Genomic DNA, 43903 nt, shown 5'->3' with positions numbered 1-43903 from the left:
AGCTCGTACGCGGTCCACTTCGCGTGCATCCACACATCCAACATGCCCGCCCACGAAAAGCCCGAACCGAAGACCTAACGGAGTCCTACTAGTGCTCTGACCGGAAAGGTTCACCGCCTCACGGCGCCCGGCACGGCACCTCGCGGCGTTGTCGGGCCACGCAAGTACGTCCAGTACGAGCCGTGGCCCTCCGCCTTGCGATGCGCCGCACCGGACGCCGCGAGTCGGCAAACCTTTCCGGTCAGGCCCGCTCGCGCCAGCCGTTCGTGATGGGCAGCCGGCGGTCCTTGCCGAAGCCCTTCGCGGAGATCTTCGTGCCCGGCGGGTACTGGCGCCGCTTGTACTCCGCCGTGTCCACCATCCGCAGGGTCCTGGCGACCAGCTCCCGGTCGAAGCCGGCCGCCACGATCGCCTCCATGCCCTGGTCGCGGTCCACGTACAGCGCCAGGATCGCGTCGAGCACCGGGTAGTCCGGCAGCGAGTCCGTGTCCACCTGGCCCGGGCGCAGTTCCGCGCTCGGCGGCTTCACGATCGAGTTCTCCGGGATCGGAGGGGTTTCCCCGCGCTCGGCGGCGGCCCGGTTGCGGTACTGCGCCAGGCGGAAGACGTCCGTCTTGTACACGTCCTTGATCGGGCCGTACGCGCCCACCGAGTCCCCGTACAGGGTGGAGTAGCCGACGGCCAGCTCCGACTTGTTGCCCGGGGCCAGCACGATGTGGCCCTCCTGGTTGGAGACCGCCATCAGCATCGTGCCGCGCAGCCGGGACTGGAGGTTCTCCTCCGCCAGCCCGGTCAGGCCCAGCGACCCCATGTACGCGTCGAACATCGGCTCGATCGACACGGTCCGGAAGTTCAGGCCGGTCCGTGTCGCCAGGTCGGCCGCGTCGCCCTTGGAGTGCTCCGAGGAGTACTTCGAGGGCATCGAGATGCCGTACACGTTCTGCGCGCCGATCGCGTCGCAGGCGATGGCGGCGACCAGTGCCGAGTCGATGCCGCCGGAGAGCCCGATCAGGACGGAGCGGAAGCCGTTCTTCCTGACGTACGCGCGCAGGCCCACGACCAGCGCGTCGTAGATCTCCTCGTCGTCGTCGAGCCGGTCGGCGTAACCGCCGGTGACGACCGCCTCGGGCGCTTCCGGGGGCTCCTCGGAGAGGATCACCCGGTCGATGCGCAGCCCGTCGTCGACCACGCCCTCGGGGGCGTCGGCCCGCGCCGCGGGCAGGTCGAGGTCGAGCAGGACGCAGCCCTCGGAGAACTGCGGGGCGCGGGCGATGACCTCGCCGTCGGCCCCGACCACGATCGAGTCGCCGTCGAAGACCAGCTCGTCCTGGCCGCCGATCATGGCCAGGTAGGCGAGGGTGCAGCCGGCCTCCTGGGCGCGCTTGCGCACCAGTTCGAGGCGGGCGTCGTCCTTGTTGCGCTCGTACGGGGAGGCGTTGATCGAGATCAGCAGCCCGGCTCCGGCGGAGCGGGTGGCAGGGACCCGGCCGCCCTCCTGCCAGAGGTCCTCGCAGATGGCCAGGGCCACGTCGACGCCGTGCACCCGGATCACCGGCTGGGTGTCTCCCGGCACGAAGTACCGGAACTCGTCGAACACGCCGTAGTTGGGGAGGTGGTGCTTGGCGAAGCGCAGGACGACCTCGCCGCGGTGCAGGACCGCCGCCGCGTTCTCCGGGGAACCGGCCGGGCGGCCGAGCCGGGGCGCGGCCTTCTCGGTGCGGTCGAGGTAGCCGACGACGACGGGGAGCTCGCCGAAGCCCTCGTCCGCGAGCCGCCGGGCCAGATCGCGCAGGGCGGTGCGGGAGGCCTCGACGAAGGACTCGCGCAGGGCGAGGTCCTCGACGGGGTACCCGGTCAGCACCATCTCCGGGAACGCCACCAGATGGGCGCCCTGTTCGGCGGAGTGCCGGGTCCAGTGGACGACCGAGTCGGCGTTGGCGGTGATGTTGCCGACGTGCGAGTCGATCTGATTCAGAGCGAGACGAAGTTGAGGCACGGGGCCCAGTCTAATCGTCTTTCTGACGCGATGTCCTGGGTCCCGTGTGTTTCCGCGGCTCGGAGCCTCTCTCGGCCTTTCCGCTCAGCGCGTCAGCCGATGGGGCCGGTGTACTTCACGGAGGGGACGAGTCCCGGGGAGATGTCCGCGGTGATGTTCTTGGTGCCGTCGGGCAGGTCGAACGCCACGACGCCGCTGGCGGACTGGCCGGGCATGATCGAGCCCCTGATCACCTTCGGTACGCCGGCGCTGCCGTCGTAGATCACCTTGGCGGTCTCGCCCTGCTCGTCGCGGACGCTGGGCATGGGGAAGAGGACCTCGTACGGCTCCGCCGAGCCGTTGGTGATGGTGACCGTGATCTGGATCGGGTTCTTGGACTCGCGGGCGAGGACGCCCTTCGGCTCGTACTCCTTCGGCGCCGAAAGGCTCACCTTCACGCCGTTGTCGTAGGTGAAGGTCTCGCCGAAGGGCAGCGGGCTGGTCAGGCCGGGCACCTGGGAGGGCTTCGTCGGCTTCGGCGAGGCCGACGGCGGCCGGCTGGGGAAGAGCCCGTCCGGCTGGAGGCGCTGCTGCCGGCGGTCCTGCGCCCGGCGGTCGGCGGCCTCGTCGAAGACGAGGGCGGTGAGGAACAGGCCGCCGACCGAGGCGACGAGGGCGAGCACGCCGAGGACGGTGCCGACGATGGACAGCGTCTTCTGGGGAGCGCCCTTCGAGGCGCGGACGATCGCGCCGATGCCGAGGCCGATCGCGGTCAGGCCGAGGATGAAGCCGAGCCAGAAGAGGAGGGGTACGAGGCCGATGAGGATGCCGAAGCCGCCGACGATCGCCGCGGAGACGGCCAGGCCGTTGCCGGTGGCGGGGCCGGGCTGCGCGTACGTCGGGTAGCCGGGTCCGCCGTAGCCGTATCCGGCGTATCCGGGGCCGCCGTGCTGGGCCCACGGGTTGGCGGGGGCGGGCCCTCCGGCCCCGCCGAAGCCGGGAACGGGGCCGGCCGCCGGAGCCGGGGGCGCGGGCACGAACGGGGCGAACGACGAGGCGGCGGGTCCCTGCGGGGCGGCGGGGGTCTTCTCCAGGGAGAGGGCGGCGGGCGGGGCCTGCTCCGGCGACGCCGCCGGGGACGGGGGCTTGCTCAAGGACGGGACTGCGGACGGGGGTTCCTCGGGCGACGGTGCCGGGGGTGCGGCCGGGGCGGGGTCCGGTGACGGGGTCGGCTGCGGGGTCTTCCGAAGGGACGGTGACGGCTGTGCGGCCGCCTCGGGTATGGGCGTTCCGGCCGGTTCGGTCGGGGTGGCGGACGGTTTCGGCGGGGTGCTCATACGGGCTGAGGCGTCCTTTTGTTCGTCGCGTCTCGTGTCGTGATCGGCACAAGCCTGCCACGGCCCCGCCGGCACCCCGCCGCCATTTCCCGGCGGGCGGAACTCAGCGTTCGTAACCGAGGACCGTCATCATTCCGGACTCCGAGTGGTACACGTTGTGGCAGTGCAGCATCCACAGCCCGGGGTTGTCGGCGTCGAAGTCCACCGTCAACCTCCCGCCCGACAGGATGATCGTGGTGTCCTTGCGGGCGCCCGCGCCACCGCCCAGGGCGAAGGTGTGCCCGTGCAGGTGGACCGGGTGCCACATCGGCGTCTGGTTCCTGAACTCCAGCCGTACCCGCTCTCCCGCCTTCACCGGATGCCGCTGGTCGGGGGTGAACGGGGCGCCGTCGAAGGCCCAGTTGAAGCGGGTCATCGTGCCGGTCAGCCGGAGCGAGAGCGTACGGTCCGGGGTGCGCGCGGGCAGCGCCACCGACTCCGCGGCCCTGAGCCCGTCCGCCATCAGCGGGGCGGTGGTCAGCTCGGTCGGCCTGGTCGCGGCGGTGGGCGCCGTCCCCGTGCCCGTGCGCAGCACGGCGAGCGCCGACGCCGACGCGCCCTTGCCCTCGGCCAGCGCGGTGAGCGGGAACACCCCGTCCTGCGCGGTGACGAGCACGTCGTACCGCTCGCCCATGCCGAGCAGCAGGCAGCCGGTCTTCGCGGGCTCCACCGGGTAGCCGTCGGTGTGGGTGACCGTCAGTTCGTGGCCGCCGAGGGCGATTCGGAAGGGGGTGTCCCCGCCCGCGTTGACGATGCGCAGCCGGATCCGGTCCCCGGGGCGTGCGGTGAAGACCGACGGGTCGTCCGCCGTCCGGCCGTTGATCAGGTAGTACGGGTATTCGACGTTGCCCACGTCCTTGCCGAGCACGTCGCTCTCCCCGAGCAGGCGGACGCGCGAGGGGCCGGTGCCGGAGCCGCCGGCGGACGGCCGGGGGGACGGCGGGGCGGTGGGCGTCGTGCCGTGTCCCGTGTGGCCGCCCCCGGACTGGCCGCTCGCGCCGCGCAGTTCGGCGAGCACGGCGTCCGGGGTGGAGCCGTCCACCCCGTCGAGCCAGTCGTCCAGGACGACCACCCACTCCTTGTCGTACGAGAGGGGCTCGGCCGGGTCCTCGACGATCAGCGGCGCGTACAGCCCGCGGTCCTGCTGGACCCCGGTGTGCGGGTGGAACAGGTAGGTCCCCGGGGTCGGCACGGCGAACCTGTAGGTGAAGGAGCCGCCCGGGGCGATGTCCCGCTGGGTCACCCCGGGGACCCCGTCCATGTCGTTGCGCATCGCCAGGCCGTGGCAGTGCAGGGAGGTGGCCTCGGGGAGGTTGTTGGCGAGGGTCAGGGAGAGCGTGCCGCCCGCGGTGGCCCGCACCTCCGGGCCCGGGACCTTGTCGCCGTAGGCCCAGGAGCGGAAGACGTGCCCTCCGCCGAGGTCCACGGAGGTGGCGGTGGCGGTGATCCTGGCCTCGGTGAGCGGTCCCGTGGCCTTGCGGGCGGCCTCGACGGCCTGCACCTCGGGCCCGGCCGGGTCGACGTAGTCGGCGGGGGCGGCGGCTCCGGCGGCGGCGTGCTTCGCGCCGTCGACCCCGGCGCCGTGGCCCGTGGCGCCGCGGCCCGTGGCGGTCCGGGCGCAGGCGGAGAGCAGCCCGGACCCGGCGAGGGCGGCGGCGGAGGCGGCGGAGGCGCCGAGAACGGCTCGACGGGAGGGGAGAGGGCGCACGGAAGTACCTCGTGGGTGTGTTGTGGGGGGAGGCGCGGGCATGCCGGGGCGACGGCGCGGGCCCGTCCCGCACGCGCCTATGCGTGCGGGAGGGCCGGCCGGTCGGGGCGTTCTCGGGGTGCGCGGGGCTCGCAGGGCCTGCAGGGCGACGGCGGGTCGGGTCCTGCGTCGGACCGGACCGGCACGCGGGCCGCACCCCCGAGCGGCGCGGTATCGCGGGAGCCGGCCGGTCCGTCCCCGGGGGGAGGGACGGCGGGCCCGGTGAGCACGGCGGGGCAGTCGGACCCGGGGTCGGTCCGGGCGCCGTCGGGCTCGTCGTCCGTGGGCGGACCGGGTGGTCCCGGCGGGCCGGGCGGGCCCGCCGAGGCAACGGAGTGCGCCGCGGGTGCGTCCTCCGAGGCATGGGACTCAGTCGGATGGCCCAGGGCGTTCATGGTCACGATGCCCAGCAGCAGCGCGGCGAGCAGCAGCGGCCGGGGCCACGGTACGGCTCGCCGGCCTCTGCTCGTCATGCCGGGAACCCTACCCCGGGTGGGTATCCGATCCCTGGATCACACCCCGGATTTGCATAGGATTAGTCACACTATGTCCACCAATGGCCCCCCTCCGCGTCCCCGGGCCGGCTCGACGCCGGGCTCCACGCCGGGCTCCACGCCGGGCTCCGCGCTCCGTCCGTCCGGGGGACGGACCTGGCCGTCGGCCACGCTGGTGGCGGTACTGGTCGGGCTCGGCGCCGCCGCCTACACCGCGTGGGTCCTGGAGGTCGTCCTCTCCACCGGCCTCAACCCCATCGAGACGTACGTGAGCGAGCTCGCCGCCCGGGACCAGCCGCTCGGCGGCCTCTTCCGGGCCACCGACTTCTGCGCCGGCCTGCTCGCCTTCACCGGCGGGCTGCTGGCGCTCGTGCGGTTGCTGCGCGGCATCGAGTCCCGCCGCCCCTGGGCCGTCGCGGGCTGGGCCGGAGTCACCCTCTTCGGGGCGGCCACCGCCGCCGACGCCTGGCTGCCGCTGAGCTGCACGCCCACCGCCGACCCGGTGTGCGCGGCCCGGGAGACCGCCGGACTCGTCCCCGCCACCCATCAGGCCCACGCCGTCAGCAGCAGCCTCGCGATGACCGGCGCCCTCGTCGGGATAGTCGCCCTCACCGTCGCCGCCCGGCGCTACGGGCGACTCGCGCCGCTGGCCCGCCACGGCCCGGTGCTCGTCGTCCTCGAACTCCTCGCCACCGCGTGGACCCTGACGGCCATCGCCCTGTTCACGGCCGGGCGGGGCACCTGGGCCCTGGGCGCCGGGCAGCGGCTCCAGGTGCTGCTCGTGGCGCTCTGGCTGGGGCTGCTCGCCCGCTCCGTGTACGAGGAGCGCCGCACGTGAGCGGCGCGCGGACAGCATCGGGGGCTCCGGGGGCTCCGGGGGCTCCGGGGCGCTTCGTGCGGGTGGACGGGGTCCCGCTGCACGTGGTGGTCGAGGGCCGTGGGCCGGTGTGCGTGCTCAGCGCCGGGCTGGCCATGGCCTGGTTCGACTGGGACGAGGTCGCCGCGCTGCTCGTCGCCGCAGGCCGTACCGTCGTCCGCTTCGACCGCCCCGGCCACGGCCTCAGCGCCCCGGCCGCCGAGCCGCCCACCGCCGCGGGCGAGGCCCACCGCATCGCGGGCCTCCTGGACGCCCTGGGCCTGGGCGGCGCCCCACGGGAGGAACTCCGGCCCGTGGGCACCGCGGCGACGGGCCCGCTTGCGGGCCCCGGCCCGCTGCCCGCCTCCGGCCGGGCCTCCCGCCGGGCCTCCGGCCCAGGGGCACCCCCGGGCCCCGGCCCGGCCGCCGCCGGCGTCATCGTCGTCGGGCATTCCATCGCCGGGTTCCACGCCGAGGCCTTCGCGCGGCTCTACCCCGGGCGGACCGCCGCCCTGCTGCTGGTCGACTCCAGCGTCGAGGAGGCTCCCCGCGCCCTGCTGCCCGCGGCGCTGCGCACCGGCGCGGCCCGGGCGCTGGGCCGGGTGGTGACCGCCGCCGGGGTGCCCGCCGCGCTCGGTCCCGCCGTCCGGCGGGCCGCCGTACGGGCATCGCGGACCGGCGGGGCCGATCCGGCCGCGCGTGACCTCGTACGGCGCTGCTACCGCACCGGCCGCGTCTGGCAGGGGGCGCTGCTGGAGAACTCCCGCTACGTCGACGCCGCCGCCGAGGTCCTGGCCCTGCGCGCGACGCACCCGCTGGCCGCGCCCGCCACCGTCCTGGTGGGCCACGGCGGCGGTACGGGCCGCGGCGCCCTGCGCTGGCTCGCCCGCCAGGCGGAGCTCGCCGACCGGCTGGGCGCCCGCTTCGAGGTCGCCGAGCCCGCCGGACACCTGGTCATGCTGGACCGCCCGGACCAGGTGGCCCGGGCGGTGCTCGGCGCGGCCTGCGGGATCAGCCGCGGGCGTAGACCTTCTCCGCCCAGCCGGCTATCTGCTCCTCCGAGAGGTGGGTGGCCAGGTCGGCCTCGCTGATCATGCCGACCAGCTTCTTGTCCTTGATCACGGGGAGCCGGCGGATCCGATGGCTCTGCATCTCCTCCAGCACCTCGGAGACGTCCGCGTTCGCGTCGATCCAGCGCGGTGTGCCCTGGGCCATCTCGCCTGCGGTGACCTTCGAGGGATCGTGCCCCTTGGCCACGCAGCCGACCACGATGTCGCGGTCGGTCAGGATGCCGCAGAGCCGTTCCGACGTGTCGCTGATGGGCAGCGCGCCCACGTCCAGGCGGGCCATCAGCTGAGCGGCCCGGTCGAGGGTCTCGGTGGCGGGGATCCACTGGGCCCCGGCGTGCATGATCTCTCCGGCGGTCGTCATCGCGTAAACCTCCAAAGCGCCGTGTGGGGCGGGCGCGGGTGCCCCCGCCGCGGCGTCCCGGCACGGGGAGGCACACGCCCGTACGGGTGACGGGACGCCTCCCCCCACCGTACGAGCGTGCCCCGTCAGCCGCGCGGCGCGGCCCCGCGCTTCGCGAGCATGTCCGCCATCAGGGCGAGCTCCGCCTGCTGCGCGTCGACCATGCCCTGGGCCAGCTCCCGCTCGACGGGGGTCGTGCACAGCTTCGCGCAGGCCTGGGCCATCGCGACGCCGCCCTTGTGGTGGTCGGTCATCAGCTGGAGGTAGAGCACCTCGGCGTCCCGGCCCTGGGCGGCGCCCAGGGCCGCGAGCTCCTCCTTGGTGGCCATCCCCGGCATGAGCGCCCCGCCGGGCTGCACGGCCCCGTGCCCGGAGTGCCCGTCGCCGTGCCCGCCGTGACCGCCGTGACCGCCTTGCCCGTCACCGGCGTCACCGGCGTCACCCATCCAGGACATCGCGGGCTCGTCCGCGAGCACCTTCGGCAGCCCCCACAGGTCCAGCCAGCCGAGCAGCATGCCCCGCTGGTTCGCCTGGGTGTTGGCGATGTCGTACGCGAGCGTGCGCACCGGCTCGTCCTGGGTCCGGTCGCGCACGACGAAGGACATCTCCACCGCCTGCTGGTGGTGCACCGCCATGTCCCGGGCGAAGCCCGCGTCGGGAGACCGCAGCCCGGGCGTGGCGGCGGCCGGCGCGGCGGGGCGGTCGTCGCCGTTCGCGGCGGCGGCCATCGTGGCCACGGCCGCGAACAGCAGCGCCAGCAGCACCGCCGTGCCCGACACCCAGTACGTACGGGGGATGCGGGCCCTGCCGGTGTCCGTGCCCGTGGCCGTACCGGTCACTTGGTCAGGCCGTTCGTGCAGGCGGCCCCCGGCTCGGGGGTCTGCTCGCCCTGCACGTACTTGGTGAAGAACTGCGCCACCCGGGGGTCGTCCGCGCTCTCCACCGTCAACTGCTTGCCCCACGCGCTGAGCATGATCGCCCCGGCCTGTTCCTTGACCGGGCTCATCAGCGAGTACGGGGTCTTCTCCACCCGCGCCGTGAGCTTGTCGAGCTCGGCCTGGGGGGCCTTCTCGTTGTACGTCACCCAGACGGCGCCGTGCTCCATGGAGTGCACGGCGTTCACGTCGGGGACGGCGGCCTTGTAGACGTCGCCGTTGCAGTTCATCCAGCGGGGGTGGTGGTCGCCGCCGACCGGCGGGTTCATCTCGTACTTCACCGGGGTCTCGACGTGGGTGCGGCCCAGCTTCTTCGCGTCCCAGACCTGCTCGCCCTCGACGGGCTTCTTGCGGATCTCCTGCTGCTCCTTGAGGAGCTTCTCCGTGGCCTGCGCCTTGCGCTTCTCGGTCTGCTTCTGGTCGATCAGCACCCAGGCGCCGAAGCCGACGAGTCCGGCGACGATGACGGAGGAGACGGTGATCGCGATGGCCTTGTTGCGCCGCTCGCGCGCCTTCTCGACGCGGCGCATCTCGGCTATCCGCGCCTGGCGGGAGTTCGGGTCGGTGCTGTTGGTGGTCCTGCTGGCCATGTGCCCTGGTTCCTTTGACTGAGGGGGGTGGATGAGCGCGAAAAACCGGACCCGTCAGGTCCGCAGCACCTGGAGCACATGCAGGTCGGGGGCGCGCGCCAGCGGCTCGGGCGGTCGCACCCACCCCGCCCCGACGCCGCGGACGGGGGTCTGCTGCCCGCCGCCGCCGGCCGGCACCGCGGCGGGCTGCGGCGCGGGCAGCACGGCCGGCACCGCGTGCGCGAGGGGCGAGCAGCCGGGCAGGTCGTACGGGGAGACGCAGACGGCGTGCGCCCGCGCCTCGTCGGCCGACCGCTCGGCCCCACCGGGCCGCGAGCAGAGGAAGAGGCCCCCCACCAGCACGGCGACCACCACTCCGACCAGCACCGCGACCAGCGCCCCGGACATCGCCCGGAACGCCGCCGAAGGCCCCGCCGGAAGCACGGCACGCCGAAGCGGCGGACGTCCACGACGCCCGCGCCGCGTGTACTGCCGGCCCCCCATGGGCGCAGATGGTAATGCTCATGTCGGGCCGGAGGTCAGTGCGGGGGTGTCACGACCTTTCGGGGGTGCGTAATGTGGCGGAAACCACCGCCGGCGATACTGGGCCGGCCCGACTGTGGCCCGCTCCTCGGGGAGGTGGTGCACAGGCCGTCTGAACTGCGAGGATGAAGGCATGGACAAGCAGCAGGAATTCGTCCTCCGGACGCTTGAGGAGCGCGACATCCGCTTCGTGCGCCTGTGGTTCACCGACGTACTGGGCTTCCTCAAGTCCGTCGCGGTCGCCCCCGCCGAGCTGGAGCAGGCCTTCGACGAGGGAATCGGCTTCGACGGCTCGGCCATCGAGGGCTTCGCGCGGGTCTACGAGTCCGACATGATCGCCAAGCCGGACCCGAGCACGTTCCAGATACTGCCGTGGCGCGCCGAGGCCCCCGGGACCGCCCGGATGTTCTGCGACATCCTGATGCCGGACGGCTCCCCGTCCTTCGCGGACCCGCGCTTCGTGCTCAAGCGCATCCTGGCGAAGACCTCCGACCTGGGCTTCACCTTCTACACCCACCCGGAGATCGAGTTCTTCCTGCTGAAGGACAAGCCCCTGGACGGCACCCGCCCCGTCCCCGCCGACAACTCCGGCTACTTCGACCACACCCCGCAGAACGTCGGCATGGACTTCCGCCGCCAGGCCATCACGATGCTCGAATCCATGGGCATCTCGGTGGAGTTCAGCCACCACGAGGGCGCCCCCGGCCAGCAGGAGATCGACCTGCGGTACGCCGACGCGCTCTCGACGGCCGACAACATCATGACCTTCCGCCTGGTCATGAAGCAGGTCGCCCTCGAACAGGGCGTCCAGGCCACCTTCATGCCGAAGCCGTTCTCGGAGTACCCGGGCTCGGGCATGCACACCCACCTGTCCCTCTTCGAGGGCGACCGCAACGCCTTCTACGAGTCGGGTGCCGAGTACCAGCTCTCGAAGGTCGGCCGCTCCTTCATCGCGGGTCTCCTTCGCCATGCCGCGGAAACGGCCGCCGTCACCAACCAGTGGGTGAACTCCTACAAGCGCATCTGGGGCGGCTCCTCCCGCACCGCCGGCTCCGGCGGCGAGGCCCCCTCGTACATCTGCTGGGGCCACAACAACCGCTCGGCCCTGATCCGCGTCCCGATGTACAAGCCGGGCAAGACGGGCTCCTCGCGCGTCGAGGTCCGCTCGATCGACTCGGGCGCCAACCCCTACCTCACCTACGCCGTCCTCCTCGCGGCGGGCCTCAAGGGCATCGAGGAGGGCTACGAACTCCCGGCGGGCGCCGACGACGACGTCTGGGCCCTCTCCGACGCGGAACGCCGCGCGATGGGCATCGAGCCCCTCCCGCAGAACCTCGGCGAGGCCATCGCCCTGATGGAACGCAGCGAACTGGTCGCCGAAACCCTCGGCGAGCACGTCTTCGACTTCTTCCTGCGCAACAAGAAGCAGGAGTGGGAGGAATACCGCTCCGAGGTCACGGCCTTCGAGCTCCGCAAGAACCTGCCGGTGCTGTAACCGCAGGTCAAAGGCGGTACTCCAGCACCACGACCCTCCGGGCCGACGGCACTCAGCCGTCGGCCCGGAGTCGTCTCACCCCTGCTGGGCCGTCTCTGGGCCGTCGGTCGTCGGATCGGCGGCCTTGTAGACCTCGTCCACGGCCTTCAGCGTGCGCTCGTGGCTGCTCGGCATCAGGTGCGTGTAGACCCGGAGTGTGAACCCGGGGTCGCCGTGCCCGAGGTACGTGCTCAGCGCCTTGATGTTCTCCCCGGAGTCCAGCAGGACGGACGCGTAGAAGTGCCGCAGCGCATGCATCCCGTGCTCGCGCGCGGACTGGTGGCGCTCGCCCGGCCGCGGCTCCGGGATGACGCCGGCCTGCACGAGGGCGAACTTCCACACCCGGGTGTTGAAGTCGGTCCGCCGCACTGCACCCCCACCTGGGAGGGAGAACAGCAGCCGCTTGGTGACGAGCGGCCCGTCCGGCTTCAGCCAGGGCAGCGTCACGTCCACCGGCGGGAACTCCTCGCGGTGCTCCCGCAGTACCTGCCCGATGCGGCGGGGGAGCGGCACATCCCGTTCCTTCTCCCGCTTGGGCGGACCGAAGACGAGGTGCCCGTTCGCCACCTTCACCTGATTGGCCACCCGGAGCCACTCGCCGCGGAAGTCGTCCGGGTCGTCCGGCAGCCCGAAGATCTCACCCTGCCGGAGCCCCAGGCCCCCGCCGGCGTCGGCCATCGCCCGGTACCGCTTCGGCAGCGCGGCGCGGATGGCGAAGAGCCGCTCGGGCGTCCACGGCCGGACCCGTGGAGCGACCGGAGCGGGCGCCCGGACCGTACGGGCCTTGCACGGGTTCTTCGCCAGCAACTCGTCATCCACCGCGGCGGCGAGCACGGCCGACACGCTCGCGAAGATGACGCGCCGGTACGAGGAGACCGGCAGGACCTGCTCCAGCTCGCTGAGCCAGTCGCGGATGTGCTCCGGCCGGAACGAGTCGAGCGGCCGCGTGCCGAGGTACGGGAACGCGTGCTTGCGGATCTGCACTTCGACGGATGACCGCGTGGTCACGTCCGTCGTCAGCGACGCGAGCCACTTCTCTCCGTACTCCCGGAACGTGATTCGGCCGGCGGCGGGGTCGATGTACTGCCCCCGGGACATGTCCGTCTCGATGTGCGCCAGCCACCTCTCGGCGAGCCGCTTCTGCTTATCGGGGAAGCTCTTCGACTTCTCTGTACCGTCCGGCCCGATGTACCGGGCGCGGTAGCGCATGCCGCTGCCATAGCGGTCGGTCTTGATCCGACGGGGCTTGCCGTCGGGTCCCTGCTCGGTCTTGAACCACCGGTCTTGGATGTGGCCTGCCACGTATGGGCCTTTCTGGGCAAGCGCCGAGGGCGGGCCCGGGTGGGCCCGCCCTCGGCAGTGGTCTGGTGGGTTAGGCGGCTTGGCTGATGTCCTTGCGCTTCTGCTCGGCGATCCAGTCGTAGAGGTCGGCGGGGTCGTAGCGGGTGTGCTTGCCGACGCGGAACCCGGGCGGGCCGGTCCGCTTCTTGCGCCACTGGTAGAGGGTCTCTACCGGGACGTCGAGGATCTCGGCGACGTCTTCGGGGCTGAGGTAACGGTCGGGGAGTCCGCCGCGCAGGATGGCGCGGGGGTCGCTCTCGGCGGGCATTGCTCCTCCGGCGGGGTCGGGTGGGGTTTGTGTGTGTCCGAGGTCCGGATTTCTGCGTCATCGCGTCATCAGCGTCATTCGGGGCGCTGACCTGCGGTTTTGGGTGACGCAGGAGTTGAGGGTCTGCGTCACCGGTGACGTAGGCGTCCGTCACGGGGTGACGCAGGTGACGCAAGATGACGCAGGATTTGGGGCTCTGCGTCACCCCTGTTGGCGCAGGTCAGGCCAGGTTTTCGGGGCCGTGGTGACGCAGGTGACGCAGCGTCTTCCTACTTAGGAAAAAAAGTGGGGTGTGTCTGTTGTTGTGTGCGCCTTCAGGCGTAATGCGGAGCCGCGGAGCGGCACGCCCTTTGGGCGGCGGCGCTGCCGCCGAAGAACAAGAAGAGCACCGCCGCGCCAGGGGGGGGTGCTCTTCTTGCTTGTGCGCGAGCGGATTCGGTGGCGCGGGTCAGAACGCCGTCTGCTGCTCGTCGGTCGCCGGCTGGGGCCGGATCATCTCGATGTAGCGGGCGGTCTTGGTGCGGCCCCACTCGACGAGGACACCGCGGGCGGCGAGGACGGGCTGAAGGCGCTTGAGGCGGTCGGAGAGGACTTTGCCGGTGGTGGGCCACCCCTTGGGCTGGGGCCGGAAGTCGTCGCCGGTGTAGAGCTGGGTGAGGGCGTGCAGCCACTCTGCCGACGTCATCCGAACCTCGGTGCCGGGCTCGGTTTCGGCGGCGTGCTTGAGGACGGTCTGGGCGAGGAGGTCGCCCTCGATCACGTCGTCGTTGAGGTCGTCCAGGCTCGCCCGGTACGCGTCCAGCGCACCGAAGCTGCGGGCGGCGTCGAGCTGCGCGCACAGGTGCGCGAAGTCGGCCATGCGCAGGTCGGTGGGGATGTCGGCCTGGGCGGCGCGGACGCTGACGGCCAGGTCGAGCACGGACCCGAGGATGACGGGCAGGTCCCGCGCGAACTCCGTCCAAAGCTCCGCCTCGGTCCGCCGCACGCGCGGGCGTTCCAGGCGGAGGGGCAGGAGGCGTTCGGCGAGGTCGGGGCGGATCACGCCGACGTCGATGCCGGTCAGGAGCAGGGGGCGGCGGTAGCGGGAGCGGACGACGTCGCCGTCGGTGAACAGGGCCCGCTTGATGTTCTCGGCGCCGGTGACGATGCAGCACATGAGGTCGGAGAGGTCCGGGGTGAGGTGGGAGAGGTTGTCCAGGCCGGTGATCCACCCGGCGGCAACGGCGGTGATCAGGTTCTCTTCGTCCTTGGGCGGGCGGCGCAGGTCGCCGCTCATGCCCTCGATGATCCGGACGAGCATCTTGCCGGCGGTGGACTTGCCCGCGCCCTGGGGGCCGGTGAGGAACGGGGCCGGGACGGGGACGTCGGGGCCGAGGCAGCCGACGAGCCAGGCCAGGGCCAGGCCCTCGCTCTGGGCGGAGGCGAAGTTGACCAGTCGCATCAGCAGGTCGATGCCCTTGCCGTCGGTGTCTTTGACCGGGAGCGGGAGTTCGCCGGTGAGCTGGGTGCGCCGCCAGCACACTTCCTGCGGGTCGGGGGTGCGGATGTCCCAGCCGTTGGGGTGGATGCGGACGGACTGGCCGTCGTCGCGGCCCAGGTCCAGCCACGTCGCCCCGTCGAACCCGGGGGCTACTCGGATGTGGACGGGCTGGACGTCCTGGGTGAGCGCGAGTGCTTCGATCAAGTCGAGTGCCTCCTTCAAGGCGGTTCCGTTGAAGACGCCGACCCCGTCGCGGAACAGGCCGACCATGAGTTCCTGCCGGTGGCTGCCGGTCGTGCCCTGGGAGCGAATCGGACGGGCCACGGGGTGCCCGTTGCGCTGGGCGTAGACGGTGCCGTCCACGGTGCGGAAGTACCGGAAGTGGGCCTGCGCGTACGTGGTGATGACCTCGCGCGCTGGGTTCTTCTCGTCCTCGGGCATGTCACATCCCCAGAGCAGCAACGGCGTTGGACCACGCGTCCTCGCAGTGCCGCAAGGACTCGCCCTTGCCCTGCGCGGCGGCGAACAGGCGCTTGATGTGTGCTTCGGTGAGGCAGCCGCACCGCCCGTGCCTGGCCAGCACGGCGAGGAACGCCCGGTACACCGTCCGGTGGATGCGGTCCGGGGCGTCCTCGATCCGCTGCTCGGCCATGGCGACGCCCCGTTCCAGGTAGGCGGGCGAGCGGTGAGGGCACTGTCCGCCCCCGGCCGGCGCCGAAACGGTGACAGGGTGTCCGGCGGGCCTGGGTGCAGGGGGCTCTTTGACGACTAGGGCGCGCACGGCGTCCGGGAGCGGCGCCATGGTGCCCGTGCCGGGGCTGAGCCAGCGGGCGTAGGACATGAGGGACTTGATGTCCACGCCCGGCCGTACGTCGTTGCGGGAGGTCATGGTGCCGAGGTAGATCCAGTGCTCGCCGCGCGTCGTCGCCACGGTCGTGGTCGCCGGGAGGTTCCGGTGAGCCCATGCGACCGCGTCGGTGTTGTCGTGGTCGACAACGGTGAACCCGGCGCCACCGGGGTGGTAGGCCACGGCTGCGGCCTGCCGCCAGGCCGCAGCCCAGGCTGCGGAGGTGAGGATGGTCGGGTCGGTGGTGGCGGCGGCCCACGCGTGGCACGGCGCAGCGCACTCGCACGGGCCGGGGGTCTTCATGTTCGGCCGGCCACCGCAGGCGTTCTTGCGGCAGGTGCGGCAGTTGCCCATGGGGCCCTTGTCCTCCCGTAGCGGCATCACGGGAATGCCTTGCTCTGCGAGCCAGATGGCGGTGGCCAGGTGCCCGATCGCGGAGATCATGCGGCCACCGCCCCGACCGTGGTGAGGGCGAGGAAGGCGCGGCCGAGCCACTCCGAGTAGGCCGGCGGAATGGCCTCGGTCAGCTCCTCGTGCACGTCCGTCCAGTCGATGCCCATGGCCTGCTGCATCTCCGGGACCGTCGCCTTGCCGCCACCCTTGCCGTAGGCGGCGACGTACGGCCCGTCGCGGTACTCGCCGTGGCGCCAGCCGCGCACGTAGCCGCGGTGGCGCACGTGCTTGGGCATTGTGGTGCTCCAGCCGCCCAACTCGAAGTTGCGATGGCGGAGCACACCGAGACCGAACATCTCGCCGCACAGGGTGATGTCCTTGCGGACGTCAGCCTTGCCGTCGGGCTGCTCGATCACGTACGGGAGGCTGGAGGCGTCCAGGAGCTCCCGCGTGGGGGCGATCAGGTCGACGTGGGTGCCGCCCCATCCCATGGCCTGGTTGGTGCCGACGGTCAGGGCGCACTTGCTCTGGCAGGGCGGGGAGGCGTGGGCCGCCGTGAACCGGCGGATCTCGCCCGAGGCGATCAGGTCGGCGAGGACGGTGAGGGCGTCGCCCTGGATGAAGGTGAAGGGGTAGTTCGGGCGGGGGCGGTTGTCGACGCCGACCACGTCGAATCCGGCGCGGACGTAACCTGCACCGGCGCCGCCGGCGCAGCAGAACAGGTCCAGTAAGGCGGGCCGGTGGCCCTCTCGCCGGATGTCGGTCGTGTGGGTCATGCTGGAGTCCTCCAGTTCAGTTGGATGTGCTGGTTGACGAGGGCGGCCCCGCTTCATTGGCGTGAGAGGGGGCCGCCCTCGGTGCGACTACTCGCAGGTGCAGTCGGGGCGTTCGCTGCTGCCGTCGGCTCCGCAGCCGCAGCAGTGCGCGTAGGGGTAGGGGTCACCGTCGTCGGGCGGCGCACACAGTTCGCAGTCACCGCCGTCGTACTCGGGGTCGTCCTCGTCGTTGAACTCGAAGTGGGTCATCAGCTCGCCCTTCAGTGGCGGGTGTGGTCGGTGGCCAGGTCGGTCAGGCGCTTGGCCTCGTCGGGGGTGACGGCGCGGTAGCGGACGGAGACCCGGCATCCGGGATGCGGGCACCGGACGGTGCGCTTGCCGGTGATGAGCGCGAGCGCGTCGGCGACGCGCTCGGGCAGGGGCTGGTTCACGTGGTCGCCTTTCAGCGGTCGTTGGGGGGCCGGTGGCCCGGACACGGGTGAGGGCGGCCCGGGCTCTGGTGAGACGGGCCGCCCTCGTCGTGTCTGCCGGGGCGCTCAGTTGCTGATCTGCCTGCGTACCTCGGCAATCAGGCGGAGGATTTCGTGTGCCAGGTCGGCGATCGTCTGCAGCTGCTCTTCGACCTCCGCCGGACTGGTGAAGGAGAACGAGCGGTCGTTGTTCGGTTTGGGGTCGGTGAACGAGAACGACACGGGGCGGCTCCGGCCGGGTCAGATGTTCAGGTGGTGTGCGCGCCGGATGGCGGCCTCCCACACGCCGCGCACCTGCGGTCCGGTGTGGGAGTCGTTCCAGGCGGGGATGGACTCCCACTGGTTGCCGTGCTGGCTTCGGGCCTCGTCGAGGAGGAGGTTTCCAGCGTCCCGGTAGGCGGCGTTGCGGGCGCCGGTGGCCGCTCGCAGGGCGCCGATGGAGCAGCGGGCGCCCTCGGGGTGGATCAGGCGGTGCTTGGCCCAACCGTGGGTGTCAAGGAAGGCGAGCGCGTCGGTGAGGGTCTTCTCGACCGGGCCGGGCCGGTGCACTGGAGGGGCGGCGGCGAGGATCAGGGAAACCGGTGTCGGAGCGGCAGGGGCCGCAGGTGCGGCGGGTTCCGGGGTGGGGTCGAGGAGTTGGAATGCCTTGGCGTACAGGGCGGGGTCGACGTGGGTGAAGTCGGTGGCGGTGCGGGTGGTCATGCTGCCCTCCACAGTCCGTTCTCGTTGGTGACCTCGTCCCGCCTCTTCAGTTCGGACAGGCGAGGCTTGATGTGTTTCGCGGATGTGCCCAGCTTTCGGGCGATGGTCTCGGCGGTCATCGGGATGGATTCCTGTCGCAGGAGATCGAGGATTCGCGGCTTGATCTGCTCCTGTCCGTCCGAAGAGGCCGCGGGCCCGGCGGGGTCGATCTGGGCCCGCTGCTGTGGCGGTGCGGGCGGCCCCTGGTGGGTCTTGGTGAGGAGGTCGGCGAGGCTGCCGACCAGGTTCTTGCCACGCTGGTCGACCATCGGCGTCCGTGCGATCACCTCCCGCAGACGCCAGGCCTCGCAGTCCTCGACGGCGACCGGCGGCATACCTCCGGCGAGGGAGGCCGGCGGCACATCCAGGTGCAGAGAGCGGAACTGGACGGCCTGGGATCCGGGGGTGAGGAGGTATCCCAGGCCGAACGTGCCGTCCTCGGGACCGGCTGCGGCCTCGGTGTCCAGGCCGCTCATGTCCCGGTCGGCGACCTTGGCGTACTGGCCGGGCCACGACGAGGGGATCATCGACAGGTCGATGCCCTCCGCGCCCTCGACCGCGTTCGCCCCGACCAGGGAACCCTGGCCTTTGGCGCAGCGCAGAAACACCGCGCCGCCGCCGATCAGCAGCTGCGAGCGAATGACGGTCGAGTTGCCGAGGTCTTCGGCCAGAGGGGTCTGGGTGGCCAGGACCACGCCGATGCCCCGCTTGAGGGACCGGCGGGTGAGCTGCTCGACGATCGCCTTGGCCTCCGCGTGGTACGGCGAGGAGACCGACAACAGCATGTGTGCCTCGTCGATGACGCACTCGATCAGCGGGTCGGTGAAGGGAAAGGCCGGGGAGCGGTAGCGGGCCTCGCGGTCGAGCATCAGCGCGTAGGCCAGGCGCAGGGCGCCCATCGCCTCGTCCAGGCCGTCCCCGCAGTGGGCGGCCAGATGTGCTCCGGCGATGGTCCCTGCCTGCGGGGAGGCCAGGATCACCGCGATGCGCGAGCGGTGGGCGGAGAGCAGGATCTGTTCCAGGATTCCGGACTTTCCGGAGCGGGATCCGCCCACCAAATACAGGTGGCGGGCGCCGGAACCCGGCTGGGCCAGGGGGACCAGGGCGGCGCGTGCGTCGATGTAGGTGCCCAGGCGGATGTATCCGCGGGAGTCCATGGCCAGTTCGTCGACGACCGAGGAGAGCATGGTGCCGTGCATCAGCGCGTGCTCCTTCATCACGCGCACCCCCATCTGCGAGGGCTTGTCGGTAGGGGCGAGGGCGATCTGGATGGTCTCCAGGTCGAGGTTGCCCGCGAGGTCTTGGATGTTGACGGTTCCGATCGCCTTGCGGTCGCGGGTGGCGATTCCTTCCCAGTCCAGGGGCCCGTCGTAGCGGGTGAGGGTCAGGGTGGTGCCGGGCATCGCGCCCTCGGGTACGCCCACGTACGCGGACCACAGCTCCTCCGGCGTCGCGGGGCCGCCGGTGGCCGTGATCTGCGGCTGTTCCGCCGGCTTCGTGAGGTGGACGGTGACGGGCAGGGCGTTCGGTGCGTAGTGCTTGGGGTCGCCCATCTCGACCTGGGAGATGGGGATCTGGTAGACGGAGGCGATGTCGGCTGCCTTCACCCGGACCTGCTGTCCCTGGGGCAGCGTGATGATCCCGGTGAACCACACGGAGTCGGCCCCCGTCTCGATGGCCAGGTGGGCGAGGTCGGCCCCGGGCTGGATCAGCTTGCGACCCTCGGTCTGGGTGGGCCCGGAGATGAACTCCTTCCACCACGCGGTGATGAGCTGCGCCTGCGATGACTGACCCGCCTCAGGCGTGGCCGTGGCGGGGAGCGCGGGGAGTTCGCCGGCGGTGTTGCGGTGGTGGGCCAGGACTGCGGCGCCGGCCGGGACGGCGAGGCCGAGGGCGAACAGCGGGTCCATGCCGCCGGCGAGGAGTTGGTGAGCGGCGATGCCGCAGCCGCTGGTGGTGAGCCCGCACGCGATCAGGGAGCGCAGGGCGGGGGCGGAGGCGTTGATGGCCCAGGCCCCCGCTCCGGCCGCCGCGGCGGCGAGTGCGGACCAGGGGCCGACGCCGGCGGATGCCAGCGCGAGAGCGGCGGGCGCGTACTGGATGAACTGTGCTCGGGTCGGCCCCATGGTCCTGCTCTCCTTACTGCTGGCTGTAGAAGGCGGCTTCAGCCATGTCGACGGGGGAGGTGTCCACGGCGTCGGCGATGCCTCCGTGGTCGGACTCGACGGTCGTCTTCGCGTCGTCGGCGGCCGCGGCCGCGCTGTCCGCCGCGGCGGTGTAGGCGCCGGCGGCGTCCTTGGCGCCGGTCATGGTCAGGGCGGCGTCCGCGAACTCGGCGGTGGTCGCGTCATCGACCGCTAGGGCCTTCATAGTTTCGGAGGCGTCCTGCATCTGCTCGGCGGTGTCGTCGACGTCGGAGGCGAGCTTGGTGACGGTGTCGGCGTGGGAGTGGACCTGGTGGGTGAGCCAGGCGAGCTTGGTGCGCAGGGCCGCGTACGTTGCGGCGTCCTTGAGGGATTCGGTGACGGACATGCGGGCTGCTCCTCGTCTATCGGGCGTTGTAGAAGTCGCGTTCGGCGGGCTTGGTCAGCGGGGAGTCGGCGACGGCCCGGAAGATCTGACCGTGGCGGACTTCGGCGTTCGCGGAGGCGGTGCGGCAGGCTTCCTCGCCGCCCTGGATCTGGTCGTGGAGCTTGGTGGCGGCGGCGGCCTGGAGGTCGAGCTGCTCCTTGAGGTGCTCGCACTTGCCGATCAGGTTCGCGCCGACGTCCTTCTCGGTGATCTCGGCGATCAGGGCGTCGCAGTCCGCGGCGAGCTGCGTGGACTCGTCGACGAGTTCCAGGCAGGTCTCGGAGCTGGTCTGGCACAGGGTGGCGGCGCCTTCGGCGAGGTCGATGACCTGGGTCAGGGTGATGACCTCACCGCCGCTGTAGGTGCGGGACTTCCCGGCGGCGGTGGTGACGTGGATGCCCTTGTCGTCGACGGTCGCGGTGTGCGGAACGGGCGGGTTGGGCTGCATCGCGGGGTCCTTCCTGATCTGCGTGGGGAGCGTGATGGTCGGAGGAGGGGGGACGGTGCCGGGCGGGGGGATGGTCGGACCCGGAGGTGGCGCGGCAGTAGGCGGAGTGGGCGGCGGTGTCGAAGCCGTGGTGGGCCCCGGCGGCGGGGCCGGCGGAGGCGAGGTGGGCTTCGGGGGTGTGGTGGGATTCGGCGGCACGGCGGCCCCCGGGGGAGGGGTAGAGGGCCCGGGAGGAGCTGTGGTGGAAGGCGAACCGGAGGGTGCGATGCCTGGCTTCTTCAGGTAGGCGGACCGCCATCCGTCACGCAGGCCGCCGGCCCAATGGGCGCCCGCGAGGAGTCCGTAGTGTGCTTTCGCCGCAGCGTTGTAGGGGGCGTTTCGGAAGGTGTCCGGCGCCCTGGTCGGCGACCATGCGCCTTTCGTTTTCGGCGGGGGTTTCTTGATTCCCGCCTTCTCGTATTTGCCGTGGGTGTTGTTGACACCGACGAGGTAGGTGATGGCGAGGAGAACGAGGAGTTCCACGACCCTCCTTCAGTGACACTGTGTAGTTGGAGGCGGTTACCGGTTACCGGTTACAGGCCCCACAGACGCCGGTTCGGGCCCCACAGGGCGGTTCGAACCGGCGTCTGGGGGCTGTAACCGGTAACCGGTAACCGGGCGAACGCTGGCTCAGCGTGACGACCCGATGTTGTTGACCGTGGTGTTCGCCGTGTTGAAGACCGATTCGAGAGTGCTGCGGATCTCGTCACTGAACGGCGTGTACGGCAGGAAGATCCCGGAGACGATCAGCAGCAGGCAGATCAACTGCTGCTTTCCCTTCGTCTTCTTGAAGGTGAAGAAAATGGCCCAGCAGAACAGGGCCAGGGCGAAGAACTGGAGCGTCATTTCATGCACCCTTCTCGAAGGTGAATCCCTTGTTGTTCGCGGGGCTGATCGCACTGGAACCGGAGGAGCTGGAGGGGGCGGAGAGCTTCTTGTAGGCGATGAGTCCGCCGCCGCCGACGAGTGCCACCCACAGCCAGGGGCTGGAGGTGATGGAGTCGCCGGCGTCGGTGGGTTCCTTGGCCTTGGGTGCCGCACTGCCGAGGGTGGGGGCGGCGCAGGCGGGGATCTTCGCGACGTCGTACGAGGCCGCTTTGGCGACCGCCGCCGCCCGGATCTTCATGCACTCCAGGTAGACGGCCATTTCCCGCTCGTAGAGGGTCTTGGCCGCGGCTTCCTCGGTCTGTGCCCGCTGCTTGTCGGCCTCTGCCTCGACCAGGGCGTTCGCGGCCTTTTCCTTGGCCGTCGCGCGGTCCTGGGCGGCCTGCTCTCGCTGCATGCCGGTGACGGCTACGACCGTGCCGCACACCGCGAGGACGGCGATCGTTCCGCACACGGCGAGCGCGGCGGTGTTGCGGCGGACCCCGCCGATCTTGCCGATCGTGGCGGAGAACTTGGACGACGTGCTGGGCTTCTCCGGGGCCGCGGGGTTCATGCGGGTGAACTCCGCGTCCCAGTCGATGCCGGACATGGTGGTTCCTCCTTCCGGTGCTCGGGTTCGTACAGGGTCAGAGCCGGTTGGGCTCCAGGCTGAAGAAGATGGTGTTGGCGGAGGCCATCTCCGGGTGCTCGGCCACGATGTGGCCCCGAAGCGCGGCAAACACGTCGTGGCGGGTGGCGCCGGCGGGCGGCGTCCAGGTCCCGTACTGCGTGGTCATCCCCCGGCCGGGCTTCTCCAGGGTCATGACCCACATGTGGGAGCCCTGCTCGGCGGCCTGGGTGTTGTTGGCGGAAGTGGAGGTCTGGGAGGTCACTGGAACTCCTTGAAGTGAGGGGGTGTTCAGGCGGCGGCGTGGTGCGGGGCGTCCGCGCAGGGGACGCACATGCCAAGGGATGCCGGGATCACGTATCCGGCGTCGCGTCGGCAGGTCGGGCACCAGCGGCGGGCCGCGTTGGCCTTGGCCAGGGCCGCGGCTTGGCGTTCGGTCATCGGCCGGACCGGCTGGGCCAGGTCGATGCGGTACAGGTAGGCGACCAGCGGGCCGCGCCGGCGGCGGGGCCGCTCCACCTGCGCGACGACGTCCTGGCCACCGGGACGCAGACCCAGGGCGCGGAGCTGACGGCGGGTGGCCAGCCCGTCCGGGGCGAGGCGCCAGGAGTAGCGGGTGGTCATCGGGGGCTTTCTTCCTGGGCCATGAGGATGGCCCAGGCGCCCCGGATGCGGGCTTCGCCGCCGGTGAATCCGGACTCCCGGAACGCGGCGGCGGTCTGCCTGTAGGACAGCGGCGGGTCGACGGAGTAGCGCAGGTACCGCAGGACAACCACGATCTGCTCGTCGGTCAACGGCTCGCCAATCAGCGGCGTGGAAACCCCGGCGATGGCCGCGAGTTGGTCGAGCGTCACGGGCGTGACGGCAGGCGTGACGCCTTCACTCTCCAGGCCGCTCAGCGGGTCGTTGACCTGCGTGTCTTCCCCGTCACACCCACCCGTGACGGCATCCTCCCGAGCATCCCGTTCGGGTGCCGGAGGAAGAGCGGGAGTCACGGCCGCCGTGACGGCGTCACGCCCACCCGTGACGGGCTCGACCGGGCGCGTGACGGTGATCGCGAACATGTCGCCGAGGGCGACGTCCGCGCCCGTGGTGATCCGTTCCCGCTGCACATCCAGCAGCCGGGCCCCGAGCGTGGTGTCCGCGGTGCCGACCTTGCGAGCCAGGCGCCACGACGCCCGGTCCGAACGCTTCCGGACCTTCGCGTCGGGGTGGTTGGCGGCGCGGGCGCGGTGATAGGCCAGGGCCTGGACCACGGCCGCCGCTTGGGCTTCCGCCTCGGCGTCCCGGCCGTCGACGTGGACCACGATCCGGCGAGCCAGGAACGCCATGCCCTCGGCCGACACAGACATGCCCAGCGGGGTGATCGCGTAGATGACCGTGCGAGGTCCGTCCGGGGCGGCGACGGCGGACATGACCGACGCGGCGGCCGGCAGTGCCCACAGCCCGGCGCGGACCACGGCCGGAGAGGACTGCCCCAGCATGGTCAACCCCAGCAACACCAGCGCCAGGACCGCCGTGGCGCCTTCACCGGCCGCGACCGCACCGAGCGCGGTACCGGAGTTGTAGACGCCCTTGATGTTGGAGTACGTGCCGTACCCGCCGGCCGCGCCCGTGGCGAGCATCGGGGCGAACGCGAGGCCAAGGACAGCCTTCTGCGCTCCCGTCAACGGGTGGCCGGTCACCGCTCGTCCCCGTTCTTGTCGAACTTGAACGGGGTGTAGGTGACGGGCTCCTCGGCGGTCCGGGTGCGGATCGCGTCCGCGGCCAGCCGGGGGTCCCGGGTGACAGCGCGGTTCGATTCGATGATGATCCGCACGGCGAGCGCCCGGCGTTCCAGCAGCCGGTAGTAGAGCCGCTCGTCCGCCACCTCGATCGACGGCAGCGGCAGGTGCAGCGCATCCACGATCGCGTGCAGCAGGTCGACGTGAGCCGCTACGGTGCGCTCGCTCATGCCGCGTCCCCCGAGACCTGCGTACCGGCGGCGCGGTTGGCCGCGTCCCGGCGGGCGCTCAGCACCCGGTTGTGGGCCCGGCGGATCCGGCGGCCGTCGAACTCCGACGCCGGCCGGTCCAGCAGGACGATCAGCGCGTCCAGCAACTCGACCTCGGCCAGGACCACGTCCATCTCGGCCTCGATCTCGTTCAGCTCCGCGTCCGTCGGCTCCAGGTCGACCGGAAGCGGGGTAACACCCGTGTGACGTGCAACGATGGACTTCATTGGGTCTTGCTCCTCTCAGGCAGGAACGGGCCCGAACAGCAGCCCCGGTGTTCCAGCACCGGGGCTGCACGTCGTTGTGAAGCGGGAAGAACTCCGGCTCCCCTCAACCCCGCCCGTTCACCGCGCAGGGCGGTGGACGGGCGGAGGAGGCAACCGGCCGCAGCATGCTGCTGCGGTGGTCGAGTGCGCGAGCCTTTGCCGCGCTGACCGCCTTTTCAGCTAAAGGAGGCGGTGGCCACACTGTTGAGTTCTCAAGGAAGAGCCGGTGGCTCTCCGACGGGTTCGGTAACCCTGACGGGCTCCCGCAAGAGCGGGACACGCCGGACGCCAATAGGTGTTGCGGGCACATCGGAGCTGGCCCCTACGGGGCTCCTGGTCGTTCGGTGAAGCGTGTTGGCCGAGCCAACGAGATTGTTCTAGCACGACTGGTACAACCAGCACAACAGGTTGTGTCAGTTGTGCCGGTTGAGCTGGCGGGAATCCGGTTACCATCGGTGGCATGACGCCGACTTCTGATGCCGCCCGCCGCGTGAACGAGAAGATCGCGGATGACCTGCAACGGGACATCGAGGCGGGCAAGTACGAGCCTGGAACGAAGCTGCCGGCCGTCCGGACGATCGCCGAGCGCTACGGCGTAGCCGCCGGTACGGCGACCAAGGCACTTCAGCTACTCGCTCAGCGGGGCGTTGTCCGCCCGGACTCGACGCGCGGGTACTTCGTGCGCGTCCAGTCGGAGGGGCAGGCGGTGGATGAGCCCAGCGCGGAGTTCACCGCGATCATGCGGGAGCTCGAAGCGATCCGAACTCACCTGTCAGGTCTCGATGAGCGGCTCCAGCAGGTTGAGCGGACGCGGAAGTCGGATTGACTGCTCGGGCAACTCGCTCCACCCTCCGGGTCAGATCGTGCACATCGCCGGACAGCCGGTGAAGAGCTGCCTTGATCTGGTTTCGCTCACGAACGCTCAGGGCCATGACTGCGCCTCCCCGTTGACACTCAGGACGTTCCGCATCGGACGTCCACGACGCTATGGGGCCCCCGCAGCAGGACCCCGGAAATTCCTTCCGGGGTCACTTCGCGAACCGAGGTGAGGCTGAAGACATGCGAGGAATGACGCAGCACCTGACGACCGGCGAACGCGTTGCTTGGTACCGCCACCGCCGAGGCCTGTCCCAAGAAGTCCTTGCCGGCCTGGTCGGCCGTACCGCCGACTGGCTCGGTAAAGCCGAGAACAACCGCATCGAACTCGACCGCCTGTCCGTGATCCGAGCGCTCGCCCATGCACTCGACGTCTCCATCGGGGACCTCATCGGGGAGCCGATGCTGATGGAGTGGTCGAAGGAGTCGGGCCGCGGCACGGTCCCCGCACTGCGTGAAGCACTGATGGACTACCGGCTCCTCACCCCGCTCATCGGCGCGCCGGCCGACGGCGAGCCGCCCACACTCGTCGCTCTGCGATCCGACGTCGGCGAGGTCTGGGACGCCTACCAGGGGTCGCGCTACGGGTTTGCCGCGCGGCAGATTCCGCTGCTGCTCGCGGATGCTCTGCTCGCCGTGCGGGCCTGCTCGGGAACCGAGCGAGAGGAGGCGAACGGGCTCCTGGCAATGACTTACCAGGGCGCCGCGATGGTGCTCGGCAAGCTCGGAGAGAACGAACTCGCGTGGATCGCAGCAGATCGCGGACTTGCCGCTGCGCAGCAGAGCGGCGACCACGTCATCACGGCATCCCTGTTCCGGTCCGTCACACACTGCCTGCTGTCCACCGGGCGCTTCGAGACCGCCGTCCAGCTCGTGAATGACGCCGCCGGGTTCCTGGAGCCCGGCCTGAGCCAGGCCACCCCGGCCTACCTGTCCGTGTACGGCACGCTGTTCCTCACCGGGTCCATGGCGGCGGCAAGGGCTGAGGACCGGGCCGCGACCCAAGCATTCCTGCGAGAGGCCGAGACGATGGCCTCTCGGCTCGGCTCGGATGCGAATCACATGTGGACCGCCTTTGGCCCGACCAACGTCGCCATCCACCGTGTGGCGACGGCCGGTGAACTCGGCGACATGCAGGTGGCTGCGGAACTCGGCCCGATGGTGGATACGAGTGGCCTCCCCGTAGAGCGCCGGGTCCGGCACAACCTGGAGGTGGCCCGCGCGCTCAGCGCCTGGAACCGTACGGACGACGCACTCGCCATGGTGTTGGAGGCCGAACAGCTCGCTCCCGAGCAGGTCCGGCACCACTACATGAGCCGGGAACTCGTCCTTGGCTGGGTCCGAGGAACCCGGGGGCGGCCGACGCAGCCGGTAGCCGACCTGGCCGACAGGCTCCGCGTGGTGTGACCTGGGTAGGCTCGGACTCGTGAGCGAGAACGAGCACGAGGCAAAAATGGCGCACCCGAGGATGGCCTCGGGTGCGCTGTTCTTCGATGACCACGGCCAGGTCCTGTTGCTTGAGCCGACGTACAAGGACTACCGGGACATCCCGGGTGGATACGTCGAGACCGGTGAGTCCCCGCTCCAAGCATGCGTGCGGGAGGTACAGGAAGAGCTGGGCATCGCGCCGGCCATCGGGCGATTGCTCGCTGTGGACTGGGCCCCCAGCCCGGCCGAGGGAGACAAGGTCCTCTACATCTTCGATGGCGGCACCTTGAGCACCGAGCTTGAGCAGGAGATCCGACTGGAGAGCCTCGAGATCCGGGCATACGCCTACCACTCCCTCGCAGCCGTGGACGACCTCACCATCCCCAGGCTGGCGCGCCGCATCAGGGCCGCGGCAACCGCTCGCAGCGAGGGACGCGTCAGCTACCTGGAGCACGGCCAAGAGGTCAGCCCGCAGCAACCTGCGGGCTGACCTACCTGCGAAGTCCAGCACTACCGCTCCATACACAGCAGCCCCTGCGGTCGGCATAATCTCGCAGCATGGACCAGGGGGCGGCAGCCGTATGGGCTGCGGGTATCGGTGTTGGCGGAGTTGTCATCACTGCGTGGATGGGGTGGCTTGGCGCTCGCAGAGCTGCAGCAGGCCAGGTAGAAGCAGCCTTGGCTGGGGTTCAAGCGCAATTTGCCGGACAACGCCAGGAGGCAATCTGGCAGGTTCGGCGAGAGGCCTACGCCTCATTCCTCGGACAGATCGAGGCTGTGCGCATGGCAATTGCTCACATGTATGCCACTTGCTGCGCGGCCGAGGAGAACTCCGGGGGCGCAGGTGGACCAGAGGCAGATTTGACGGGAGCCAAGCAGGCAATGACAGAAAGCTTTAAGACTCTGTGGTTCCGCGAGTCAGCCCTCCGACTGTCCGTAGACACTGATGAAGCGGAGCAGGCCGAGAATTTGATGAAGCTCGCACTGCAGGCGATCAACGACGTGTCGAATTTCGCTGAGGCCATCTGGGCGTACCAAGACACCAGCCCCCCACAGACCCGAGCGCAGGCAGCAATGGCTGGACTCAATACGGGGCTTGAGGAGTGGACTCGACGCGCCCGCCTGAATCTGGAGTCATGACGTAGCTGCCACGCTGGCGCGGCACCCAAGGCTGCACCTCCGTAAAGCTGGCAGGCCCGCCCCGGCCGCTCTCCCCAACCGAGGCAGAAGGCAGCCAGTAGAGCAACCACGTCAAATCCATCGTGGGCGATGTCTGCGTGGTGCCACACTTCGGCCCATGAGCGACAGCATCAACGACGACATCGCTAGGAGTCTCGACGCCTCCGTCGGCACCCACGTCGTGGCCATCAGCCACGACGTGATGGACGCGGCGACGGCGGTGCTCTCGGAGCACCTGCCACCTGAGACGTTGAACGCCATGAAGCTGGCCTCAGGGGAGCATCTCGCGGCGATGCTGGCGACCGCGTACCTCAATGCGGTGCCGGCCGCGGTCGACGTCGACGGGGGCGTGGATCTGACGTTCGACCTGAAGGCATCCGACAGGCTTCACCTGAAAACTCTGCTCGGACGGGACGATATCGAGTTCGCCGACTTCGAAGTGAAGTCGGTACCCGGGACGTTTCGAGAGAAGTACCTTCCAGCGGCCACCCGGGCGATGGAACGGGGGGAGGAGAAGCCGCCGGCGCATCTGGGGCAGGTGGTGTCTGCGAACGACGTCATCGAGGCATCCGCCGCCATGATCGGTAAGGCTGCCGGACAGTTGCGGGACAAGTCCTCGCCCGACCGGGCGAGGGTGGCGTTCATCGTGTCGCACTTCTTCGACCGGCCGTATGTGGAGTGCTTTCAGCCGCTGATATCGCATGCCCTGGCGCCGCTCGATCCGCCAGAGGGCATCGACGCCGTGTGGATGTACTTTGCGCCGTTGCACGTGTTGGTGTGGTCAGCTGCAGGCGGCTGGTCAGACCTGCTCCTCGTCAGCTTCACGGAGGAGGAGAAAGGCCCGGAGCACGCTTACGGCATGGAGTTGCTGCAGCACTACGAGGGCTTGTTCTTGGAGCGTGCGAGGATCGACAAGCCGTCGCCGTTCTTCTTCGAGCTCACGGTGTCGGGGACAGACGAGGAGTAGGTCAGGCGGAAGCCTGGGATCAGCTTCGGCACTTACCGGTTTTGGTAGGTGCCTGCGCTCCGGAGCTATGTGCCATCGTTGAGTGGATCCTGGACCGCCAGCCCTCGCTTCTGGGCCGTCGCTGGGCCGTCGGAGGGGGGCCGGTGGCCACCGAGGACGACCAGTGACGGCCGCTCGGAGGCTGGCCGGGGTTGGGTCAGTGAGGGACCTGGCTGGTGGGCCGAGAGGGGCATGACTTCCTGCGCAACAAGAAGCAGGAGTGGGAGGAATACCGCTCGGAGGTCACGGCCTTCGAACTCCGCAAGAACCTCCCGGTGCTGTAACCGCGGTTCGGCGGGACGACGCGAAGGGGCCGGCGGTCGTGTGACCGGCGGCCCCTTCGCGTTGCGTGGTCGTACGGGCCTCAGCGGACCGCGCGGTGCCAGGTGGGGGTCGTCGGGGTTCTGGGGGTGGTGGTGATGTGGAGGTTCGCGTCCAGGCCCAGGACCGCCGTCGTCGTTCCGGAGAGTTCCAGGACCGCGCCCGGGGCGCCCGCGTAGAGCATCGCGGACTCCGTCCACGCCGGGGGGCCGCCGAGGCCCGTCGTGCTGATCGTCCCGGTGTCCGCGCGGCCCGAGACGAGGCGGCCCGCGACGCCGACCGCGCCGTAGCCGGCCCGGCCGCCGGCCTCCGCGACGCTGGAGACCTGGGGCTTGCCGGACGTGGCCGTGACCAGGGCCGTGCGGACGACACCCGAGTCCGGGCGGCGGAAGTACAGGCGGACGCCCGCGCCGTCCGGGGCCGCCGTCAGCGGGACCGTGGTGGCGGGCAGGCCCGTCTCGAAGGGGCCGACCAGGGGAGCAGTCGGGGTGGGCTGGGTCCAGGCCAGGACCGACTTCGTGGTGGTGGCGTACACGTGGCGCCGGCCCGCGGAGTCGACCGCCGTCACCGGGTCGCTCTGGAGGTCCTCGCCGCCCACGCGGTGCCACTCGGAGAAGCCGCCGTCCGCCCGCTGGGTCGAGGCGCGCAGGGTGCGGCGGGAGTCGCGCAGGTAGACCGTGACGAGGCCGTTCGCGTCGACGGCGGCCGAGGGGGAGCTGATCGCGGAGGTGCCCTCCTCGTCGGTCCGCTCGGGGGTGCCCAGCGACTGCCACGGCCCGAACGGCCCGTCGGGCGCGGACTGGACGGCGTACACGACCTCGCGCCGGTACTCGGCCGGTACGGATCCCAGCGTCGTGCGGGTGGCCAGGACCCCGACGCGGCCGTCGGGGAGGCGCACGGCCCCGGCGCCCGGGTCGATGCCCGTGCCGGGGAGGAGCGCGGGGCCCGTCCAGACGCCGGCCGGGGTCCGGGTCCAGTACGCGGTCTGCCCGTCGAGGGTGGCGAAGGCCCAGAGCCGGCCGGGCGTGCCCTCCGTCACCCAGGAGGTGAGGTCACCGCGGCTGTAGCGCAGCGACTGCGCCCAGTTCTTGCCGGTCGGATTGCCCGCGACCTTGCGGTCGCCGCAACCGGAGGGGCTGCCGCAGTAGTTCTCGCCGTCCTGCCAGGCGTAGGTCTTCAGGAAGCCGGTCTTCACGTCGGCCGTCTGCGGGTCCAGCGCGTGCGGCAGGGTGCTGTTGTGGTAGCCGAGGTAGTTCTGCACGGAGAAGCGCGGACGGTCCTTGACCCGCTCGGCGTAGTCCGCCGCGGCGGCCTGCACGAAGCGGGCGCCGTACATGTGGTCCTGGTGGTCGGTGTACTTGCCGGGGTCCCCGTACCGTCCCGGCGTCGGGTCCTGCATCCGTATCGTCGTCGGCCGGTAGCGCTCCAGGACCCCGGATATCGTCTGTATCAGCTGGGACTTGCCGTACGTGAACTGCTGCTTGACCGGGGTTCCGGAGGTCAGCTGGGAGGCCAGGGCCGGTATCCGCCCGTTCCACAGGCCGCGCAGGCTGTCCGGGTTGTCGCCGCCGGTGCTGCGGGCCTCGCGCATCTGCAGCCACACCAGGTTGACCTGCGGCTTCGCTATGAGCACGTCGAGCTCGGCCTGTCCGCCGCCGGCCGTGGGTATCACCGTACGGCGCCATGCGCTGGTGCGGTCCCCGGTGGCCATCTGTGCGTAGGCGGAGCGTATGCCGTTCTGCCGGGCCTCCGCGTAGTGGGCGCGGTCGGCGGGCTGGTCCGGGTCCTTGGCGGCGCCGCCGTTGGCCCGGTTGACGCCGTCGGCCTCGCCGGAGGTGAGGTAGGCGGTGGTGACCGGGGTGCCGGCGAGCAGGGAGCGGACGAGGTCGGGGTTCATGAAGAACAGGTCGTCGTCGGGGTGGGCGACGACCTGCACGACCGATCCGGCGGTCACGCTGGCGGGCAGCACGGCGGCAGGACCCTTGTCCTGGGTGGCCTCGGCCGACGTCTGCTGGGCTGCGGCCACGGCGAACACGCCTGTGGTGCCCGCGGTGAGCACCGTGAGCAGGGCCGCGAAACGGCGACGGGTGAGTGGCATTGGGTCACGCCTTGGGGGGTCAGGTCCGGGCGGGAAAAACCGCTGATCAGTCAGAGAGAGGCGAAATCGGCGGACTTGGTTCACCGATTTCGTGGATGACCGCCGCATTTCGAAAACGACCGGACGTGATGGTGCCCTGTGGAGGTTTTGGTGCCGATATGTGGCCAATATGTGGACGCAGTTGCTCCGCTCCTCGGGTCAACCGGGTGCCCGGTATGCGGTGGTGTGCCCTTGTGCGCGGTGGTGTGCCGTTCTGTGCGGTGGTGTGCCGTTGTGCGTGCTGGTGCACGGACCCCGACGGCCGGTTCCTACGGAGCCGTGTTGCGCGGGCCCACCGGCTGCCACGGCGCCAGCCGCGCGTCCGGGGCGTCGGCCGACGAGGTCACGTACAGCCGCGCGTCGAGCCCGACCACGGCCAGGCTCACCATGCCCCTGCCGGTCGTCGTCGAGGACGGCGCGCCCACGAACATCAGCGGCGACCGCTCCCACGGCCGGTCCCGCCCGAGTTCCGAGCCCAGCTGCCCGCCCGCCGTGCGGCCCGCCAGTACGTGCCCGCTCGCCGTCACCGCGCCGAAGCCCTGGAGCCCGCCGAGGTCGGTCAGGTTGTTCACCTTCAGTCCGTCGGTCCCGGTGACGAGCGCGGTGCGGACGTTGCCCGATCCGGGCTTGCGGAACCACAGCCGCACCCCGCCCTCGCGGCCCGCCGCCGTCAGCGGCAGCGTGGTGTCGGGCAGGCCGGTGGCCGTGGCCGGGCCCAGCGGGGCGCCCGGCTTGGGCTGCACCCAGCCCAGCACCGTCTTGGAGGTCGTGGAGAACACCATGCGCCGCCCGGCGCCGTCGGTCGCGGTGGCCGGGGTGCCGTGCAGGTCGGCGCCGCCGTACCGCTCCCACGGGCCCCAGCTGCCGTCCGCGCGCTGCACCGTGCCGCGCAGGGTGCCCGCCCCGTCGCGGACGTACGCCGCCGCCTGCCCGGTGCCGTCGAGCGAGACGGCGGGGGCGCTGATGTCGGAGGTCCACGTCTCGTCGACGGTCTCGGGCGTACCGAGGGACTGCCACTCCCCGAACTCCCGCGCGCCGGGGGCGCGCTGGACGGCGTACACGACCTCGCGCCGGTAGTCGGCCGGCTTGGCGCCGAAGGAGGTGCGGGTGCCGAAGGCGGCGATCCGGCCGTCCTTGAGGGTGAGGGTGGACATGCCCGGGTCCATGCCGGTGCCGGGCAGCAGGGTGGGGCCGGTCCAGGGGCCGACGATGCCGGCGCGGTGCCAGACGGCGACCTGTCCGTCGAGCACCTTGAAGGCCCACAGTCCGTGGTCCTCGTCGGAGGTCAGCCAGGAGGTGCCGTTGCCCCGGGCGTAGTTGACGGTGTCCGTCCACCGGTTGCCCGCCGGGTGGTCGGCGACCTTGAGGTCGCCGCAACCGGCGGCGCTGCCGCAGTGGTTCTGCCGGTCGAGCCAGGAGTACGTGTCCAGGCTGTCCAGTTTCTCCTTCGCCTCGCCCGGGTCCAGGGTGCTGGGGAGGGAGCCGTTGAAGTAGCCGATGTAGTTCTGCAGCGCGAAGTGCGGGCGGTCCTTGACGTCCTTCGCGTACGCGGCGGTGGCCAGCTGCACGAAGCGGGCGCCGTAGAAGTGGTCCTGGTGGTCGGTGTACCGCTTGGTGTCGGGGAAGCGGCCGGGGGTGGGGTCCTGGGCGCGGATGGTCGTCGGCTTGTACTGCTCCAGTACGCCGACGAGGGTCTGGACGACCTGCTCCTTCGTGTACGCGAACCGCTGCTTGACGGGGGTGCCGGAGGCGAGCATCGACTCCAGGCGGGGGATCTTGCCGTCCCACAGGCCGTGGAGGCTGTCGGTGACGGGCTCGTAGACGTTGCCCGCCTCGTGCATCTGCAGCCAGACCAGGTTGACGTGGGGTTTGGCGACGAGGACGTCGACCTCCGCCTGGGCGCCGCCCTTGGTCGGGACGACGGTGCGCTTCCAGGCGCTGGTGCGGTCGCCGGTGGCCATCTGGGCGTAGGCGGCGCGGATGCCGTTCTGGCGGGCCTCGGCGTAGGCGGGCTTGTCGGGGCGGGTGCTCTTCTCCTTGGCGGCGACGGCGTTTATGCCGTCGGCTTCGCCCGAGGTGAGGTAGACCGAGGTCACGGGGTGGCCGGCGGTTATGGAGTAACGCAGGTCCGGATTCATGAAGTAGAGGTCGTCGTCGGGGTGCGCGACGATCTGGAGCACCCGCCCGGGATCGGGCGCGTCGGCGACCGCGGCGGGGGCGACGGCCCTGCCGTCGGACGGGGCGGGGTGGTCGAGCCGGTCGAGGGCGTCGGTGCCGCGGAGCACGAGCATGCTGCCGGCGAGGGTCGCGGCGACGAACGCGACGACCTTGACGAGGGCGGCCCGGTGGTGCCGGTCCCGCTCCGCGGCGGGTCCGGATCCGGGTCCGGGTCCGATGCCCGCGCCGCGCCCGCCCCGGCGGCGGGCCCGGCGCCGGGCCCCGCGGCCGGGCACGTCCTCCGGGGACCGGGACCGGGAACGAGACCGGGATCGGGACTCGGACCGGGGCCGGGATTCGGACCGGGATTCGGACCGGGATCCGGAAGGGGATCCGGATCGGGAACCGCTGACCGCCCCGGTGTCGTATTCGGGGTGGGGGCCGGCAGCCGAACGCTCTTGCACGGGGCTCCTCCTGGCCGGTTGGCGGGGAGCGGGCCCCAAGGGGAACTAAACATTCAGATAGTCAGATAAGTCGCCTCATGATACGTCGCTGATCATCCCGTGCCTCGAACGCCGCTCCGGCTAGGCTCGCCCCAGGCAGACGGCGGCAGCGACGACCCAGGAGGCGACGGGATGACAGTCCCGGGACGCAGGAACAGCACCTTCATCCAGCTGCTCCGCAGCGGATTCACCGACCCGCAGACCGCCGCCCGGCTGCTGGAGAACGAAGCGCTGGCATCCGTACGCACCGATCCGGTGCTCCTCGACGCCCTGGGCGCGACCGCCGACCCCGACCTCGCGCTCCTCGGGCTCGTACGGCTCGCCGAGGCGCAGACCCCCCAAGAGCGGCCCCTCCTCCTCGACACCCTCGTCGCCGCCAAACCCCTGCGCGACCGGCTCCTCGGCGTGCTCGGCGCCTCCGAAGCGCTCGGCGACCACCTCACCCGCCACCCCCGGGACTGGCAGGCCCTGGTCACCTACGAGGCCGCCGACCTGCACCCCGGCCTCGCCGACTTCGAGCGCGGACTCGCCGACGCCCACGACCCCGTCGGCCTGCGCGTGGCCTACCGCCGCTGCCTGCTCTCCATCGCCGCCCGCGACGTCTGCGGCACCATCGACGTCGCCGAGACCGCCGCCGAACTCGCCGACCTCGCCACCGCCACGCTCCGCGCGGCCCTGCGCATCGCGAGCGCCGCCGCCCCCGAGGACGTCGCCCAGTGCCGCCTGGCCGTCATCGCGATGGGCAAGTGCGGGGGCAACGAACTCAACTACGTCTCCGACGTCGACGTCATCTTCGTCGGCGAGGCCGCCAACGGCACCGAGGAGCACAAGGCCCTCCAAGCCGCCACCCGCCTCGCCTCCCACCTCATGCGGATCTGCTCCGAGACCACCGTCGAGGGCACCATCTGGCCCGTCGACGCCAACCTCCGCCCCGAGGGCCGCAACGGCCCCCTCGTCCGCACCCTCTCCTCCCACCTGGCCTACTACCAACGCTGGGCCAAGACCTGGGAGTTCCAGGCCCTGCTCAAGGCCCGCGCCGTCGCCGGCGACCCCGATCTCGGCGCCGAGTACGTCGACGCCATAAGCCCCCTGGTCTGGCAGGCCGCCGAACGCGAGAACTTCGTCGCCGACGTCCAGAAGATGCGCCGCCGCGTCGTCGACAACATCCCCGCCGCCCAGGTCGACCGCGAACTCAAACTCGGCCCCGGCGGCCTGCGCGACGTCGAGTTCGCCGTGCAGCTCCTCCAGCTCGTCCACGGCCGCCACGACGCCACCCTGCACTCCGGCACCACCCTCGACGCCCTCCACGCGCTGGCCGCCGGCGGCTACGTCGGCCGCGCCGACGCCGCCCAACTCCACGACGCGTACCGCTTCCTGCGCGCCATGGAACACCGCATCCAGCTCTACCGACTGCGCCGCACCCACCTCGTCCCCGAGGACGAGGACGACCTGCGCCGCCTCGGCCGCTCGCTCGGCCTGCGCACCGAACCCGTCGCCGAACTCAACAAGGCCTGGCGCCGGCACGCCTCCGTGGTCCGCCGCCTGCACGAGAAGCTCTTCTACCGCCCGCTGCTCGACGCCGTCGCCCAGCTCACCCCCGGCGAGACCAGGCTCTCCCCGCTCGCCGCCGGCCAGCGCCTCGAAGCCCTCGGGTACGCGGATCCGGCCGCCGCCCTGCGCCACCTCGAAGCCCTCGCCTCCGGCGTCACCCGCAAGGCCGCCATCCAGCGCACCCTCCTGCCGGTGCTGCTGGGCTGGTTCGCCGACTCCGCCGACCCGGACGCCGGCCTGCTCGGCTTCCGCAAGGTCTCCGACGCCCTCGGCAAGACCCCCTGGTACCTGCGCCTCCTGCGCGACGAGGGCGCCGCCGCCGAGAACCTCGCCCGCGTCCTGTCCGCCGGGCGCCTCGCCCCCGACCTGCTGATGCGCGCCCCCGAGGCCGTCGCCCTGCTCGGCGACCCCGAAGGGCTGCAGCCTCGTAGCCGCGAGGCCCTGGAACAGGAGGTCATGGCCGCCGTCGGCCGCGCCGACAGCGCCGAGGCCGCCGTCACCGCCGTGCGCGGGGTCCGCCGCCGCGAGCTCTTCCGGACCGCCGCCGCCGACATCATCGGCTCGTACGGTACGGAGGACAGCCCGGCCGAGGAGGACCACGGAGCCCTCGTCGACCGGGTCGGCGGAGCCGTCTCCGACCTCACCGCCGCCACCATCGCCGGCGCCCTGCGCGCCGCAGTCCAGTCCGAATGGGGCGACACCCTGCCCACGCGCTTCGCCGTCATCGGCGTCGGCCGCTTCGGCGGGCACGAACTGGGATACGGCTCCGACGCCGACGTCCTCTTCGTCCACGAACCGCGCGAGGGCGTCGACGAGCAGGAAGCGGCCAAGGCCGCCCAGACCGTCATCGCCGAAATGCGCCGCCTGCTCCAGCTCCCCACCGCCGACCCGCCCCTGCTCATCGACGCCGACCTGCGCCCCGAGGGCCGCTCCGGCCCCCTGGTCCGCACCCTGTCCTCGTACGCCGCCTACTACCGCCGCTGGTCCCTGACCTGGGAGAGCCAGGCCCTGCTCCGGGCCGAACCGGTCGCCGGCGACGCCGACCTCGGCAGCCGCTTCATCGACCTCATCGACCCGCTGCGCTACCCCATGGAAGGCCTGGGCGAGGACGCGGTCCGCGAGATCCGCCGCCTCAAGGCCCGCATGGAATCCGAACGCCTGCCCCGCGGAGCCGACCCCACCCTCCACACCAAACTCGGCCGCGGCGGCCTCAGCGACGTCGAGTGGACCGTCCAGCTCATCCAGATGCGGCACGCCTGGTCCGAACCGGGCCTGCGCACCACCCGCACCCGCCAGGCCCTGGCCGCTGCCCACGCGGCCGGCCTGATCCCGACCGAGGAGGCCCAGATCCTCGACGAGGCCTGGGTCCTCGCCACCCGGGTCCGCAACGCGGTCATGCTGGTCCGCGGCCGCGCGGGCGACACCTTCCCCTCGGAAGCCCGCGAACTGTCGGCGGTCGGCCGCTACCTCGGCTACGCGGAGGGCACGGTCGGCGAAATGCTGGACGACTACCGCCGCATCACCCGCCGGGCCCGCGCGGTGGTGGACGAGCTGTTCTACGGGGCGTAGCCGAGGTCACGTAGCCAAGAGGGTTTCGGCATGTGCCACCGCATGTAACCTCCACGGATGAAAGCGATCCGGATAGCCGGCAGGCGTCGGGTGTCGGCCGCGCCGAAGAGCGGCTCTGTCTCCGCGTCGCGGCTCGGCTGGCTGGACGCCCTGCGTGGCATCGCGGCCCTGGCCGTCGTGATGCACCACCTGAAGCTGCCGCTCCGCTGGGTGCCCCACGGCAACGAGGTGCCGAACTACCTGGACCTCGGCGTCTTCGGCGTCATGTTGTTCTTCCTGGTCAGCGGCTACATCATCCCCGCCTCGCTGGAGCGGCGCGGTGACGTGCGGGGGTTCTGGATAGGCCGTGCCTTCCGGATCTACCCGGTCGTCATCGTCACCTTCGTCGCCTCGCTGCTGATCCTGCCCCGCGAGTACACGGTGGTGGCGGGCTGGGCCTACGACCATCCGCTTCTCTCGCTCGCGGCCAACGGGCTCCTGCTGCAGGATCTGATGGGCGTCCCCAACGCCCTCGGAGTGCTGTGGACCCTCACCTACGAGATGGTCTTCTACTACTTCGTCACGGCACTCTTCGTGCTCGGCCGGCACCGCAGGAGCGCACCCATAGCCGTCGGCTTCGCGGCGGTGGCGCTGGTGCTGGGCGGCTGGATCGCTCTCGGCGCGCTCTCCGTCGATCTGTCGGCGAAGCGGCACCTCGTCCTCGCCTGCGCCACCGTCGTGGTGATGGCGATGGCGTGCATCATGACCGGCAGGCAGGCCCTGATCAAGCTCGGCGGTCTGCTCCTCGGGGCCCTCGGGCTGGTGCTGATCGGCCTCAACAGTCGATCCGCGGCGTTCGAGACCATGATGATCTTCGCGACGATGTTCTCCGGAACCGTGCTGTACCGGATGGAGCGCGGCCAGATCGAACGGACCCAGGCATTGCTGTCCTGCGGCTTCGTCATCGTCTGCGGATTCCTCACCGGGTACATGTACAACCACGGCTGGGCGCTCTGGCAGACCTGGAGCGACTCCTGGAAGGCTTGGTCGTTCGCCTACATCGCCGCGTGGGCGGTCTTCGCCGCGGGCATGCTGCTCCGCAAGCGCCGCTTCCCGCGCTGGCTCAGCTGGCTCGGCGCGATCAGCTACTCGCTCTACCTCCTGCACAACCCCGTCATCCACGCGATGAACTGGATCCTTGCGGGACACGCACCCATCGAGAGCTGGACGGGCCGGGCCCTGCAGTTCACGACGTTCATGGCCGCCCTGACGCTGTTGAGCTGGCTGGCCTACCGCCTGGTGGAGCTGCCCTTCCAGAACCTGGGCCGGCGAGTGCTGAAAACCGTGGCGCGCCGGATTCCGCTGGAGGCTCCCGAACCTGCGCCCGCCCGGGATCGGACCACCACCTCACTGCCCGGTGTACCCACGCAGGCGTCACGCGTGGGCGAGAACGAGCCTGTCCTCGCCAAGCGGGAGTAACGATCAAGGTGGGGGTGAGGGCGACCGGGAGTTGAATACGCTCTCCGTCGCCACACAAGCCCCCGGCCCCTCGCCGCCGACCCCTGTGCGGCGGCGGGGGCCCGTGGGGGACGGGCCCGGGCTACGGGATGGGCTTGTCGTAGTACTTGTCGGTGTCGGAGTCGTAGATCTCCTTGCCCTGGGCGTCGTAGCCCTTGATGCGGGGGGCCTCGGTGACGCGTTGTTCCAGGGTGCCCGTCGCGGCGAACCAGCCGTGGTCCAGGGCGGCCTCCGCGGTGGCGTTGCCGTACGTCACGGTGACGCGGCTGATACGGGAATCGACCCTGCCGATGCTGCCCCAGCGGTAGGGGAGCTTCCAGGGGCCCTCCGTGCTCAGGCGCTGGAGGTAGAGCTTGCCGCCGTTCATGTCCGGGACGACGGCCCGGTCGCCGGGGGCGTCGTCCTTGCCGACGGAGGTGTTCAGGCCGCTCGCCTTGTCGTCCTTGACGGTGCAGATCAGGCGGGTGGGCAGCGGGGTGTCCTTGACCGCGACGATGAAGCGGCCGTCGCCGGGGCTGTTGTCGTTGCCGGTGCTGCGGTGGGCGAGGAGGATCCGGTAGTCGGCGGCCTTGCCCAGGTCCTGCCATGGCGTGGCCCCCTCCGGGGCGCGGTGTTCCGCGTCCATGGCGAGGCACTGCTCCAGCCCCGTGGCCGCCGACTGGAGGGTGATGCCGTCGGCGAGCTGCCCGGGGGTGGCGGGGGCGGCCGGTCCGTTGGGTGGGGGCGGGGCCTGAGGCGCGGTGGTGGGGGGCGTGGTGGCACCCGCCGCGGAGACGCGGGACGACGGTTCGCCGCTGCCCAGGGCGATGGCCGTCGCCGGTACGAGGGCGAGGACGGCCAGCGCCGCGCCGGCGACGGCCAGTCTGCGCCGCCGCTGCTCCGTGCGCCCCTGCCGCAGGATCTCCGGGAAGGGCGCGGACGAGGGGCGTACGGTCGCCGCGTCGAGGATCAGTCGGTCCCGCAGGTTCACTTCGAAGTCGCCGTTGCCGTCCACAGGCCCGCCCTCTCTTTCGTCGTCGTACGTGTCGTGGTGCGCGTCGTGACCGTGGCGAACTGTTCCATGCCGGGCCAGGCGCGGAGTTTCGCCAGGGCCTTGGAGGCCTGGCTCTTGACGGTTCCGGGGGAGCAGCCGAGGACGTCGGCGGTCTCGGCCTCCGAGAGGTCCTCCCAGTACCGCATCACCACCACCGCCCGCTGCCGGGCGGGCAGCTCCGCCAGGGCGTCCATCAGGACGCTGCGCTCGTCGGCCCAGGCCACGGCGTTGTCGCGCACCGACGTGTCCGGGACGGCGTCCGTCAGCCGTTCCCTCACCCGGCGCTTGCGGAACCGGTCGCTGTTGCAGGTCACCAGCATCCGGCGTACGTACGCCTCCGGACTGTCCATGCGCGCCACCCGCCGCCATGAGCGGTACGCCTTCGCGAGCGCGGTCTGGGTCACGTCCTCCGCGTCGTGCGGGTCGCCCGTCAGCAGGTACGCGGTGCGCACCAGGTGAGTCCAGCGCGCTGCCACGAACGATTGGAAATGAGCTTCTTGCTCGGCGTGCATCGCCACCCCCTTCGACCTCTTGACCACCTCCTGTTCGGATTCGGTTGCCCGGGACGCGGGGCGTCTTGTGGAACGTCGTCGTCCGGCGCCGGCGCCCTACTGGGCCTCGTCCTCGGCCCGGGTGTGGGCGACCAGGGCGTTGGCGTGGCCATGACCGAGGCCGTGCTCGGACTTGAGCCAGCCCACGAGCTCCATGTGCTTGGTCAGGGGGGAGGAGCGGATGAGCTCCTTCCATTCCGAGATCGGACGGCCGTACTTCTTCTCGATCGAGGGGAAGTACGCGGCGCCCCGCAGTGAGTCCGACATGCCGTCCGTGCCTTTCGTAGCGGTGGGTGGGGGTGCTGGGTGGACGTGAGGGGCTAGCGGCGGGTCAGTCCGGCGGTCACCGCGGCCAGTCCGACGAGGCCGAGCGAGGCCCCTGCCGTGAAGGACAGTACGGAGACGGCCGATCCGGCGAATCCGGCGAGGACGGCCACCGGGAGCACGCGGCACGCGACCGCCCAGCCCCGCCGCCCCTCGGCGCCGAAGCGACGGGCCAGGACGAAGAAGGCGGCGCACAGCGCGAGGTAGCCGATCATGCCGCCGAGCATGTGGACCGTGCCGTGGGCGCTCAGCACGGGGGTGGCGGAATCGGGGGTGCCGACCGGGAAACCGGCCCCAGGGTCGGCCGAGAAGGCGGCGCTGACCAGGAACGACGCGCCGAACACCCCGACCAGCCAGGGCGCGGCGCGATGGCCGGGGCGCTGGGACCGCGCGCGGCGCATGCCGATCGCTCCGGCGATCAACAGGGCGCCCGTTACGAGGAAGTTGACCCTCTGGATCCAGCCCGGGTCGCCGAGGCTCAGCTGGCTGATGGCGTTGCGGGTGAAGTCGAAGCCCTCACGGGTGAGGCCCTGGGCGATCCCCACGGCCAGGAACAGCGGACCCGCCACGACCGCGCACGTCAGCAGCCCGTGGGCCGAGGCCGGGGCGGCGGTGGGGGCGGCCGTGGCCGCGGCGGCGGAGGGGCTGATCGTGTGGGTCATCGCATGCCTTCCTCGTGCGCCGCTCCCACCCGGGGGTCGGGCTCGCGGCGTTGGAACCTCGTCGCATGTATGACCGGAGGTCACCGCCGAACTCATCGGCGCCCAGGTGGTGACCCGGGTCACATCGTTGGGGGGAAGTCCCACGGTCCGATGGTCCGATCCTTCGTGCGCAGCGCCCGCCAACTCGGCACGATGGCCCTGTGAAGGAGATTGCGGAGTCGAGCGGAGACGGCGCGACGACGGACGAACTGTTCGCCGGGGCACTGGTCGAGGTCGCCACGGACGACGACGAGGGCGCCGTCCCCTTTCTGGTCGCCCTGCACGACCGTCCGACCCGGGAGGTCTTCGACCGCGCGGCGCGGCTGCTGGCCGGCGAGGACCCGGTGGAGCGTGAGCTGGGTGCGCGAGTGCTGCGCGAGCTGGGACCGTACGACGACGAAGGGCGACGGCCGTTCACCCCGCAGACCATCGCCGTCGTCACGGCCGAGATGCGTGACGAGCCCGACCCCTGGGTGCTCCACTGGATGATCTCCACCCTCGGCTACCACTGCGCACGCGAGACCCTCGACCTGGTACGCGACCACCGGGCCCACCCGGCCCAGCCGGTACGTTTCGCGGTCGCCGCCGCCCTGCCCGCCCTCGCCGATCCCGACCACACGGAGCGGCGGGTCGTGGAGACCCTCCTGAGGCTGGCCGAGGACGAGAACGGGGATGTGCGCTGGTACGCCGCGTACGCGCTGTTCAACGAGACGTACGGGGTCACCGACGAGGAGCGGAGGCTGTGGGCCCGGCACCTGATCGCACGGGCCGACGCGCAGCGCCGCGCGGAACTGGCCCACATCGCCACGACCCTCGACGACGACGCGGATCCGGTCCTGCGGGGACTCCTCGCGTAGTAGCGGCTCACGCGGCCAGCACGGTACGGCAGTTGGTGCAGTGGCCGGGGGTGGCGGAGCGGAACGCGCGGTCACAGCCGTCACAGGTCTGGAGGGGATGGACCTGTAGGTCCGCCGTCCTGGGGCCGCCGACCGGTTGAGCCCGGAGGACGGGCGGGCGCAGCACCTTGAGGCGGTGGGCCAGGAGGGCGGCGGGGGACCGGATCGGCTCCAGCGGGAGACAGCCCGCGAGGGTGCCGCTCACGGCGGCGGGGGTGATGCCGCGCTCCAGCCAGGTGGTGACGCCGGGCGCGAGGCGGGCGACGTCGCGCTCCGAGAGCAGCAGGCGGGGGTCGCGCAGGCGGAGGCGGGCCAGCAGGTCGGCGGCCTCTTGGTGTTCCCCGGGGTTCGCGGGAGCGGGGAGCGGCGGAGCCGCCTTGGGGCGGGTGGCCGGTGCGGGAGTCGGTTCGTACGTCGGCTCCGCGGCCGGGGCTGCCGGAACCGAGCGCGGTGCAGGAGCGGGGGCCCGGTCGGCCGGCGCCGCCGCGTCCAGCCGCATGGCGAGCGGGACGTTGTACGACACCGTACGGGTGACGACCTGCCCCGACGGGAGCCGCTCGCGTGTGCGGGACAGGTAGCCGTGGGCTTCCAGTTCCCGCAGGGCCGAGGCGATGCGGGTCTCGCCCTCGGTGAACCGCTGGGCCAGGGCCTTGATCGACACATCGGCACCGGTGGGCAGGGACTGGATGTGCGCGGACAGGCCGATCGCGGTCAGGCTCAACTCGCGGTGCTGGACGAGGTGGTTGCCGATCTTCACGTAGCGCTCGCGCTCACGTTGGTTCTCGTGCCCGACACCCGGCCTGCGAATGCCGTACGGAGGGCGTGAGGGCGCGCTAGGCTGCTGTTCAGCCATGGGAAGGTCTCTTCTTCCTGAGCGGTGAGGCCCTCGGCCGGGATGGCAGTCCCGTCGGGGGCCGTTCGCGTGTGTGGGGGTTGTCGAGGCCGAGCCTGCCCTGTGAATTGTCATATGCGCCAGCCGGGTTGGCCGTATTCACCCGACCGAGTGAGCGGGCGGGGTTTGGTTGGGAAGGGTCCTTTCCCTAGGTCTTAAAAGGGGTTTACGTCGCGGATCGCCGTCCCCCGGGCAACCGGATCGCGGAAACCCAGATCCGGTGATTCGGGTTCCGGTAGAGCAATCTCCGCCCAGACCGTTTTCAGTGGTACGGGGCCGCGTGTGACCCCCCACTTGTCGGCGAGTGCCGCGACGATGACGAGGCCTCGGCCGGATTCGGCGTCGTGGGGCGGGAGTTCGTTGGTGGAGCGGGGTTCGCTTTCGCCGCGGGTGTCGCTCACCTCGATACGGAGCGTGGCGCCGGTGGCGGTGAGCCGGAGCCGGAACCTGCGCCCGGGCACACGGCCGTGCGTGACGGCGTTGCTCGCGAGCTCGGCGACGACCTGCGCCGCGTCGTCGAAGGGAAGGCCCCAGTCCGTCAGTTGGGCGGCGGCGAGCTGCCGGGCGGCGCGGGCGCCGTGCGGGCCGGCGGGGAGGGTGGCGACGAAGGTGATTTCCTGGTTCACGTGACTCAGCGTGTCCAGGCGTGCGTAATCTG

45 protein-coding genes and 1 pseudogene are annotated in these 43903 nt (G+C 71.3%); 12 read left to right on the top strand and 34 right to left on the bottom strand.

Going from position 1 to position 43903, the window contains the following annotated elements; translation table 11 throughout:
- Positions 1–241: 241 nt before the first annotated feature.
- The 3 genes from ACFYZL_RS30000 to ACFYZL_RS29990 all read right to left on the bottom strand — a co-directional run bounded on the left by ACFYZL_RS30000 (position 242) and on the right by ACFYZL_RS29990 (position 5101).
- Complete coding sequence (locus tag ACFYZL_RS30000) at positions 242–1996, bottom strand: NAD+ synthase (RefSeq protein WP_384746099.1); 1755 nt, start codon at positions 1994–1996, stop codon at positions 242–244.
- Positions 1997–2088: 92 nt separating this feature from the next.
- Positions 2089–3129, bottom strand: a complete 1041-nt coding sequence (locus ACFYZL_RS29995; RefSeq protein WP_388683238.1) for a DUF4352 domain-containing protein — start codon at positions 3127–3129, stop codon at positions 2089–2091.
- Positions 3130–3415: 286 nt separating this feature from the next.
- A complete protein-coding gene (locus ACFYZL_RS29990) occupies positions 3416–5101 on the bottom strand; it encodes a multicopper oxidase family protein (RefSeq protein WP_388683236.1) in 1686 nt (561 codons plus the stop codon).
- A 543-nt stretch (positions 5102–5644) separates the two neighbouring features.
- Here ACFYZL_RS29990 and ACFYZL_RS29985 point away from each other — a divergent pair.
- Together ACFYZL_RS29985 and ACFYZL_RS29980 are read left to right on the top strand one after the other, a co-directional pair.
- Positions 5645–6430 (top strand): DUF998 domain-containing protein, encoded by a 786-nt coding sequence (locus ACFYZL_RS29985; protein WP_388683233.1) that lies wholly within the window; start codon positions 5645–5647, stop codon positions 6428–6430.
- Between the two features lie 56 nt (positions 6431–6486).
- Positions 6487–7539: an alpha/beta fold hydrolase gene (locus ACFYZL_RS29980; protein WP_388683249.1), complete on the top strand. Its 1053-nt coding sequence runs from the start codon at positions 6487–6489 to the stop codon at positions 7537–7539.
- On the opposite strand, the gene ACFYZL_RS29975 is transcribed toward ACFYZL_RS29980, so the two are convergent.
- The 4 genes from ACFYZL_RS29975 to ACFYZL_RS29960 form a co-directional block, all read right to left on the bottom strand.
- A complete protein-coding gene (locus tag ACFYZL_RS29975) occupies positions 7460–7879 on the bottom strand; it encodes a CBS domain-containing protein (RefSeq protein ID WP_384746094.1) in 420 nt (139 codons plus the stop codon). The genes ACFYZL_RS29980 and ACFYZL_RS29975 overlap by 80 nt on opposite strands.
- 125 nt (positions 7880–8004) lie before the next feature.
- Positions 8005–8757: a DUF305 domain-containing protein gene (locus ACFYZL_RS29970; protein ID WP_384746093.1), complete on the bottom strand. Its 753-nt coding sequence runs from the start codon at positions 8755–8757 to the stop codon at positions 8005–8007.
- On the bottom strand, positions 8754–9443 hold the full coding sequence (locus ACFYZL_RS29965; RefSeq protein ID WP_388683230.1) for a DUF3105 domain-containing protein: 690 nt from the start codon (positions 9441–9443) through the stop codon (positions 8754–8756). Before ACFYZL_RS29965 ends, ACFYZL_RS29970 begins: the two co-directional genes overlap by 4 nt.
- Before the next feature lie 54 nt (positions 9444–9497).
- Positions 9498–9830 carry a hypothetical protein gene (locus tag ACFYZL_RS29960; RefSeq protein WP_388683228.1) on the bottom strand — a complete coding sequence of 111 codons (333 nt, stop codon included), beginning with the start codon at positions 9828–9830 and terminating at the stop codon, positions 9498–9500.
- A gap of 268 nt (positions 9831–10098) precedes the next feature.
- On the opposite strand from ACFYZL_RS29960, the gene ACFYZL_RS29955 reads away from it, so the two are divergent.
- Positions 10099–11460, top strand: coding sequence for a glutamine synthetase family protein (locus ACFYZL_RS29955; protein WP_356869213.1), 1362 nt, complete (start codon positions 10099–10101; stop codon positions 11458–11460).
- A gap of 75 nt (positions 11461–11535) precedes the next feature.
- Here ACFYZL_RS29955 and ACFYZL_RS29950 read toward each other — a convergent pair whose 3' ends face one another.
- The 19 genes from ACFYZL_RS29950 to ACFYZL_RS29860 form a co-directional block, all read right to left on the bottom strand.
- Positions 11536–12801: a tyrosine-type recombinase/integrase gene (locus ACFYZL_RS29950; protein WP_388683225.1), complete on the bottom strand. Its 1266-nt coding sequence runs from the start codon at positions 12799–12801 to the stop codon at positions 11536–11538.
- 70 nt (positions 12802–12871) lie between these two features.
- Positions 12872–13108: a helix-turn-helix domain-containing protein gene (locus tag ACFYZL_RS29945; RefSeq protein WP_388683222.1), complete on the bottom strand. Its 237-nt coding sequence runs from the start codon at positions 13106–13108 to the stop codon at positions 12872–12874.
- Between the two features lie 448 nt (positions 13109–13556).
- The gene (locus ACFYZL_RS29940) at positions 13557–15029 is read right to left on the bottom strand and encodes an ATP-binding protein (RefSeq protein WP_388683220.1); all 1473 of its coding nucleotides are present in this window, start codon (positions 15027–15029) and stop codon (positions 13557–13559) included.
- Between the two features lies 1 nt (position 15030).
- On the bottom strand, positions 15031–15879 hold the full coding sequence (locus ACFYZL_RS29935; RefSeq protein WP_388683218.1) for a DNA primase: 849 nt from the start codon (positions 15877–15879) through the stop codon (positions 15031–15033).
- Positions 15876–16604 carry a DNA methylase gene (locus ACFYZL_RS29930; protein ID WP_388683215.1) on the bottom strand — a complete coding sequence of 243 codons (729 nt, stop codon included), beginning with the start codon at positions 16602–16604 and terminating at the stop codon, positions 15876–15878. The genes ACFYZL_RS29935 and ACFYZL_RS29930 overlap by 4 nt, the downstream gene beginning before the upstream one ends.
- A gap of 87 nt (positions 16605–16691) precedes the next feature.
- Positions 16692–16853: a hypothetical protein gene (locus ACFYZL_RS29925; protein ID WP_388683212.1), complete on the bottom strand. Its 162-nt coding sequence runs from the start codon at positions 16851–16853 to the stop codon at positions 16692–16694.
- Between the two features lie 11 nt (positions 16854–16864).
- Positions 16865–17035, bottom strand: coding sequence for a hypothetical protein (locus ACFYZL_RS29920; RefSeq protein ID WP_388683210.1), 171 nt, complete (start codon positions 17033–17035; stop codon positions 16865–16867).
- Positions 17036–17140: 105 nt separating this feature from the next.
- A complete protein-coding gene (locus ACFYZL_RS29915) occupies positions 17141–17296 on the bottom strand; it encodes a hypothetical protein (protein ID WP_388683208.1) in 156 nt (51 codons plus the stop codon).
- Between the two features lie 18 nt (positions 17297–17314).
- Positions 17315–17776, bottom strand: a complete 462-nt coding sequence (locus tag ACFYZL_RS29910; protein ID WP_388683206.1) for a hypothetical protein — start codon at positions 17774–17776, stop codon at positions 17315–17317.
- Entirely contained in the window at positions 17773–19941 is a 2169-nt protein-coding gene (locus tag ACFYZL_RS29905; RefSeq protein ID WP_388683204.1) for a type IV secretory system conjugative DNA transfer family protein, read from the bottom strand. The genes ACFYZL_RS29910 and ACFYZL_RS29905 overlap by 4 nt, the downstream gene beginning before the upstream one ends.
- A gap of 13 nt (positions 19942–19954) precedes the next feature.
- A complete protein-coding gene (locus ACFYZL_RS29900) occupies positions 19955–20347 on the bottom strand; it encodes a hypothetical protein (protein ID WP_388683201.1) in 393 nt (130 codons plus the stop codon).
- Positions 20348–20363: 16 nt separating this feature from the next.
- Positions 20364–20834, bottom strand: a complete 471-nt coding sequence (locus ACFYZL_RS29895; protein WP_388683198.1) for a hypothetical protein — start codon at positions 20832–20834, stop codon at positions 20364–20366.
- Positions 20835–21503: 669 nt separating this feature from the next.
- Positions 21504–21719, bottom strand: coding sequence for a hypothetical protein (locus ACFYZL_RS29890; RefSeq protein WP_388683195.1), 216 nt, complete (start codon positions 21717–21719; stop codon positions 21504–21506).
- Position 21720: 1 nt separating this feature from the next.
- Positions 21721–22347 carry a hypothetical protein gene (locus ACFYZL_RS29885; RefSeq protein ID WP_388683192.1) on the bottom strand — a complete coding sequence of 209 codons (627 nt, stop codon included), beginning with the start codon at positions 22345–22347 and terminating at the stop codon, positions 21721–21723.
- Positions 22348–22384: 37 nt separating this feature from the next.
- Complete coding sequence (locus ACFYZL_RS29880; protein ID WP_388683189.1) at positions 22385–22630, bottom strand: hypothetical protein; 246 nt, start codon at positions 22628–22630, stop codon at positions 22385–22387.
- A 26-nt stretch (positions 22631–22656) separates the two neighbouring features.
- Positions 22657–22989 (bottom strand): RRQRL motif-containing zinc-binding protein, encoded by a 333-nt coding sequence (locus ACFYZL_RS29875; RefSeq protein WP_388683187.1) that lies wholly within the window; start codon positions 22987–22989, stop codon positions 22657–22659.
- Positions 22986–23990: a hypothetical protein gene (locus ACFYZL_RS29870; RefSeq protein WP_388683184.1), complete on the bottom strand. Its 1005-nt coding sequence runs from the start codon at positions 23988–23990 to the stop codon at positions 22986–22988. Before ACFYZL_RS29870 ends, ACFYZL_RS29875 begins: the two co-directional genes overlap by 4 nt.
- Before the next feature lie 56 nt (positions 23991–24046).
- A complete protein-coding gene (locus tag ACFYZL_RS29865; protein ID WP_388683181.1) occupies positions 24047–24319 on the bottom strand; it encodes a hypothetical protein in 273 nt (90 codons plus the stop codon).
- The gene (locus ACFYZL_RS29860) at positions 24316–24585 is read right to left on the bottom strand and encodes a DUF6284 family protein (protein ID WP_388683179.1); all 270 of its coding nucleotides are present in this window, start codon (positions 24583–24585) and stop codon (positions 24316–24318) included. Before ACFYZL_RS29860 ends, ACFYZL_RS29865 begins: the two co-directional genes overlap by 4 nt.
- 499 nt (positions 24586–25084) lie before the next feature.
- Here ACFYZL_RS29860 and ACFYZL_RS29855 point away from each other — a divergent pair, with 499 nt between their 5' ends.
- The 6 genes and pseudogenes from ACFYZL_RS29855 to ACFYZL_RS29830 all read left to right on the top strand — a co-directional run.
- Complete coding sequence (locus ACFYZL_RS29855) at positions 25085–25450, top strand: winged helix-turn-helix domain-containing protein (RefSeq protein ID WP_388683176.1); 366 nt, start codon at positions 25085–25087, stop codon at positions 25448–25450.
- 242 nt (positions 25451–25692) lie between these two features.
- On the top strand, positions 25693–26907 hold the full coding sequence (locus ACFYZL_RS29850; protein ID WP_388683174.1) for a helix-turn-helix domain-containing protein: 1215 nt from the start codon (positions 25693–25695) through the stop codon (positions 26905–26907).
- A gap of 19 nt (positions 26908–26926) precedes the next feature.
- Positions 26927–27418, top strand: a complete 492-nt coding sequence (locus tag ACFYZL_RS29845; protein WP_388683172.1) for an NUDIX domain-containing protein — start codon at positions 26927–26929, stop codon at positions 27416–27418.
- 68 nt (positions 27419–27486) lie between these two features.
- Positions 27487–28068, top strand: a complete 582-nt coding sequence (locus ACFYZL_RS29840) for a hypothetical protein (protein WP_388683170.1) — start codon at positions 27487–27489, stop codon at positions 28066–28068.
- Positions 28069–28225: 157 nt separating this feature from the next.
- Entirely contained in the window at positions 28226–29074 is an 849-nt protein-coding gene (locus ACFYZL_RS29835; RefSeq protein ID WP_388683167.1) for a hypothetical protein, read from the top strand.
- A 236-nt stretch (positions 29075–29310) separates the two neighbouring features.
- Positions 29311–29397, top strand: a pseudogene (locus ACFYZL_RS29830) (glutamine synthetase); the annotation flags it as partial.
- 80 nt (positions 29398–29477) lie between these two features.
- On the opposite strand, the gene ACFYZL_RS29825 reads toward ACFYZL_RS29830, so the two are convergent.
- Positions 29478–31532: a PIG-L family deacetylase gene (locus ACFYZL_RS29825; RefSeq protein ID WP_384746088.1), complete on the bottom strand. Its 2055-nt coding sequence runs from the start codon at positions 31530–31532 to the stop codon at positions 29478–29480.
- 308 nt (positions 31533–31840) lie between these two features.
- Entirely contained in the window at positions 31841–34024 is a 2184-nt protein-coding gene (locus ACFYZL_RS29820) for a PIG-L family deacetylase (protein ID WP_388683165.1), read from the bottom strand.
- Between the two features lie 339 nt (positions 34025–34363).
- On the opposite strand from ACFYZL_RS29820, the gene ACFYZL_RS29815 reads away from it, so the two are divergent.
- Entirely contained in the window at positions 34364–37351 is a 2988-nt protein-coding gene (locus tag ACFYZL_RS29815; protein ID WP_384746086.1) for a bifunctional [glutamine synthetase] adenylyltransferase/[glutamine synthetase]-adenylyl-L-tyrosine phosphorylase, read from the top strand.
- Positions 37352–37408: 57 nt separating this feature from the next.
- The gene (locus tag ACFYZL_RS29810) at positions 37409–38809 is read left to right on the top strand and encodes an acyltransferase family protein (RefSeq protein ID WP_388683162.1); all 1401 of its coding nucleotides are present in this window, start codon (positions 37409–37411) and stop codon (positions 38807–38809) included.
- Positions 38810–38930: 121 nt separating this feature from the next.
- On the opposite strand, the gene ACFYZL_RS29805 is transcribed toward ACFYZL_RS29810, so the two are convergent.
- The 4 genes from ACFYZL_RS29805 to ACFYZL_RS29790 all read right to left on the bottom strand — a co-directional run bounded on the left by ACFYZL_RS29805 (position 38931) and on the right by ACFYZL_RS29790 (position 41418).
- Positions 38931–39842, bottom strand: a complete 912-nt coding sequence (locus ACFYZL_RS29805; RefSeq protein WP_388683160.1) for a hypothetical protein — start codon at positions 39840–39842, stop codon at positions 38931–38933.
- On the bottom strand, positions 39815–40393 hold the full coding sequence (locus ACFYZL_RS29800; RefSeq protein WP_384746083.1) for a SigE family RNA polymerase sigma factor: 579 nt from the start codon (positions 40391–40393) through the stop codon (positions 39815–39817). The genes ACFYZL_RS29805 and ACFYZL_RS29800 overlap by 28 nt, the downstream gene beginning before the upstream one ends.
- 96 nt (positions 40394–40489) lie before the next feature.
- Positions 40490–40699 (bottom strand): DUF4287 domain-containing protein, encoded by a 210-nt coding sequence (locus ACFYZL_RS29795; RefSeq protein ID WP_384746082.1) that lies wholly within the window; start codon positions 40697–40699, stop codon positions 40490–40492.
- Between the two features lie 53 nt (positions 40700–40752).
- Positions 40753–41418 (bottom strand): DUF998 domain-containing protein, encoded by a 666-nt coding sequence (locus tag ACFYZL_RS29790; protein ID WP_384746081.1) that lies wholly within the window; start codon positions 41416–41418, stop codon positions 40753–40755.
- 200 nt (positions 41419–41618) lie between these two features.
- On the opposite strand from ACFYZL_RS29790, the gene ACFYZL_RS29785 reads away from it, so the two are divergent.
- Positions 41619–42314: a HEAT repeat domain-containing protein gene (locus tag ACFYZL_RS29785; RefSeq protein ID WP_388683156.1), complete on the top strand. Its 696-nt coding sequence runs from the start codon at positions 41619–41621 to the stop codon at positions 42312–42314.
- A 7-nt stretch (positions 42315–42321) separates the two neighbouring features.
- On the opposite strand, the gene ACFYZL_RS29780 is transcribed toward ACFYZL_RS29785, so the two are convergent.
- Together ACFYZL_RS29780 and ACFYZL_RS29775 are read right to left on the bottom strand one after the other, a co-directional pair.
- On the bottom strand, positions 42322–43206 hold the full coding sequence (locus tag ACFYZL_RS29780) for a helix-turn-helix domain-containing protein (RefSeq protein ID WP_388683154.1): 885 nt from the start codon (positions 43204–43206) through the stop codon (positions 42322–42324).
- Positions 43207–43400: 194 nt separating this feature from the next.
- Complete coding sequence (locus ACFYZL_RS29775; RefSeq protein ID WP_388683152.1) at positions 43401–43871, bottom strand: ATP-binding protein; 471 nt, start codon at positions 43869–43871, stop codon at positions 43401–43403.
- Positions 43872–43903: the final 32 nt, after the last annotated feature.

The sequence above is a fragment of the Streptomyces sp. NPDC001717 genome (assembly GCF_042892775.1).
GTDB lineage: Bacteria > Actinomycetota > Actinomycetes > Streptomycetales > Streptomycetaceae > Streptomyces.
This window is presented reverse-complemented; position numbering and strand designations above follow the sequence as displayed.

Excerpts from the sequence above, each read along its gene's own strand:
- ACFYZL_RS29795 (WP_384746082.1), bottom strand. The coding sequence starts at position 40,699 with ATGTCGGACTCACTGCGGGGCGCCGCGTACTTCCCCTCGATCGAGAAG.
- ACFYZL_RS29945 (WP_388683222.1), bottom strand. The coding sequence starts at position 13,108 with ATGCCCGCCGAGAGCGACCCCCGCGCCATCCTGCGCGGCGGACTCCCC.
- ACFYZL_RS29835 (WP_388683167.1), top strand. The coding sequence starts at position 28,226 with ATGAGCGACAGCATCAACGACGACATCGCTAGGAGTCTCGACGCCTCC.
- ACFYZL_RS29895 (WP_388683198.1), bottom strand. The coding sequence starts at position 20,834 with ATGCAGCCCAACCCGCCCGTTCCGCACACCGCGACCGTCGACGACAAG.
- ACFYZL_RS29865 (WP_388683181.1), bottom strand. The coding sequence starts at position 24,319 with ATGAGCGAGCGCACCGTAGCGGCTCACGTCGACCTGCTGCACGCGATC.
- ACFYZL_RS29875 (WP_388683187.1), bottom strand. The coding sequence starts at position 22,989 with ATGACCACCCGCTACTCCTGGCGCCTCGCCCCGGACGGGCTGGCCACC.
- ACFYZL_RS29990 (WP_388683236.1), bottom strand. The coding sequence starts at position 5,101 with ATGCCCGCGCCTCCCCCCACAACACACCCACGAGGTACTTCCGTGCGC.
- ACFYZL_RS29780 (WP_388683154.1), bottom strand. The coding sequence starts at position 43,206 with ATGGCTGAACAGCAGCCTAGCGCGCCCTCACGCCCTCCGTACGGCATT.
- ACFYZL_RS29810 (WP_388683162.1), top strand. The coding sequence starts at position 37,409 with ATGAAAGCGATCCGGATAGCCGGCAGGCGTCGGGTGTCGGCCGCGCCG.
- ACFYZL_RS29975 (WP_384746094.1), bottom strand. The coding sequence starts at position 7,879 with ATGACGACCGCCGGAGAGATCATGCACGCCGGGGCCCAGTGGATCCCC.
- ACFYZL_RS29985 (WP_388683233.1), top strand. The coding sequence starts at position 5,645 with ATGTCCACCAATGGCCCCCCTCCGCGTCCCCGGGCCGGCTCGACGCCG.
- ACFYZL_RS29965 (WP_388683230.1), bottom strand. The coding sequence starts at position 9,443 with ATGGCCAGCAGGACCACCAACAGCACCGACCCGAACTCCCGCCAGGCG.
- ACFYZL_RS29870 (WP_388683184.1), bottom strand. The coding sequence starts at position 23,990 with ATGCTCGCCACGGGCGCGGCCGGCGGGTACGGCACGTACTCCAACATC.
- ACFYZL_RS29910 (WP_388683206.1), bottom strand. The coding sequence starts at position 17,776 with ATGACCACCCGCACCGCCACCGACTTCACCCACGTCGACCCCGCCCTG.
- ACFYZL_RS29800 (WP_384746083.1), bottom strand. The coding sequence starts at position 40,393 with ATGCACGCCGAGCAAGAAGCTCATTTCCAATCGTTCGTGGCAGCGCGC.
- ACFYZL_RS29850 (WP_388683174.1), top strand. The coding sequence starts at position 25,693 with ATGACGCAGCACCTGACGACCGGCGAACGCGTTGCTTGGTACCGCCAC.
- ACFYZL_RS29885 (WP_388683192.1), bottom strand. The coding sequence starts at position 22,347 with ATGTCCGGCATCGACTGGGACGCGGAGTTCACCCGCATGAACCCCGCG.
- ACFYZL_RS29815 (WP_384746086.1), top strand. The coding sequence starts at position 34,364 with ATGACAGTCCCGGGACGCAGGAACAGCACCTTCATCCAGCTGCTCCGC.
- ACFYZL_RS29925 (WP_388683212.1), bottom strand. The coding sequence starts at position 16,853 with ATGACCCACTTCGAGTTCAACGACGAGGACGACCCCGAGTACGACGGC.
- ACFYZL_RS29855 (WP_388683176.1), top strand. The coding sequence starts at position 25,085 with ATGACGCCGACTTCTGATGCCGCCCGCCGCGTGAACGAGAAGATCGCG.
- ACFYZL_RS29840 (WP_388683170.1), top strand. The coding sequence starts at position 27,487 with ATGGACCAGGGGGCGGCAGCCGTATGGGCTGCGGGTATCGGTGTTGGC.
- ACFYZL_RS29790 (WP_384746081.1), bottom strand. The coding sequence starts at position 41,418 with ATGACCCACACGATCAGCCCCTCCGCCGCCGCGGCCACGGCCGCCCCC.
- ACFYZL_RS29860 (WP_388683179.1), bottom strand. The coding sequence starts at position 24,585 with ATGAAGTCCATCGTTGCACGTCACACGGGTGTTACCCCGCTTCCGGTC.
- ACFYZL_RS29960 (WP_388683228.1), bottom strand. The coding sequence starts at position 9,830 with ATGTCCGGGGCGCTGGTCGCGGTGCTGGTCGGAGTGGTGGTCGCCGTG.
- ACFYZL_RS29930 (WP_388683215.1), bottom strand. The coding sequence starts at position 16,604 with ATGACCCACACGACCGACATCCGGCGAGAGGGCCACCGGCCCGCCTTA.
- ACFYZL_RS29825 (WP_384746088.1), bottom strand. The coding sequence starts at position 31,532 with ATGCCACTCACCCGTCGCCGTTTCGCGGCCCTGCTCACGGTGCTCACC.
- ACFYZL_RS29890 (WP_388683195.1), bottom strand. The coding sequence starts at position 21,719 with ATGACGCTCCAGTTCTTCGCCCTGGCCCTGTTCTGCTGGGCCATTTTC.
- ACFYZL_RS29900 (WP_388683201.1), bottom strand. The coding sequence starts at position 20,347 with ATGTCCGTCACCGAATCCCTCAAGGACGCCGCAACGTACGCGGCCCTG.
- ACFYZL_RS29905 (WP_388683204.1), bottom strand. The coding sequence starts at position 19,941 with ATGGGGCCGACCCGAGCACAGTTCATCCAGTACGCGCCCGCCGCTCTC.
- ACFYZL_RS29940 (WP_388683220.1), bottom strand. The coding sequence starts at position 15,029 with ATGCCCGAGGACGAGAAGAACCCAGCGCGCGAGGTCATCACCACGTAC.
- ACFYZL_RS29955 (WP_356869213.1), top strand. The coding sequence starts at position 10,099 with ATGGACAAGCAGCAGGAATTCGTCCTCCGGACGCTTGAGGAGCGCGAC.
- ACFYZL_RS29935 (WP_388683218.1), bottom strand. The coding sequence starts at position 15,879 with ATGATCTCCGCGATCGGGCACCTGGCCACCGCCATCTGGCTCGCAGAG.